57 protein-coding genes and 2 pseudogenes (1 of these 59 cut by a window edge) are annotated in these 56,489 nt (G+C 66.5%); 21 read left to right on the forward strand and 38 right to left on the reverse strand.

Annotated elements, in window-relative coordinates; all coding sequences use genetic code 11:
* The 3 genes in view from RMCB_RS34730 to RMCB_RS34740 are tightly spaced (at most 57 nt apart) and all read right to left on the reverse strand, a layout consistent with a single transcriptional unit that may run on beyond the window.
* Positions 1-1,639: the 5' portion of a fumarate reductase/succinate dehydrogenase flavoprotein subunit gene (locus RMCB_RS34730; protein ID WP_062832379.1), read on the reverse strand. 269 nt of this gene lie to the left of the window's left edge; only the first 1,639 of its 1,908 coding nucleotides appear in the window; it begins with the start codon at positions 1,637-1,639; its stop codon lies beyond the left edge, outside the window.
* A 38-nt stretch (positions 1,640-1,677) separates the two neighbouring features.
* Positions 1,678-2,508, reverse strand: a complete 831-nt coding sequence (locus RMCB_RS34735; RefSeq protein WP_029371592.1) for a succinate dehydrogenase subunit SdhC — start codon at positions 2,506-2,508, stop codon at positions 1,678-1,680.
* A 57-nt stretch (positions 2,509-2,565) separates the two neighbouring features.
* Positions 2,566-2,856, reverse strand: a complete 291-nt coding sequence (locus tag RMCB_RS34740) for an Rv0250c family protein (RefSeq protein WP_029371590.1) — start codon at positions 2,854-2,856, stop codon at positions 2,566-2,568.
* Positions 2,857-2,959: 103 nt separating this feature from the next.
* Between RMCB_RS34740 and RMCB_RS34745 the strand changes: the two genes are divergently transcribed.
* The 3 genes from RMCB_RS34745 to RMCB_RS34755 all read left to right on the forward strand — a co-directional run bounded on the left by RMCB_RS34745 (position 2,960) and on the right by RMCB_RS34755 (position 4,950).
* Entirely contained in the window at positions 2,960-3,739 is a 780-nt protein-coding gene (locus RMCB_RS34745) for an isocitrate lyase/PEP mutase family protein (RefSeq protein WP_201028395.1), read from the forward strand.
* Positions 3,740-3,817: 78 nt separating this feature from the next.
* Positions 3,818-4,285: a hypothetical protein gene (locus RMCB_RS34750; RefSeq protein ID WP_109784527.1), complete on the forward strand. Its 468-nt coding sequence runs from the start codon at positions 3,818-3,820 to the stop codon at positions 4,283-4,285.
* A gap of 194 nt (positions 4,286-4,479) precedes the next feature.
* Positions 4,480-4,950, forward strand: a complete 471-nt coding sequence (locus RMCB_RS34755) for a hypothetical protein (protein ID WP_234792360.1) — start codon at positions 4,480-4,482, stop codon at positions 4,948-4,950.
* A 61-nt stretch (positions 4,951-5,011) separates the two neighbouring features.
* Here RMCB_RS34755 and RMCB_RS34760 read toward each other — a convergent pair whose 3' ends face one another.
* A complete protein-coding gene (locus tag RMCB_RS34760) occupies positions 5,012-5,920 on the reverse strand; it encodes a DMT family transporter (protein WP_062832381.1) in 909 nt (302 codons plus the stop codon).
* Here RMCB_RS34760 and RMCB_RS34765 point away from each other — a divergent pair.
* Positions 5,919-7,331 (forward strand): aminotransferase-like domain-containing protein, encoded by a 1,413-nt coding sequence (locus tag RMCB_RS34765; RefSeq protein ID WP_072278606.1) that lies wholly within the window; start codon positions 5,919-5,921, stop codon positions 7,329-7,331. The two genes, RMCB_RS34760 and RMCB_RS34765, sit on opposite strands and share 2 nt — an antisense overlap.
* Positions 7,332-7,335: 4 nt before the next feature.
* Here RMCB_RS34765 and RMCB_RS34770 read toward each other — a convergent pair whose 3' ends face one another.
* The 6 genes from RMCB_RS34770 to RMCB_RS34795 are packed head-to-tail and all read right to left on the reverse strand — an operon-like array spanning position 7,336 to position 14,196.
* A complete protein-coding gene (locus RMCB_RS34770) occupies positions 7,336-7,902 on the reverse strand; it encodes a HutD/Ves family protein (protein ID WP_062832382.1) in 567 nt (188 codons plus the stop codon).
* A complete protein-coding gene (gene hutI, locus RMCB_RS34775) occupies positions 7,899-9,092 on the reverse strand; it encodes an imidazolonepropionase (protein ID WP_062832383.1) in 1,194 nt (397 codons plus the stop codon). Before hutI ends, RMCB_RS34770 begins: the two co-directional genes overlap by 4 nt.
* Positions 9,089-10,420 (reverse strand): formimidoylglutamate deiminase, encoded by a 1,332-nt coding sequence (locus RMCB_RS34780; protein ID WP_062832384.1) that lies wholly within the window; start codon positions 10,418-10,420, stop codon positions 9,089-9,091. Before RMCB_RS34780 ends, hutI begins: the two co-directional genes overlap by 4 nt.
* Positions 10,417-11,631, reverse strand: coding sequence for an allantoate amidohydrolase (locus tag RMCB_RS34785; protein ID WP_062832385.1), 1,215 nt, complete (start codon positions 11,629-11,631; stop codon positions 10,417-10,419). The genes RMCB_RS34780 and RMCB_RS34785 overlap by 4 nt, the downstream gene beginning before the upstream one ends.
* Entirely contained in the window at positions 11,631-13,286 is a 1,656-nt protein-coding gene (gene hutU, locus RMCB_RS34790; RefSeq protein ID WP_062832386.1) for a urocanate hydratase, read from the reverse strand. The genes RMCB_RS34785 and hutU overlap by 1 nt, the downstream gene beginning before the upstream one ends.
* Before the next feature lie 40 nt (positions 13,287-13,326).
* The gene (locus RMCB_RS34795) at positions 13,327-14,196 is read right to left on the reverse strand and encodes a MurR/RpiR family transcriptional regulator (RefSeq protein WP_062832387.1); all 870 of its coding nucleotides are present in this window, start codon (positions 14,194-14,196) and stop codon (positions 13,327-13,329) included.
* 185 nt (positions 14,197-14,381) lie between these two features.
* Here RMCB_RS34795 and RMCB_RS37030 point away from each other — a divergent pair.
* From RMCB_RS37030 to nirD, 4 genes and pseudogenes are all read left to right on the forward strand, one after another.
* Positions 14,382-14,456, forward strand: a pseudogene (locus RMCB_RS37030) (universal stress protein); the annotation flags it as partial.
* Between the two features lie 49 nt (positions 14,457-14,505).
* The gene (hutH, locus tag RMCB_RS34805) at positions 14,506-16,077 is read left to right on the forward strand and encodes a histidine ammonia-lyase (RefSeq protein ID WP_062832388.1); all 1,572 of its coding nucleotides are present in this window, start codon (positions 14,506-14,508) and stop codon (positions 16,075-16,077) included.
* A gap of 102 nt (positions 16,078-16,179) precedes the next feature.
* The gene (gene nirB / locus RMCB_RS34810) at positions 16,180-18,729 is read left to right on the forward strand and encodes a nitrite reductase large subunit NirB (protein WP_062832389.1); all 2,550 of its coding nucleotides are present in this window, start codon (positions 16,180-16,182) and stop codon (positions 18,727-18,729) included.
* Positions 18,726-19,097 (forward strand): nitrite reductase small subunit NirD, encoded by a 372-nt coding sequence (gene nirD, locus RMCB_RS34815; RefSeq protein ID WP_062832390.1) that lies wholly within the window; start codon positions 18,726-18,728, stop codon positions 19,095-19,097. The genes nirB and nirD overlap by 4 nt, the downstream gene beginning before the upstream one ends.
* Before the next feature lie 546 nt (positions 19,098-19,643).
* Here the strand turns inward: nirD and RMCB_RS36220 are convergent.
* From RMCB_RS36220 to RMCB_RS34860, 9 genes are all read right to left on the reverse strand, one after another.
* Positions 19,644-19,799, reverse strand: coding sequence for a hypothetical protein (locus tag RMCB_RS36220; RefSeq protein WP_165606375.1), 156 nt, complete (start codon positions 19,797-19,799; stop codon positions 19,644-19,646).
* Positions 19,800-20,016: 217 nt separating this feature from the next.
* Complete coding sequence (locus tag RMCB_RS34825; protein ID WP_062832391.1) at positions 20,017-20,712, reverse strand: sirohydrochlorin chelatase; 696 nt, start codon at positions 20,710-20,712, stop codon at positions 20,017-20,019.
* Complete coding sequence (locus RMCB_RS34830) at positions 20,709-21,878, reverse strand: uroporphyrinogen-III synthase (protein ID WP_062832470.1); 1,170 nt, start codon at positions 21,876-21,878, stop codon at positions 20,709-20,711. The genes RMCB_RS34825 and RMCB_RS34830 overlap by 4 nt, the downstream gene beginning before the upstream one ends.
* A 35-nt stretch (positions 21,879-21,913) precedes the next feature.
* On the reverse strand, positions 21,914-23,329 hold the full coding sequence (locus tag RMCB_RS34835) for a nitrate/nitrite transporter (protein WP_062832392.1): 1,416 nt from the start codon (positions 23,327-23,329) through the stop codon (positions 21,914-21,916).
* 98 nt (positions 23,330-23,427) lie between these two features.
* Positions 23,428-24,006 carry a GNAT family N-acetyltransferase gene (locus RMCB_RS34840; RefSeq protein ID WP_063979715.1) on the reverse strand — a complete coding sequence of 193 codons (579 nt, stop codon included), beginning with the start codon at positions 24,004-24,006 and terminating at the stop codon, positions 23,428-23,430.
* An 83-nt stretch (positions 24,007-24,089) separates the two neighbouring features.
* On the reverse strand, positions 24,090-24,971 hold the full coding sequence (locus tag RMCB_RS34845; RefSeq protein WP_029371555.1) for a 5-oxoprolinase/urea amidolyase family protein: 882 nt from the start codon (positions 24,969-24,971) through the stop codon (positions 24,090-24,092).
* Positions 24,972-24,987: 16 nt separating this feature from the next.
* On the reverse strand, positions 24,988-25,650 hold the full coding sequence (locus RMCB_RS34850) for a 5-oxoprolinase subunit B family protein (RefSeq protein WP_062832394.1): 663 nt from the start codon (positions 25,648-25,650) through the stop codon (positions 24,988-24,990).
* A gap of 74 nt (positions 25,651-25,724) precedes the next feature.
* A complete protein-coding gene (locus RMCB_RS34855) occupies positions 25,725-26,408 on the reverse strand; it encodes a queuosine precursor transporter (protein WP_029371553.1) in 684 nt (227 codons plus the stop codon).
* 36 nt (positions 26,409-26,444) lie between these two features.
* Positions 26,445-27,398, reverse strand: a complete 954-nt coding sequence (locus tag RMCB_RS34860) for an ABC transporter substrate-binding protein (RefSeq protein ID WP_062832395.1) — start codon at positions 27,396-27,398, stop codon at positions 26,445-26,447.
* Between the two features lie 127 nt (positions 27,399-27,525).
* Here RMCB_RS34860 and RMCB_RS34865 point away from each other — a divergent pair, with 127 nt between their 5' ends.
* From RMCB_RS34865 to RMCB_RS34875, 3 genes are all read left to right on the forward strand, one after another.
* Complete coding sequence (locus RMCB_RS34865; RefSeq protein ID WP_062832471.1) at positions 27,526-27,810, forward strand: hypothetical protein; 285 nt, start codon at positions 27,526-27,528, stop codon at positions 27,808-27,810.
* 114 nt (positions 27,811-27,924) lie between these two features.
* Positions 27,925-29,487, forward strand: a complete 1,563-nt coding sequence (locus tag RMCB_RS34870; protein ID WP_062832472.1) for an amidohydrolase — start codon at positions 27,925-27,927, stop codon at positions 29,485-29,487.
* Between the two features lie 11 nt (positions 29,488-29,498).
* On the forward strand, positions 29,499-30,842 hold the full coding sequence (locus RMCB_RS34875) for an APC family permease (protein WP_062832473.1): 1,344 nt from the start codon (positions 29,499-29,501) through the stop codon (positions 30,840-30,842).
* 79 nt (positions 30,843-30,921) lie between these two features.
* On the opposite strand, the gene RMCB_RS34880 is transcribed toward RMCB_RS34875, so the two are convergent.
* Positions 30,922-31,341 (reverse strand): organic hydroperoxide resistance protein, encoded by a 420-nt coding sequence (locus tag RMCB_RS34880; protein ID WP_062832396.1) that lies wholly within the window; start codon positions 31,339-31,341, stop codon positions 30,922-30,924.
* Between the two features lie 117 nt (positions 31,342-31,458).
* On the opposite strand from RMCB_RS34880, the gene RMCB_RS34885 reads away from it, so the two are divergent.
* Entirely contained in the window at positions 31,459-31,902 is a 444-nt protein-coding gene (locus tag RMCB_RS34885; RefSeq protein WP_062832397.1) for a MarR family winged helix-turn-helix transcriptional regulator, read from the forward strand.
* On the opposite strand, the gene RMCB_RS34890 is transcribed toward RMCB_RS34885, so the two are convergent.
* From RMCB_RS34890 to RMCB_RS34900, 3 genes are all read right to left on the reverse strand, one after another.
* Complete coding sequence (locus RMCB_RS34890; protein ID WP_062832398.1) at positions 31,899-33,893, reverse strand: MFS transporter; 1,995 nt, start codon at positions 33,891-33,893, stop codon at positions 31,899-31,901. The two genes, RMCB_RS34885 and RMCB_RS34890, sit on opposite strands and share 4 nt — an antisense overlap.
* Positions 33,894-34,033: 140 nt before the next feature.
* Entirely contained in the window at positions 34,034-35,059 is a 1,026-nt protein-coding gene (locus tag RMCB_RS34895) for an alcohol dehydrogenase catalytic domain-containing protein (protein ID WP_062832399.1), read from the reverse strand.
* A gap of 2 nt (positions 35,060-35,061) precedes the next feature.
* The gene (locus RMCB_RS34900) at positions 35,062-36,984 is read right to left on the reverse strand and encodes a flavin-containing monooxygenase (protein WP_062832400.1); all 1,923 of its coding nucleotides are present in this window, start codon (positions 36,982-36,984) and stop codon (positions 35,062-35,064) included.
* 298 nt (positions 36,985-37,282) lie between these two features.
* On the opposite strand from RMCB_RS34900, the gene RMCB_RS36225 reads away from it, so the two are divergent.
* The gene (locus RMCB_RS36225) at positions 37,283-37,450 is read left to right on the forward strand and encodes a hypothetical protein (RefSeq protein WP_087080689.1); all 168 of its coding nucleotides are present in this window, start codon (positions 37,283-37,285) and stop codon (positions 37,448-37,450) included.
* 290 nt (positions 37,451-37,740) lie between these two features.
* Positions 37,741-37,926 (forward strand): hypothetical protein, encoded by a 186-nt coding sequence (locus RMCB_RS34905; RefSeq protein ID WP_062832401.1) that lies wholly within the window; start codon positions 37,741-37,743, stop codon positions 37,924-37,926.
* Between the two features lie 125 nt (positions 37,927-38,051).
* Here the strand turns inward: RMCB_RS34905 and RMCB_RS34910 are convergent, their stop codons facing one another.
* Complete coding sequence (locus tag RMCB_RS34910; RefSeq protein ID WP_062832475.1) at positions 38,052-38,810, reverse strand: AraC family transcriptional regulator; 759 nt, start codon at positions 38,808-38,810, stop codon at positions 38,052-38,054.
* Between the two features lie 84 nt (positions 38,811-38,894).
* Between RMCB_RS34910 and RMCB_RS34915 the strand changes: the two genes are divergently transcribed.
* A complete protein-coding gene (locus RMCB_RS34915; protein WP_062832474.1) occupies positions 38,895-39,644 on the forward strand; it encodes a sulfite exporter TauE/SafE family protein in 750 nt (249 codons plus the stop codon).
* A gap of 18 nt (positions 39,645-39,662) precedes the next feature.
* Here RMCB_RS34915 and RMCB_RS34920 read toward each other — a convergent pair whose 3' ends face one another.
* The 3 genes from RMCB_RS34920 to RMCB_RS34930 form a co-directional block, all read right to left on the reverse strand.
* Positions 39,663-40,544, reverse strand: a complete 882-nt coding sequence (locus RMCB_RS34920; RefSeq protein ID WP_062832402.1) for a crotonase/enoyl-CoA hydratase family protein — start codon at positions 40,542-40,544, stop codon at positions 39,663-39,665.
* A gap of 80 nt (positions 40,545-40,624) precedes the next feature.
* Positions 40,625-41,224 carry a LysE/ArgO family amino acid transporter gene (locus RMCB_RS34925; protein ID WP_029371535.1) on the reverse strand — a complete coding sequence of 200 codons (600 nt, stop codon included), beginning with the start codon at positions 41,222-41,224 and terminating at the stop codon, positions 40,625-40,627.
* Positions 41,225-41,381: 157 nt separating this feature from the next.
* Positions 41,382-42,119, reverse strand: a complete 738-nt coding sequence (locus RMCB_RS34930; RefSeq protein ID WP_029368764.1) for an SDR family oxidoreductase — start codon at positions 42,117-42,119, stop codon at positions 41,382-41,384.
* A gap of 367 nt (positions 42,120-42,486) precedes the next feature.
* On the opposite strand from RMCB_RS34930, the gene RMCB_RS34935 reads away from it, so the two are divergent.
* Positions 42,487-43,461, forward strand: coding sequence for a hypothetical protein (locus RMCB_RS34935; RefSeq protein ID WP_131805615.1), 975 nt, complete (start codon positions 42,487-42,489; stop codon positions 43,459-43,461).
* Between the two features lie 93 nt (positions 43,462-43,554).
* Here RMCB_RS34935 and RMCB_RS34940 read toward each other — a convergent pair whose 3' ends face one another.
* From RMCB_RS34940 to RMCB_RS34950, 3 genes are read right to left on the reverse strand one after another with little or no spacing between them, the layout of a single operon-like run.
* Entirely contained in the window at positions 43,555-44,151 is a 597-nt protein-coding gene (locus RMCB_RS34940) for a TetR/AcrR family transcriptional regulator (RefSeq protein ID WP_062832404.1), read from the reverse strand.
* A gap of 34 nt (positions 44,152-44,185) precedes the next feature.
* Entirely contained in the window at positions 44,186-44,650 is a 465-nt protein-coding gene (locus tag RMCB_RS34945) for a DUF3237 domain-containing protein (protein WP_072278608.1), read from the reverse strand.
* A gap of 32 nt (positions 44,651-44,682) precedes the next feature.
* The gene (locus tag RMCB_RS34950; protein WP_062832405.1) at positions 44,683-45,078 is read right to left on the reverse strand and encodes a nuclear transport factor 2 family protein; all 396 of its coding nucleotides are present in this window, start codon (positions 45,076-45,078) and stop codon (positions 44,683-44,685) included.
* A 259-nt stretch (positions 45,079-45,337) separates the two neighbouring features.
* Between RMCB_RS34950 and RMCB_RS34955 the strand changes: the two genes are divergently transcribed.
* The gene (locus tag RMCB_RS34955; RefSeq protein WP_062832406.1) at positions 45,338-45,844 is read left to right on the forward strand and encodes a GNAT family N-acetyltransferase; all 507 of its coding nucleotides are present in this window, start codon (positions 45,338-45,340) and stop codon (positions 45,842-45,844) included.
* On the opposite strand, the pseudogene RMCB_RS36775 reads toward RMCB_RS34955, so the two are convergent.
* From RMCB_RS36775 to RMCB_RS34965, 3 genes and pseudogenes are all read right to left on the reverse strand, one after another.
* Positions 45,845-45,976: pseudogene (locus tag RMCB_RS36775) on the reverse strand (ABC transporter substrate-binding protein); the annotation flags it as partial. It lies immediately after the preceding gene.
* Positions 45,977-46,120: 144 nt separating this feature from the next.
* On the reverse strand, positions 46,121-46,318 hold the full coding sequence (locus tag RMCB_RS34960) for a DUF1737 domain-containing protein (RefSeq protein ID WP_072278609.1): 198 nt from the start codon (positions 46,316-46,318) through the stop codon (positions 46,121-46,123).
* Positions 46,319-46,384: 66 nt separating this feature from the next.
* Positions 46,385-46,786 (reverse strand): PaaI family thioesterase, encoded by a 402-nt coding sequence (locus tag RMCB_RS34965; RefSeq protein ID WP_062832476.1) that lies wholly within the window; start codon positions 46,784-46,786, stop codon positions 46,385-46,387.
* Positions 46,787-46,991: 205 nt separating this feature from the next.
* On the opposite strand from RMCB_RS34965, the gene RMCB_RS34970 reads away from it, so the two are divergent.
* Together RMCB_RS34970 and RMCB_RS34975 are read left to right on the forward strand one after the other, a co-directional pair.
* Positions 46,992-48,356 (forward strand): aminotransferase-like domain-containing protein, encoded by a 1,365-nt coding sequence (locus RMCB_RS34970; protein WP_062832407.1) that lies wholly within the window; start codon positions 46,992-46,994, stop codon positions 48,354-48,356.
* Positions 48,357-48,568: 212 nt separating this feature from the next.
* The gene (locus RMCB_RS34975) at positions 48,569-49,084 is read left to right on the forward strand and encodes a nitroreductase family protein (RefSeq protein WP_062832408.1); all 516 of its coding nucleotides are present in this window, start codon (positions 48,569-48,571) and stop codon (positions 49,082-49,084) included.
* 129 nt (positions 49,085-49,213) lie between these two features.
* Here RMCB_RS34975 and add read toward each other — a convergent pair whose 3' ends face one another.
* From add to RMCB_RS34995, 4 genes are all read right to left on the reverse strand, one after another.
* The gene (add, locus tag RMCB_RS34980) at positions 49,214-50,275 is read right to left on the reverse strand and encodes an adenosine deaminase (RefSeq protein ID WP_062832409.1); all 1,062 of its coding nucleotides are present in this window, start codon (positions 50,273-50,275) and stop codon (positions 49,214-49,216) included.
* A complete protein-coding gene (locus RMCB_RS34985; protein ID WP_062832410.1) occupies positions 50,272-51,225 on the reverse strand; it encodes a nucleoside hydrolase in 954 nt (317 codons plus the stop codon). Before RMCB_RS34985 ends, add begins: the two co-directional genes overlap by 4 nt.
* Complete coding sequence (locus RMCB_RS34990; protein WP_062832411.1) at positions 51,222-52,688, reverse strand: APC family permease; 1,467 nt, start codon at positions 52,686-52,688, stop codon at positions 51,222-51,224. The genes RMCB_RS34985 and RMCB_RS34990 overlap by 4 nt, the downstream gene beginning before the upstream one ends.
* A gap of 86 nt (positions 52,689-52,774) precedes the next feature.
* Positions 52,775-53,677: a sugar phosphate isomerase/epimerase family protein gene (locus RMCB_RS34995; protein ID WP_062832412.1), complete on the reverse strand. Its 903-nt coding sequence runs from the start codon at positions 53,675-53,677 to the stop codon at positions 52,775-52,777.
* Positions 53,678-53,775: 98 nt separating this feature from the next.
* On the opposite strand from RMCB_RS34995, the gene RMCB_RS35000 reads away from it, so the two are divergent.
* Entirely contained in the window at positions 53,776-55,098 is a 1,323-nt protein-coding gene (locus tag RMCB_RS35000; RefSeq protein WP_062832413.1) for an aspartate aminotransferase family protein, read from the forward strand.
* Between the two features lie 7 nt (positions 55,099-55,105).
* Here RMCB_RS35000 and RMCB_RS35005 read toward each other — a convergent pair whose 3' ends face one another.
* Positions 55,106-55,765 (reverse strand): cyclase family protein, encoded by a 660-nt coding sequence (locus tag RMCB_RS35005; protein WP_062832414.1) that lies wholly within the window; start codon positions 55,763-55,765, stop codon positions 55,106-55,108.
* A 57-nt stretch (positions 55,766-55,822) separates the two neighbouring features.
* Between RMCB_RS35005 and RMCB_RS35010 the strand changes: the two genes are divergently transcribed.
* A complete protein-coding gene (locus RMCB_RS35010) occupies positions 55,823-56,485 on the forward strand; it encodes a FadR/GntR family transcriptional regulator (RefSeq protein ID WP_062832415.1) in 663 nt (220 codons plus the stop codon).
* Positions 56,486-56,489 lie beyond the last annotated feature (4 nt).

Here is a 56,489-nt window from a genome sequence, read left to right on the forward strand (position 1 = left end):
TGACCAGCAGCATGTTGCGCATGTCGATGGCCAGGTGCCAGCCGGGGTTGAAGGCGCGGCCGCCCTCGACCGTGACGTTGTGCACCCGGGCCTTGAGTTCGGCGAGCTTGGTCAGCGCCTCCTCGATCTCGTCGGCCTTGCGGATGATGCCGACCAGGTCGTTCATGCACTGCTGCAGCTCGGCGTGCAGGGTGTACGGATTTTCCGGATTCGCGTGCGAATCGAACGGCGACAGTGCCAGCTGCGTGGCCTCCACGATGGCGGCCTCCGAGACGGCCGGCCGCTCGGCGAGGGTCTGCACGTAGTCGGCAGCGCCGAGTCCGGCGCGGCGGCCGAACACCAGAAGGTCACTCAGCGAGTTGCCACCCAGCCGGTTCGAGCCGTGCATCCCGCCCGAACACTCGCCCGCGGCGAACAGCCCCGGCGTGACGGCGCCGCCGGTGTCGGGGTCGACTTCGATACCGCCCATCACGTAGTGGCAGGTGGGGCCGACCTCCATCTCGTCCTTGGTGATGTCGACCTCGGCGAGCTCCATGAACTGGTGGTACATCGACGGCAGCCGCCGCTTGATCTCCTCGGTCGGCATGCGCGAGGCGATGTCGAGGTACACGCCGCCGTGTGGCGAACCGCGGCCCGCCTTGACCTCGGAGTTGATGGCGCGGGCCACCTCGTCGCGGGGAAGCAGATCAGGGGTGCGGCGAGCGGAGTCGTTGTCCTTGAGCCACTGGTCGGCTTCTTCTTCGGTCTCGGCGTACTGGCCTTTGAACACCGCGGGGATGTAGTCGAACATGAACCGCTTGCCCTCGGAGTTCTTCAACACTCCGCCGTCACCGCGCACGCCTTCGGTGACCAGGATCCCCTTCACCGACAGCGGCCACACCATGCCGGTCGGGTGAAACTGGATGAACTCCATGTTGATCAGGCCCGACCCGGCGCGCAGGGCCAGCGCGTGGCCGTCTCCGGTGTACTCCCACGAGTTCGACGACACCTTGAAGGACTTGCCGATGCCGCCGGTCGCCAGCACGATCGCGGGGGCCTCGAACAGCACGAAATTGCCCGTCTCGCGGTAATACCCGAAAGCGCCTGCGATCCGGTCTCCGTCTTTGATCAGGTCGGTGATCGCGGTTTCGTGGAACACCCGGATGCGGGCCTCGTAGTCGCCGAGTTCGGCCTTGTCCTCCTGCTGCAGCGAGACGATCTTCTGCTGCAGGGTGCGGATGATCTCCAGCCCGGTGCGGTCGCCGACGTGGGCGAGCCGCGGGTAGGTGTGGCCGCCGAAGTTGCGCTGGCTGATCCGGCCGTCCTTGGTGCGGTCGAACAACGCGCCGTAGGACTCCAGCTCCCACACGCGGTCCGGGGCCTCCTGCGCGTGCAGTTCGGCCATCCGCCAGTTGTTGAGGAACTTGCCGCCGCGCATCGTGTCACCGAAGTGCACCTGCCACGAGTCCTTGGTGTTGACGTTGCGCATAGCTGCGGCGCAGCCGCCCTCGGCCATCACCGTATGTGCCTTGCCGAACAGCGATTTGGTAACCACCGCCACCCGCAGACCGCGCTCGCGTGCCTCGATCACAGCACGCAGCCCTGCACCGCCGGCACCGATCACGACAACGTCGTATTGATGCCGTTCCAGTTCAGCCATCTATAACCCCACTACTTTGTCCATTAGGAATCAGATTGTCAGCCAACAAATCTCAGGTCGGAGATGGTTCCGCTGGCGACCAGCATGATGTAGAAGTCGGTGAGCACCAGGGTGCCCAGCGTGATCCACGCGAAAAGCATGTGTCGCGTGTTGAGCTTGGACACCTGGGTCCAGATCCAGTAGCGGACCGGATGTTTCGAGAAGTGCTTGAGCCGCCCGCCGGTGACGTGCCTGCACGAGTGGCACGAGATGGTGTACACCCACAGCAGGATCACGTTGACGAGCAGGATCAGGTTGCCGAGGCCGAATCCGAAACCGCTCGCGGTCTTGTCCGAATGGAAGGCCACGATCGCGTCGTAGGTGTTCACCAGTGAGATCAGCACCGCGACGTAGAAGAAGTACCGGTGTGCGTTCTGCACGATCAGCGGAAGTCGCGTCTCCCCGGTGTATTTCGCGTGCGGCTCGGCTACGGCGCAGGCGGTCGGTGACTGCCAGACCGACCGGTAGTAGGCCTTGCGGTAGTAGTAGCAGGTGAGCCGGAAGGCCAGTAGGAACGGCAGGGAGATGAACGCCATCGGGATGAACCACGGCAGGGCGCCCACCCAATGCCCGAAGTGGCTGGCCCCCGGCGCGCACGCGGTGCTCACGCACGGCGAGTAGAAGGGGGTCAGGTAGTGGTACTGCGGAACCCAGTAAGCGCTGCCCCAGAACGCCCGGATGGTGGCGTAGATGACGAACGCGGCCAGTCCGAGGTCGGTCAGCAGGGGAGCCTGCCACCACCGGTCGGTCCGCAGCGTGCGCTCCGGAATCTGGGCGCGCGTGGGGGAGAAGACCCCGGTCGCACGACGGTCGTCGGTGGGTGCGCTCACGGTTCCCTTTCGTAAGGTTCAGTTGTTGTGTGAGGCGTCAGATGCCCCGGCGTCCTACTAGCCGCTGACGCCGCCATCACTGATGTCGCCCCAGAACTCCCGGTCGTATTGGGTGTCGGGGATCGCGATCTTCTCGCCGGCGGATGTCGGCTGCGTGCAGCCGTGGCGCATCGCGAGTTCGTCGGCGTCGATGTTCAGCCGGTCGATGTCGAGGAGGATGCGTTCGACGTCATTGGTTATGCGGCGCGTGGCCGGCGAGTCACCGTATTTGGCCGCCAGTGCCGTGACCGAGCGACGCATATCGCCGATCAACTTGTGCAGTTCGGCGAATTCGGTTGTGGTGGACATGTGACCTCCTTGGGCTGAAGGGTGTCATGAATCACAGTACGACAACCGATGCTAGCCACATCACCAGTTGAGAGTGACGCGGGTCACGTTGAGAGTCGGAGGTATGCAGGTGCCCCAACAAGCTCTGTCCCAACAGGTTCTGCAGGACCGTGCGACGGCCCTGCTGGCGCTGCACCAGCCGGGCAATCCCGTGGTGTTGCCCACGGTGTGGGACGCCTGGTCGGCGAAGATCGCCGTCGAGGCGGGGTTCGAAGCACTCACGCTGGGCAGCCATCCGGTGGCCGATTCGGTCGGGAAGGCCGACGGCGAGGGTATGACGTACGACGAGTTGACGGCGCGGGTGGCTCAGATCAGTGGGGCGGTCGACGTGCCGATCTCGGTCGACATCGAATCCGGTTACGGCGAGACGCCGCAGCGGCTCATCGACGGTCTGCTGGCCGCCGGCGCGGTCGGGCTGAACATCGAGGACACCGTGCATAAGGAGGACAAACGCCTGCGCAGTCCCGAGGAGCACGCCGCGTTGGTCGGTGAGCTGCGCAAGGCGGCTGACGCGGCAGGGGTGCACGTTGTGATCAATGCGCGGACCGATCTGTTCCTGCGGGAGGACGGTTCGGAGGCCGATCGCGTCGAACGCGCCGTGGCCCGGCTGAAACTGGCTGCCGACGCGGGTGCGGACTGCCTGTATCCGGTGGGACGCCATGATCCGGACACCATGCGGCGCTTGACATCTGAGCTGCCTCTGCCGGTGAACGCGATCGCGATACCCGAGGCCGACGATCCGAAGTCGTTCGGACCGCTCGGCGTCGGCCGGATCAGCTTCGGGCCGTTCCTGCAGCGGGCCCTGACTCCGAAGGTGAACGAGCTGCTGATCCGCTGGCGCTGAACGTCCCCTGTGCGTCCATAATGTGACCAAGGGGTCACGAGAACAGGACGCATCATGGGTCGGGGTAGAGGTTTCGCGATGACGGCGTCCGTGGTGGCCGTCGCAATGCTCGGCGCCGGTGTCGCCGCGGCGGATTCGGGTTTGACGATGGTGCCGCTGCAGGCGCAGATCAGGCATTGTGACTTCGCCGCGGCGGAGCACCTGACCGGGTACGGCGCCGGCACCGGCTCGGGCTTTGTCGACGTCGGCGCCGACGGTTCGGGCACAGTGCGCGCCGACGTGCGCATGCAGACCGCGGTGCCCGATACGACCTATCAGGTGCGGCTGATTCAGCTGCCGCGCGTGTCGTACGCCACGTGCAATGCCGGTGATCCGGGCGTGGCGATCGGGGTTATGCACACCGATGCGGTGGGCTCGGCCTCGACCACCGTGATCGGGCCGCTCATGCAGGGTGCAACGGGTGCGTACGTCGTCATCGAGGGTCCGCCCGCAACAGGCAAGTTCATTCCCGAGACTTACAGCTCGACCTTCATCGCCCGGATCTGAGGCGCAGTGGTGAAGCCCGTGTAATGCGTTGATGTCCACCGGCTTTCACGGGCATCGGCGCGGCGGCGTCGGCTTGGGGTGATCCCGTCGCGCCGCCGACCTGGCGCGAAGCCCTCTTGTGCGCGGATAATGTGGCCACGATCACACAACGAGCATGTGAGGCGCAGATCATGGCCAGGCATGGGATTTGTCCAGTGATAGTCGTAGTGGTTGCAGCCGCGGCACTGGGTGGCGCGGGCACCGCAGTCGCCGGTGCGGGTTCGGCGATGACGATGGTGCCCCTGGACAACCAGATCAAGGACTGTGACCTGGTTACCCCGAGGTATGAGCTGACCTACGGCACTGCTTCGGGGTTCGCCGATATCGGCGCACCGGACTCGGGTTCGGTGCGCGCCGAGGTGCATGTGCAGACCGCGGTGCCCGACTCCACCTATCAGGTGCGGTTGGTTCAAGTGCCACGCTCCTTGGCGGCCCCGTGCGACCCGGGTGACGCCGGGATGACCGGCGGGCTGATGTACATCGACGGTCTGGGCAACGGTTCGACCACCGTCACGGGCCCGCGGATGCCGGGTGCGACCGGTGCGGGCGTCGTCGTCGAAGGGCCGCCCCACCCGGGCCGCCTGCACGGCGACATCTACACCTCGTCGTATATCGCCGCGATCTGAGCGCTGATCCCCGGACCGGTGGAGCTCCGTTGAGCTCCAACGGCGTTCGTCGTCGACGACGTCAGCCGAGCCGGATGCGCACGGCAAGGCCCGCGCACGCGATCACCGCGGCGCCACCCAGCACCGTCAACCAGGTCACGGGCTCGTGCAGCAGCAGCGCTGCCCAGCAGATCGTCATCACGGGCTGGACGAGTTGCACCTGGCTGACTTGCGCCATCGGACCGATCGCCAGTCCCCGGTACCACGCGAAGAAGCCGAGGTACATGCTGACCGCGGCCAGATAGCCGAAGGCCGCCCACTGTGCCGGCGTTGCATTCGGCGGCTGCTGGACGACGGCCACGGCGGTCAGCACCAGCATCACCGGGGCCGCCACCACCAACGCCCACGACACGGTCTGCCACGCTCCGAGCTCCCTGGCCAGCAGGCCGCCCTCGGCATAGCCGACAGCTGCCGCAGCCACGGCGCCGAACAGCAGCAGGTCCGCCCAGCTCAGGTGCCCGATTCCGCCGCCCTGCACCATGGCGAACACCACGGCGGCAGCCGCACCGATGGCGGCTGTCGCCCAGAACGCCGCAGGCGGATGCTCGCGGCTGCGCAGGACAGCGGTGACTGCGGTGGCGGCGGGCAGCAGCGCGACCACGACCGCACCGTGGCTGGCCGGCGCGACCGTGAGCGCGTACGACGTCAGGAGGGGGAAACCGGCGACGACGCCCGCGGCCACCACCGCAAGGCGCACCCACTGGGCGCCGCGGGGCAGCGATTGCCGCGTGACGGCCAGTGCCGTGGCGGCCAGGGCGGCGGCGACGACGGCTCTCCCCGCACCGATGAACAGCGGCGAGAGCCCGCCGATGGCGAATCGGGTGAAGACGATGGTGAACGAAAATGCGACCACGCCCAGCAAGCCCCACAACACACCGGCTTGGGATAACGGTGGTCGCACCATCACGGTAGCGCTACTCTTGTCCGACATGGATAACGATAGCACTGAGCGCATCGTGGCGGGCCTGCGACAGTGGATCGCCGCCGCGGCGCCCGGCGCGCAATTGCCGCCCAATCGTGCGCTCGTGGCGCAGTACGGGGCCAGCCCGGTCACGGTGCAGAAGGCCATGCGCGCTCTGCGCGGCCTCGGGCTCGTGGAATCGCGGCCCGGGGTAGGCACGTTCGTGCGGGCCCTACGCACCGCGCGGCCGCCCGATTACGCCTGGCAGACAGCGGCTTTGGGCTCGCCTCAGGTCCGCCTGCCGGGCCCGTCCACGCCGATGCGCAGCGCGGCACCCGATGTGATCGGCCTGCATTCGGGTTATCCGGACCGGGAACTGTTGCCCCAGCGCTTGGTTCGCGCCGCCGTGGCGCGGGCTGCGCGCTCCGACGCCGCGCTGACCCGCTCCGACGCCGCGGGCCTGGCCGAATTGCGGGCGTGGTTCGCCGCCGAACTCGCCGAATCGTGTCCGGTGGGGGTGACTCCGCCGGCCGCTCGCGACGTGATCGTGTTGCCCGGCAGCCAAAGTGGCTTGAGCTCGACCTTTCGGGCCCTGGTCGGTTTCGGGCAGCCGATGCTCATCGAATCCCCCAGCTACTGGGGAGCGATGCTTGCCGCCGCCCAGGCCGGGGTGCGGTTGGTCCCGGTCCCGAGCAGCTCGAGCGGCCCCGATCCCGACGAGCTGGCGCGTGCCTTTGCGCAGACGGGCGCCAGGCTGTTCTATGCGCAACCGAATTTTGCCAATCCGACTGGCGCGCAATGGGATTCTGAGTTGGCGCGGGAGGTGCTCGACGTCGTGCGGCGCCATGGTGCCTTTCTGCTGGAGGACGACTGGGCGCGTGATTTCGCCATCGACTCGGCCGCGAGCCCGGTGGCCGCACTCGACGACGCCGGCCACGTCATTTACCTGCGCTCGCTGACCAAGAGTGTGTCGCCGGCGATCCGGGTGGCGGGCCTGGTGGTACGCGGACCGGCACGGGAACGCATCCTCGCCGACCGGGGCGCCGAATCCATGTACGTCAGCGGACTGCTGCAGGCGGCCGCGCTCGACGTCGTCACGCAGCCCGCCTGGCACTCGCACGTGCGAGATCTGCGCCACCAGTTGCGTCAACGGCGTGACCTGCTCGTCTCCGCCGTCGCCGAACACATCCCCGCCGGGCACCTGGACCGGGTGCCCCGCGGAGGCTTGCATCTGTGGCTCAGGCTTCCCGATTCCACCGACCTCGACAGGCTGGTGCGCGACTGCGAGACCGACGGTGTACTGGTCGCAGCGGGCGCGGAGTGGTTTCCGGCGGAACCGGCGGGTGCATACCTGCGGCTGAACTACTCCGGGCCTGAGCCGGCGCGGTTCGTGGAGGGGGCCAAGGTGGTCGGTGCCGCGCTGGCCAGGCAGGCGGGGTAGCGGCTCAGCGCGGCGCCGGCCATATCCGCACCACCGCCACCGCACCCGTCCCACGCACCGTGAGCGACGGCCCGGGCCAGCACACGGCGTCCAATGCGCCCAGCTCGACGCTTTCGCCTGCGGCCGACGACACCGCGACGGTTCCGGACAGGCCGATCAGCACCAGCGGTTCGGCAGGGCCCACCGACACCTCGGCGTCGTCGTGCAGCCGGATCACGTCGAGCTCTGCGCCGGCGCGCCCGCGGCGCGTCATCACGTTGAGATCCCGGGTCGGTGTGGAAACCTCCCCGGTGGTGTCGGAGCCGCCGTCAAAGGCGAACGGCTCCAACGGTTGCAGGCGGTGTCGCACCCCGTCGACGGTCAGCGCCATGTCGGTGCCGTCGATGAACGTGATGATTCGATCGACTCCGGGGAACGCCGAGAATGCGCCGGACGCCGACACCTCGGCAATGCTGATACGCCAGTCGAATTCGTCATCGCCCGGGCTGCGGGCCAGTTCGTAGGTCACCCCACCGCCGTTGCGCCACGGCATGCGCTGGTGCGTGGCGAAGGTTTGCACCCGCAGTGTCACGACGAGCGGTCCCCGAGGCTACCCGCCACCAGCTCACCACAGCGCCACACCGCCCCGACCAACGGCACGCCGGGCCGGTACGCCAGGTGCACATGTGAAATGGCATCCAGCAGAACCGCATCCGCTCGCGCACCGACACCCAGATGCCCGACGTCGGTACGGCGCAATGCCCGCGCCCCACCCATGGTCGCCGACCACAGCGCTTCGTCCGGAGTCATGTTCATGTCGCGGACCGCCAATGCGATGCAGAACGGCAGGTTGGTGGTGAAGCCCGAGCCCGGGTTGCAATTGCTGGCCAGCGCTACCGTGACACCGGCGTCGAGCAGCCGCCGGGCGTCCGGATACGGCATGCGCGTTGCGAATTCGGTGGCCGCAAGCAGGGTGGCCACGGTGTCGCCGGACGCCAGCGCGGCGATGTCGTCGTCGTCGAGGAACGTCGCGTGGTCGGCCGACGCCGCACCGAACTCTACGGCGATCTGCACACCAGGCCCCGGCCCGAGCTGGTTGGCGTGCACCCGCGGGATCAGGCCCCGCTCGACGCCGGCGGTCAGGATCTTGCGCGTCTGATCCCCGTCGAACGCGCCCCGCTCGCAGAACACGTCGATCCATTTGGCGGCGGGCGCACACGCGTCGAGCATGGCCGTGCACACCAGATCCACGTAGTCGTCAGGGCGATCGGCATATTCCTGCGGCACCAAATGGGCCCCGAGGAAGGTGATTTCGTCGGTGAACTCGGCGGCGAGCTGCAGGCTCTGCACCTCGGTGTCGACCGTCAGCCCGTAGCCGGACTTGCACTCGTTGGTGGTGGTGCCCGAGCGTCGCGACTCGGCGATCAGGCGCGCGACGTTGGCGCGCAGCTCGTCGGTGCTCGCCGCGCGAGTGGCATTGACTGTCGTGTTGATTCCACCTGCACTGTAAGGCTTTCCGGCCATCCGGGCGGCGAACTCCGCGGACCGGTCGCCGCTGAACACCAGGTGGCTGTGGCTGTCGACGAAACCGGGGATGACGGCGCGCCCGTCGGCGTCCACGCGATCGTCGGCGTCCGGTGCCCCGGCACGGGGCCCGACCCAGGCCACCACGCCGTCGTCGAAGACCATCGCGGCATCCTCGATCAGGCCGACCAGCCCGGCCTGTTGCGCCGGATCATTGGTGACGAGTGCGCCGATGTTGTCGATCAGAAGACTACTCATGAGATCAAAGTCCTAATGGAATCATGAAGTGCGGCAGGCACATCGTCGATCTGGGTGTGCGAACGTCGGTCCACCACCCGGCGGCCGCCGACCACCACATCGGTCACATCGGGGGCCGACGCGGCGAAAACCAAAGTCTCCAAGAGGGTTCCGGATTCCCAGCCGGCCATGCGGACGGAGTCGAGCCCGACCGTGACGAAATCCGCGAGCGCACCTGCTTCCAGCCGGCCGGCCTCGGGCCAGCCCAGCGAAGCATGCCCGTCGGAGGTGGCGGCGCGCATCAGCTCTGCCGCAGGCCAGTGCCCGCGCCGTTCGGTACGCAGCCGCTCGTCGAGTTCCATGCCGCGGGTTTCCTCGAAGATGTCCACGATGGCGTTGCTGTCGCTGCCCAGCGTCAGCGGGGTGCCCGCCGTTGCGAGATCCCGTGCCCGGCCGATGCCGTCGGCGAGGTCGCGTTCGGTGGTCGGCGTCATACACACGTAGGTGCGCGAATCGGCCAGGGCGCTGACGTCGTCGTCGGTGAGATGGGTGGCGTGCACCGCGGTCGACAGCGATCCCAGCGCGCCGTGTTCAGCCAGCAGCTGGGTCGGGGTGCAGCCGTGTGCGGCCACGCAGGCCTCGTTCTCGGCCCGCTGCTCGGACATGTGGAAGTGCAGCGGCACACCGTGGCTCTTGGCCCAATCGGCGACAGTGCCGAGCTGATCTGCCGGCACGGCACGGACCGAGTGGATCGCGGCGCCGATGCGGGCCTGGGGTGTGGCGGTGAGCCGCTCGACCCGCTCGGCCCACGCCGCGGCGGTGCCGTCGGTGAACCGCACCTGCGGGCCTTGCAGCTCGGTGTCGAAACCGCCTGTCAGATAACACGCGTCGAGCAGGGTGATGCGGATACCGGCGTCGGCGGCCGCCGCGATGAGTGCCTCGCCCAACGCATTCGACTCGGGGTACGGCGTGCCGTCCGGGCGGTGGTGCACGTAGTGGAACTCGCCGACGCACGTGATGCCCGCGAGTGCCATCTCGGCATATGTCGCACGCGCGAGGGCGTGATACGAGTCCGGGTCCAGCCGTCCGGCCACGGCGTACATGTCCTCACGCCAGGTCCAGAACGTGCCGCCACCGCGGTGGGTGCGCCCGCGTAGCGCGCGGTGGAACGCGTGGCTGTGCGAGTTGGCCAGGCCCGGCACCGTCACGCCTGCCAGGTGGGTGGTGTCGGCCGGGCGATCCTGCCCTGCTGACACCGAAGTGATCCTGTCGCCGTCGACCTCGATGAGCACGCGGTCGCTGACCTGATCGCCGCCGAGCCAGGCGTAATCCGCGAAATACCGCGTCACTGGCTCACCAACTCTTTCAGCACCTTGGTCAGCGCAACCACTCCGGCCACGCAGTCGTCGTCGGAGGCGTCTTCCACCGGGCTGTGACTCACCCCGGTTGGATTGCGCACGAACAGCATCGCCGTCGGCACGTGGGCCGACAGGATCCCGGCGTCGTGGCCCGCTCCGGTGGGCAACTGGGGCGCGCCGTCGAGCAGCGCGCTGATGCGGTCCCGCAGCGCGTCGTCGAAACCGACGACAGGCGAATACGATTCGCGCGTCACCGTGCACGTGGCACCGTGCTCGGCGGCCGCCTCCTCGCCGACCGCGGTGACCTCGGAAACCAATTTCTCCAGCACGGTGTCATCGGCGGCGCGGGCGTCCAGCCAACCGTGCACGGCCGACGGAATCGCGTTGACGCCGTTGGGGATCACCAGGACCTTGCCGAAGGTGGCGAGCGCCCCGGTGCGGGTGGCGGTGTCACGGGCGGCCAGCACGCTGGCCGCGAACGGCAACATGGGGTCGACGCGATCGTCCACCCGGGTGGTGCCGGCATGGTTTGCCTCGCCGAGAAATTCGAACCGCCACCGGCCGTGCGGCCAGATGGCTGTCGCGACCCCGACCGCGGCGTCCATGTCCACCAGTGCCCGGCCCTGTTCGACATGGAGTTCCACGAACACCCCGATGCGCTCCAGCGCCTGCTCGTCGCGGCCCAGCCGCGCGGGATCCACCCCGGCCGCGTGCATCGCGTCGCCCAGGGTGACGCCGTCGGCGTCCTTGAGCCCGCGCGCCCGGTCGGGTTCGATCGCGCCGGTCAGCAGCCGACTGCCCATACACGCGACGCCGAACCGGGCGCCCTCCTCGTCGGCGAAATTGGTGACCGCCAGCGAGCGCGTGGGTTCGACGCCCTGCGCACGCAGTTCGTCGACAGCCAGAAAGGCCGAAACCACGCCCAGCGGACCGTCATACGCGCCGCCGTCGGGCACGCTGTCGAGATGGCTTCCGGTCACCACCGAGCCGGCACGGGGTTCGCCCCACCACGCCCACTGGTTCCCGTTGCGGTCCTCCTCGTAGACCAGCCCGCGCTGCTTGGCCTGGTCGATGAACCAGGCTCGCAGCTCGCCGTCGGCCGCGTTCCAGGCGAACCGGCGGTAACCACCGCTGCCCGGGTCACGGCCGATCGGCGCGAGCGACGCCCACAGCGAGACAAACCTGTCCTTGAGCGGCGGCATCAGCTCTCCTGCATGGGGATTCGGACGCCGCGTTCCTTCGCGACTTCCTCGGCCCGCTCGTAGCCGGCATCGACGTGACGGATCACGCCCATGCCGGGGTCGTTGGTCAGCAGGCGGGAAAGCTTCTGTGCCGCAAGCTCGGTCCCGTCGGCGACACCGACCTGCCCGGCGTGGATGGACCGGCCGATGCCGACTCCGCCGCCGTGGTGGATCGACACCCACGCCGCACCGGATGATGTGGCGGTCAGGGCGTTGAGCAGCGGCCAGTCGGCGATCGCATCGGATCCGTCGAGCATCGACTCGGTCTCGCGGTAGGGGCTGGCCACCGAACCGCAGTCGAGGTGGTCGCGGCCGATGACGATCGGGGCCGACACCTTGCCGCTGGCCACCAGATCGTTGAACAGCACGCCGGCCTTGTCGCGTTCGCCGTAGCCCAGCCAGCAGATCCGGGCGGGCAGGCCCTGGAACGCGATGCGCTCGCGGGCGCCGCGCATCCACTTGTGCAGGCGGTCGTCGTCCGGGAACAGGTCCATGATGGCCTTGTCCGTGGTGTAGATGTCCTCCGGATCGCCCGAGAGCGCGACCCAGCGGAACGGGCCCTTGCCCTCGCAGAACAGCGGTCGGATGTAAGCGGGGACGAAACCGGGGAATTCGAAGGCCCGTTCGTAACCGCCGAGGCGGGCTTCGTCGCGGATCGAGTTGCCGTAGTCGAAGACCTCGGCGCCGCCGTCCTGGAACTCGACCATGGCTTTGACCTGTGTCGCCATGGATTCGCGGGCCCGGTCGGTGAATTCGTCGGGCTTCTTCTCGGCGTAGTCGTGCCAGTCGTCGAGGTCGATGCCCTCGGGCAGGTAGGACAGCGGATCGTGGGCGCTGGTCTGGTCGGTGACGAGGTCGATCGGTACGCCGCGGCGCAGCAGTTCGGGGAAGATCGTGGCGGCGTTGCCGACGACGCCGATCGACCAGGCCCGCTTGTTGGTCCTGGCGTCGACGGCCTTCTTGATCGCGTCCTCGAGATCGTCGGCGACCTCGTCGAGGTAGCGGTGCTCGACGCGGCGGCGCAGGCGCGCCTCGTCGACGTCCACGATCAGGCAGGCACCGCCGTTGAGGGTCACCGCGAGGGGCTGGGCACCGCCCATGCCCCCGCAACCGCCGGTCAGCGTCAGGGTCCCGGCGAGGGTGCCGCCGAAGCGTTTTTCCGCTGCCGCGGCGAAGGTTTCGTAGGTGCCCTGGACGATGCCCTGGGTGCCGATGTAGATCCAGGATCCCGCAGTCATCTGCCCGTACATCGTCAGCCCGAGGTTCTCCAACCGCCGGAATTCGGGCCAGGTGGCCCAGTCGCCGACCAGGTTCGAGTTGGCGATCAGCACGCGCGGTGCCCATTCATGGGTCTGCCACACGCCGACCGGCTTGCCGGATTGCACCAGCATCGTCTCGTCGGGTGCCAGGGTCTCCAGGGTGCGCACCATGGCGTCGAAACAGGCCCAGTTGCGCGCGGCGCGCCCGGTGCCGCCGTAGACGACGAGGTCGTCCGGACGTTCGGCGTTCTCCGGATCCAGGTTGTTCATCAGCATGCGCAGCGGCGCTTCGGTATACCAGCTGCGGGCGGTGCGCGTGGTGCCGCGAGGGGCACGTACGGGACGGGCGCCTTCCATTGGATTCTCCCTTGAATATCGAAATGGGTTGGTGGAGTGGCTAATCGAGAAACAGGTTGCGATCTGCCGCGCGCTGGTCGAACTCTTCGAGCCACCGCTGACCGTGTTCGGGCAGCGCCTCCGTGAGCGCGTGAAGCAAGCTCATGGTCAGCGCCATCGGCGCGACGGTGGAATCGAAGGTCAGTGTCGGGGCGACGGGCGCGGCGAGCAGATCGTCGACTTCGCCTGCCAGCGGGCACAGCGGGCTGTCGGTGATCAGGGCGACTCGCAGCCCGAGGGTGCGGGCGAACTGAATGGACTCCTGCAGGGCGCGCGGGTAGCGCGGCAGGCCGAAGGCCAGAAGCCACGTCGCACCCGCGGCGCGGGCGTTGACCAGGACATCGTCGCCGTCCGAGCCGGCCGGAACCGACCGGACGTCGGGGTGCACCTTCGCGGCGAAGTGGACGAAGATGTCGGCGAACGGCTTGGACACCCGCAGCCCGAGCACCGGCAGCGGCCGCGATTCGGCGAGGTAGCTGCCGATCCGGTCGATCCGTTCGCCCGCCCATGGGCTGGACGCGAGCTCGGCGAGGTTCGCGGTCTCCGCGGCGATCAGGCGCCGTAGCGCGCTGACCGAGTCGGCTTCGGTGGTGCTGCCGCGCAGTTGCTCCTGCACTTGAGCCCTGGCCTGTTCGCGCAGCTCAGGGTAGCCGTCGAAGCCCAGGGCTGAGGCGAAGCGGCTGACCGTCGGCTGGCTGACGCCCGAGCGGCGGCCGAGCTCCTCGGCGCTGAGCCACACCGCTTCCTCGGGGTGGTCGAGCAGAAAACCCGCCACGCGTCGCTGCGCGGGAGACAGCTGACGGCCTTCGATCAGCATGTTGAGCCAGCGCCGCACGCTGGCGGCAGCTGCCGGTGTCTGCCCTATCGGCATCGTCCCTCGATTCGACGGTGTTAGCCCAAAAATGTGCTCCCTGAATGAAGACCTGTCAAGCCCCGTCATCAATATCAAGTGAATAGTCACCCTAACTGGAAAACGAACACTTGCTGTATTCATTCATCGCGTTGTAGCGTGCTTTCGCAGCACCCGCCGGAGTCCTCGGCACAGAATCGGGGCGCTCGCGGCTGCTCCTCGGTTCGACGGCGACCAAAATCGCCCGCAACTCACCGGTGCCGGTCATCGTGGTTCCGTGACGACGCCGCAAACCCATCCAGGTTCCAGCAGCACAGTAGGGAGAATCAGATGAACAGCACGCCGCCCCGGGTCACCGTTGGCCGGGGACCGGTTTCGGAAGCTGATGTGGTTGCCGTGGCCCGGCATGGGGCCGGCGTGGAGCTCGGCAGCGACGCACTTGCCGCGATCGCGGAGGCGCGTGCCGTCGTCGACGCCCTCGCCCACGACGTCAAACCGCACTACGGCGTGTCGACGGGTTTCGGTGCGCTGGCCAGCGTGCACATCCCACTCGAGCAGCGAGTCCAGTTGCAGCGGTCCCTGATCCGATCGCATGCCGCCGGCTCCGGACCCGAAGTGGAACGTGAGGTGGTCCGCGCCCTCATGCTGCTGCGGCTCTCGACCCTGGCCACCGGCCGGACGGGTGTACAGCTCAAGGCCGCCGCGACCATCGCTGCCCTGCTCGATGCCGGCATCACACCCGTTGTGCGGGAGTACGGTTCGCTGGGCTGCTCGGGCGATCTGGCGCCCCTGGCCCACTGCGCGTTGGCGCTCCTCGGTGAGGGCGACGTGCGTGATGCCGCAGGCAATCTGCGTGAGTCCGCCGACGCGATGCGCGAGGCAGGCATCGAACCGATCGAGCCCGCCGAGAAGGACGGTCTCGCGCTCATCAACGGCACCGACGGCATGCTCGGCATGCTGCTGTTGGCCTGCCACGACTTCGACATGCTGCTGCGCTGTGCGGATCTGACGGCTGCCATGAGCGTCGAGGCCATGCTGGGCACCGACCGGGTGTTCGCGGCCGATCTGCAGGCCTTGCGTCCGCAGCCGGGCCAGGCCGTGGCCGCGGCGAATATGCGTGCGCTGCTGGCGAATTCGCCCATCGTCGCAAGCCACGTCGGCCCTGACTGCACGTATGTCCAGGACGCCTACTCGATGCGGTGCGCACCCCAGGTCGCCGGGGCCGCCCGCGACACCCTGGCCCACGCCCGCAGGATCGCCGGCTACGAGCTGGCCTCGGCCGTCGACAACCCGGTCGTCACGCTCGACGGCCGCGTGGAATCCAACGGCAACTTCCACGGTGCGCCCGTCGCCTACGTGCTGGACTTCCTGGCCATCGCCGTCGCCGATCTGGCCTCGATCAGTGAACGACGCACCGATCGCATGCTCGACGTGGCGCGGTCACGTGGGCTGCCGCCGTTCCTGGCGCACGACGCGGGCGTCGACTCGGGGCACATGATCGCGCAGTACACCCAGGCCGCGATCGTCTCGGAGCTCAAGCGCCTGGCAGTGCCTGCCAGTGTCGACTCCATCCCGTCGAGCGCGATGCAGGAGGACCACGTCTCGATGGGATGGTCGGCGGCCCGCAAACTGCGGCTGGCGCTCGACGGGCTGACCCGCGTGCTCGCCGTCGAATTGCTCACCGCGGCACGCGCCATCGACCTGCGCGCCCCGCTGCAGCCAGGGCCCGCCACCGGCGCCGTCGTCGCCGCGCTGCGCGAAACCGTGCCGGGTCCGGGGCAGGACCGCTTCCTGTCCCGCGAGGTCGAGGCGGCCGTGGAGTTCGTCCGCAGCGGGGCCGCGGTGGCTGCGGCGAACTCGGCACTGCCGGAGCCCTTGCAGGGCGTCTCGGCCGAACACTGAGGTCAGCTCCTCACATACCGCCCGCCAGGGCCGTGAGCACACCGTGATGGGCGCTTCACACAGCGCGACATTGCGGCAATATCGCGTTCCTAACCTCGCGGTATGTCTGGAACACGAAACGTCGTCGTGGTCGGTCACGGCATGGTGGGCCACCGCTTTGTCGAGGCGTTGCGGGCCAGGGACACCGCGGGGGACTGGCGAGTCACGATCCTTGCGGAGGAATCCGATGCCGCATACGACCGCGTCGGGCTGACGGGATACACCGAGCACTGGGACCGCGCTCAGCTGGCGCTGCCCGGCAACGGCTACCTGGGCGACGACAACGTCGAGCTGTGGCTCGGCAGTGCGGCCACCGAGATCGACCGCGCCGCCAAGACGGTGCGCACCGGCGATGGACGCCGCGTCGACTACGACGCCCTGGTGCTGGCCACCGGCTCGTACGCGTTCGTGCCGCCGGTGCCGGGACACGACCTGCCGGGCTGCCACGTCTACCGCACCCTCGACGATCTCGACGCGATCCGCGCAGCTGCTCAGCGGGCCGCCGACAACGGCCTGGCCGGCGTGGTGATCGGCGGCGGTCTGCTCGGGCTCGAGGCCGCCAACGCGTTGCGGCAGTTCGGCCTGCCCGCGCACATCGTCGAGCGGGCACCGCGCCTGATGAACCAGCAGCTCGACGAGGCCGGTGGGGCACTGCTGGTCAGGATGGTCGGCGAACTCGGTATCGCCGTGCACATCGATGTCGGCACGGACGCGATCGAGTCCATCGACGGCGGGGTGCGGGTGTGCCTCTCCGACGGCAGCTTGATCGACGCCGGTGTGGTGATCTTCGCGGCGGGGGTGCGACCGCGGGACGAGCTGGCCCGCGCGGCCGGGCTGGTCACCGCCGAGCGCGGCGGCGTGCTCACCGACTTATCTTGCGTCACTTCGGATCCCAGTATTTTCGCGGTCGGCGAGGTGGCCGCGATCGAAGGCCGCTGCTACGGCCTGGTCGGCCCGGGATACACCAGTGCCGAGGTGGTGGCCGACCGGCTGCTGGGCGGTGCGGCGGAGTTCCCCGAGGCCGACATGTCGACCAAGCTGAAGCTGCTGGGTGTCGACGTGGCGAGCTTCGGCGACGCCATGGGCGCCACGCCGGACTGCCTGCAGGTGGTGGTCAACGACGCGGTGAACCAGACCTACGCCAAGCTGGTCCTCTCCGACGATGCCAAGACCCTGCTGGGCGGCATCCTGGTTGGTGACGCGTCCGCGTACGGGGTGCTGCGGCCGATGGTCGGCGAGCAGTTGCCCGGCGACCCGATGGCGCTCATCGCGCCGCCCGGATCAGGCTCTGGCGCAAGCGCTCTCGGCGTCGGCGCGTTGCCCGATACCGCGCAGATCTGCTCGTGCAACAACGTCACCAAGGGCGATCTCACCGGTGCCATCGCCGGTGGCTGCTGCGATGTGGCCCAGCTCAAGAAGTGCACGCTGGCAGGCACGTCGTGCGGATCCTGCGTGCCGCTGCTCAAGCAGCTGCTGGAGGCCGAGGGCGTCGAACAGTCCAAGGCACTGTGTGAGCACTTCACCCAGTCACGTGCCGAGCTGTTCGAGATCATCAGTGCCACCGAAATCCGTACCTTCTCCGGGCTGCTGGCCCGGTTCGGCACCGGAAAAGGTTGTGACATCTGCAAACCCACGATCGCGTCGATCCTGGCGTCGACCAGTTCGGAGCACATCCTCTCCGGTGAGCAGGCCTCGCTGCAGGACTCCAACGACCACTTCCTGGCCAACATCCAGAAGAACGGCAGCTACTCGGTGGTGCCACGAGTTCCCGGCGGGGACATCACGGCCGAGCAGCTGATCCTGATCGGGGAGATCGCGCGCGATTTCGACCTGTACACCAAGATCACCGGTGGCCAGCGCATCGACATGTTCGGCGCCCGGGTGGAGCAGTTGCCCGAGATCTGGCGTCGGCTGGTCGAAGGCGGGATGGAATCCGGGCACGCCTACGGCAAGTCGTTGCGCACCGTGAAGAGTTGCGTCGGCAGCGACTGGTGCCGGTACGGCCAGCAGGATTCCGTGCAGATGGCCATCAACCTCGAGTTGCGGTATCGCGGGCTGCGGTCCCCGCACAAACTCAAGATGGGGGTGTCGGGCTGCGCCCGGGAATGCGCGGAGGCGCGCGGCAAGGACGTCGGCGTCATCGCCACCGAAACCGGCTGGAACCTCTACGTCGGCGGCAACGGCGGGATGACGCCCAAGCACGCGCAACTGCTGGCCGGCGACCTCGACGACGAGACGCTGGTGCGCTACATCGACCGGTTCCTGATGTTCTACATCCGCACCGCCGACCGCCTGCAGCGCACCGCGCCGTGGGTGGAGGGCCTCGACGGCGGCATGGCTCATCTGCGGGACGTCATCTGCAACGACTCGCTGGGGCTCGCGGCGGAGTTCGAAGCCGCGATGGCCCGCCACGTCGACGGGTACGCCTGCGAATGGAAGGGCGTGCTGGAAGACCCCGAGAAGCTGTCGCGGTTCGTCTCGTTCGTCAATGCCCCAGACGTCGCCGACCCCACCGTCGCCTTCACGCAGCGGGACGGGCGGAAGGTTCCCGCCATGAGGAGCGCAACCGACATCGGCATGCCCACGATCCGACCCATGGAGGAGTCGATATGACACTGCTCGACGACCGCAACGACGTCTACTCGCGACAACTCTGGGACTGGACGACCGCATGCCGGTACGACTACCTGATGCCGTGCCGCGGCGTGGCCGTGCTGTTGCCCGACGGATCGCAGGTGGCGCTGTTCCGGCTCGACGACGGCACGCTGCACGCCGTGGGCAACATCGACCCGTTCTGCGGTGCGGCCGTGATGTCCCGGGGCATCGTGGGCGACCGCGGAGGCCGGGCGACCGTCCAGTCGCCGATTAAGAAGCAGGCGTTCGCATTCGACGACGGCAGCTGCCTCGACGACCCCGAGATGTTCGTTCCGGTCTATCGGACCCGTGTCACGCCCGGCGGCTTCGTCCAGGTCGCGCGGTAGCGCCTGCGGCCATCCAGTAGGCGTCGCGGCCCGGTCCGTCACAGCGCCGGACGTCACCGCGTCGTTCCAGCACTGTCAGGTTCCGGTACACCGCCTCGATCACGACAGGTTCGGCGAAGTGTTCGTGAACATGATTACGAAGTTCGGCGGTGGTCATCGATCGTCGCGTACCCGCGAGCGCGCTCAACAGACGCACCCGCAACAGTTCGGCGGGCGTTGGGTTAGTTGCTGGCACGAATGGACTCACCGTCGGGGCGGCGAGCGCCGCCCAGAGTTGTTACCTGCACCGTTACCCAAGCTCCTGCAAACAAAGACCAGCTATCGGTCATACGATAGCTGAGTACAACCCAAAATCCCGCAACGCCGTGATCAGCCCGGATGCCGGTGTGCATGTTTAGTAAGCCGAAAACGCGGGTACAAGCGTTTTTCACGCTGCAGATCATCCCGATGAACGGCAGTTGAACAGGTGCCAGTGGGTCTTGGCGGTTTGCTCTGGCTAACTAGAAAAGTTCGCTGGGCGTCGCTACTATCCCGTTGGGGAGTGCTTCAAAAGGGGCTGACGAGGATGATATTTGCACGTTCGATGGTCAAGCTGGTGACTTTGCTCGGTGCAGCGGCGATGCTGGGCTCGGTGATCGCGTTGATGTTGCCGCTCGGCCTGAATGTGGTCGATCGCACCGGTGCGCCGATACCGTGCGGCACCGGTATGCGCCCGTCCTACGACGTCGCGGCCAAGCAGGATCTACTCAACCTGGACCAACACACCCTGGCCGGGCCGGCGTACGTGATGAGTGACTACGCCGAGCAGTGCGAGGGACTGGTCAGCCAGCGTCGGACGGCAGCGCTGTCGGTTGGTGGTGGCGGTGCCGTGCTGTTGCTGGCCGTGCTGGCCGGGCCGTACGTCGGACGCGCGCTGGCCTCACGCCGCGACCGGCAGGCCCAATACGCCCGCTCGGCGGAACCGGTTGGCGATCAGCCGAACCATGCCCGGGTGCAACCCCAGCGGTTCGCTGACGATATCCCCACCGGCGTCACGCAACCGATCCTGGAAGAGCCCATCGGCAAGCAGGTAGGACGCCACTGCAATGCGGCGGCCGCCGCGTTGGCGCTGCGCGGCAACAGCTTCGGCGACGCTGGGCGCGCCGGTGGCGGCATAGGCCAGTTCTACGCGATCGCCGGTAACGGCTGACAGCAGTGCGGCGGTGCGGCGCAGATCGGACTGAGCGCCGGGATCCGACGTGCCTGCCGCCGCGAGGATCACGGAAACACCTGGACGCCAGCCTGATTCGACCAGCCGATCGGCCAGCACCCGGACGGTGCCCGGGCACGGTCCCAGCGCGCGGGTGATGGTCACCGCGGGGTGACCACTCGCGGCGACATGGTTGGGCACGTCGACGCGGACGTGATAGCCGTTGGCCAAGAATGCGGGCACCACCACCGCGGGTGCATCCGCAGGCAGGGTCGCGAGCACCTCGGTGGGTGTCGGTCCGAGCACGTCGACGAACGAGACGTGGACGGGTCGGCCCAGCATGTGTGCCACGCGCTCGGCGAGTTCGTTGATCATGGCCACGCCGCCCGGCTTGCGGGTGCCGTGCGCCACCAGCACCAGGCTCATCGCGCCCCGGCGAGGTCGGCGTCCACCGCTGCGGGTGGCTCGTCAACGGCCAGCCGGTAGCCGCGCTTCACCACGGTCGACACGATGTTCTTGTCTCCCAACGCAGTTCGTAGCCGCAACACTGCCGTTTCGACGGCGTGGGTGTCGGTGCCGCTGCCCGGCAGCGCACCGAGCAGATCGAATCGGGACACCACCGCGCCGGGCCGGTGGGCCAGCGCGCGGATGGTCGCCATCGATGCCGGCGACAGCGGCTTGACGACGCCGTCGACCAGCACGCAGGTGCCCCGGATCTCCAGGACATGCCCGGCAACGCGGACGGTCCGGGCCTGCAGCAGGGGTAGTTCGTCGGTGATGTGGCGCGCCAGTGCACCCAGCCGCATGCGTTCGGGCGCCGACACGGGTATCCCGAGCCGGACCAACGGCCGGGCCGTCACGGGTCCCACACACATCGCGTGCACGTTGGTGCGCAGTGCCGACACCACCTGATCGGCGATGTCCATCTCGGTCGCCCGCATCAACACCGAGGCCACCGCGGGGGCCGAGGTGAAACTGACCGCGTCGAAACGCTGTTCGGCGATACCGGCGACCAGCTGGTCGAATTCGCCGTCGCGTGGTGCGGGATGCCAGCGGTACACCCGAATGGGGACCACATCCGCACCGGCGCTTCGCAATTCGTCGAGAAACTCGGGGAACGGGTCCCACTCGTCGGTGGCACCGTGCAACTGCACGGCGATGCGCAGGCCTGCGATTCCGTGCTCGACGAGATAGTGCACCACCTCGCGGGAGGATTCCGAATCGGGTGACCATTCCTCGGGCAGCCCTGCCGCCCGCAGCGCGCCCGTGGCCTTCGGACCGCGGGACACGATGCGGGCTTGACTCAGCGCGTGCGTCAGGTCGGCGGCAAGGCCCCAACCGTCCGCCGCCGCGATCCAACCGCGAAAGCCGATCCCCGTCGTGGCGACCACGATGTCGGGCGCATCGGCGATCAGGGCCTCGGTGTTGGTGCGCAGCTCGTCGTCGTCGGGCAGCGGAACCATCGTGATGGCAGCCGCGCTGGTCACCGTCGCGCCGCGGCGCGTCAGCAGCGTACTGAGCTCATCGGCGCGTCGGGCGGAAGTCACCGCCACGCGGAATCCGGTGAGAGGGGCCCAGTCGGGCTCGGTCATGGGGTCCAGTGAAGGCACGTCGTGTTTCCAAGTCATTACCCGGCCATTGCCGAGGCGTGTCGGTCTGTCTGGACCATTGTGCGGTCTGCGGCGGCAGGCCGGCGGACATAGCGGAACCAGGTGACGGCCGAGGCCAGCACGTAGAAGGCCAGGAACAGCCACAACGCGGTGCTCGCCGAGCCACTGGACAGATAGGACTGGCGCAGTGCCAGGTTGATGCCGACCCCGCCCAGCGCGCCGACCGCTCCGGCGAACCCGATCAGCGCCCCCGACATCGATCGCGACCACTGCTGCCTGGCCTCCTGGTCCACCGGCAGGGAGCGGCTGCGGGCCTCGAAGATGGACGGGATCATCTTGTACACCGAGCCGTTGCCCAGGCCGCTGAGCAGGAACAGCGCGACGAACCCGACGACGTAGCCGGCCATCATCGGGCCCGTCGCCGCGCCCGCGGTGTGATCGTCGACGGTGCTGATCGCGACGAGTAGGCCGGCGGCCAGGATCATGCCGCCGAAGACCGCCAGGGTCACCCGGCCGCCGCCGACCCGGTCGGCCAGCTTGCCGCCGTAGACCCGGGACAGCGAGCCGAGCAGTGGGCCGATGAACGCGATCTGCGCGGCGTGCAGAGAAGCCTGGGCCGGGCTTTGGCCGCCCGCGGCGAAATTGATCTGCAGTACCTGACCGAACGCGAACGCGAACCCGATGAACGATCCGAACGTGCCGATGTAGAGCAGCGAGATCACCCACGTATCCCGTTCGGCAAGAATGGCTTTCATCGCACCCAGGTCGATCTTGTGCTGTTCGAGGTTGTCCATGTAGAGCGCCGCGCCGATGCCGGCGACCGCCAGCGCCACCAGATACACCGCGCACACCCAGTAGGGCGCCCGGTTCCCGGCCGTCGCGATGACCAGCAGTCCGATCAGCTGGATCATCGGCACACCGATGTTGCCGCCGCCGGCGTTGAGGCCCAGTGCCCAGCCCTTGAGCCGCTGCGGGTAGAACGCGTTGATGTTCGTCATCGACGACGCGAAGTTGCCGCCGCCGAATCCGGCCAGCGCCGCGCACACCAGGTACGGCCACAGCGGCAGGCCGGGATGGGCCAGCAGCACCATGGTGCCCACCGTCGGGATCAACAGCACGAAGGCCGAGAACGCGGTCCAGTTGCGACCGCCGAACGTGGCGGTCGCCAGCGTGTAGGGAATGCGCAGGCATGCACCCACCAAGGTGGCGGTCGCGCCGAGCAGGAACTTGTCACCGGCGGTGAAGCCGTAGACCGACTCGGGCATGAACAGCACCATGACCGACCAGATGGACCAGATGGAAAACCCGATGTGCTCGGCGAACACCGACCAGATCAGGTTGCGCCGCGCGATGTACTTGTTCCCGTTCTCCCAGGCTTCGGTGTCCTCGGGATCCCAGTCGGTGATGTGATTGGGCTTCAATAGTTTCGGCATGGCCCGAACGGTAGGAACCGATTATTGCCCGGAGGCTCCCCGCGGTGACCCGGCCGTGAAATTCCGCTCACTGGCTCCTGGGCCGGCGTGTGAGGCCGTTACCAGACGTCGCCGTCGCGCCAATCGCAGGTCAACTCGGCGGTGGTGTCCAGTTCGATGCCGTTCGGCAAGTCGACGGGCAGCACGAACAGCGATTGGTCGTCGTCGGGCGTGCGCGCCAGGCCCGCGGGCTGCAGCACCGATGTCGGCCCCTGCCACGCCAGCCAGCCGCGCGAGGTGTACATCGGTCGGCCCTCTTCCGACGCACTCAGCGCGCCGATCTGGTACGCGCCGCGCAGCACCTGTTCGAGCGCGTCCATGACCGCGGTGGCCAGTCCCTGCCCCCGCCAGTCCTCGCGCACCGCAATGGCCTCGAGGTAGCCGCAGCGCAGCGCGGTGTCGCGGTAGAGCAGCCGTCGTTGAACCACCGCACCGTGTGCGATCAAGGCACCGTGATGGCAGATCAGGGCGTGCATGCCGCCGAGAGCGTGCTCCCAGTCCGCATCGGTGAAATCCCCGCCGAACGCCTCGATGACCATGCGGCGGGCACCTTCACGGGTCTCGTGGTCGAGATCGGAGGTATGGACCAGCCGCGCGGTGTAGACGTCACGAAGACGGGCACCGAGGTCTCCGCGGATATGGGGAGCACCAGGATCGCGCGTAAGCACACCCTGTTTCTACCAGCGATGCCCGGCGGTGTCTCGGTGCGGCCCCGGGCGGATCAGTCGAACGGACGCCGTGGGTGGGCCCAGTGCAGTCGGACGGTCTGGCCGGGCCGCACCTGGCCCAGTTTGTCGATGTCTTCGTCGGTCACCACGCCGATCACGGGATAACCACCGGTGACCGGGTGGTCCGGACCGAGGATCACCGGAAAACCGTTGGGCGGCACCTGAATGGCCCCGCGGGTGGCGCCTTCGCTGGGCAGTTGACGATCCGGCCAGCGGTAGTCCAATGGCATGCCGACCAAACGCATGCCGACCCGGTCGCTGCGGTTGGTCACCAGCCAGTTGGTGCGGATGAGCACGTCGGGGTCGACGAACCAGTCGTCACGTGGGCCCGGCACGACCTGCAGCTCGACCGCCTCGTCGGTGATCGCGGCCACCGGAGCTTGGTCCAGTTCGGGGAACTCGTCGGTGTGTTCGCCGATGGGAAGGATGTCCCCCGGCTGCAGCGGGGTGGGCCCGATCGACGACATCACGTCGTAGCTACGTGAACCCAGCACGGGTTCGACGTTGATGCCGCCGCGCACCGCGAGATAGCTCCGTAATCCCGAGTGCGGCGCACCGAGTGAGATCACCTGACCGTCGTGCACGTAATGGATGCTGTTGGTGCCGAACGGGATTCCGTTCACCGCGGGATCGGTGTCGGCGCCGGTGACAGCGATGGCGACGTCTCCGCCGCGCACCCGGGCCGAGAATCCGCCGAAGGTCACCTCGATGGTGGCGTGCTCACCCGGGTTGGCCACCAGCCGGTTGGCCAGCGTGTGAGAGCGACGATCGGCGGCGCCCGAGCGGCTGACACCCATGTGTGCCAGGCCGGGGCGGCCCAGATCTTCCAGCAGTGCCAGCGGGCCGGTACGCAGCACTTCCAGTGTGGTGGTCATGTCTGTTCTGCCTCCCTCAACCGATCGCCCGGAACTGGACCCGCATGCCCGGCGTCAGCAGCGCCGGCTTCTCGCGGTCGACGTCGAACAGCACGGCGTCGGTGTGCCCGATCAACTGCCAGCCGCCCGGGGACTGCCGCGGGTAGATGCCGCTGAACTCGCCGGCCAACCCGACGGCCCCGGCGGGAACGCTGGTCCGCGGTTCGGCGCGGCGGGGAACCTGCAGTCGCGGATCACCGTCCACCAGGTAGGCGAAACCTGGTGCGAAACCGCCGAATCCGACCCGCCACGGGGTCCCGATGTGCGCCGCGATGACGCCCGCGGGCGTCAGCCCGGTCAGCGCCGCCACTTCATGCAGATCGGCGCCGTCGTAGACGACGTCGATGGTCACGTCGACCTGGCCGCTCACCGGTTCGGCGGCGAGCGGCTCCGGTGCCGGCCGGAGCTTGCTCAGCCGCTGCCGGGCCCCGGGCTGGTAGCGCGGACTGGCGAGCTTGATCAGGATGGTGCGGGACGCCGGGACGATGTCCACGACACCGGGCAGCTCGGTCTTGTGCAGCTGGGCTGTCCACGCCAAAACGTCGGCCGTGCTGTCGAACTCGAGCAGCAGCGCGTGATTTCCATATTCGTGGACCGCAGGCATGACGACTGCGTCCACCACATCTGATGCCACACTCATATTCCGAAACTACCCGCGAGTAGCTAGGAAATGGGTGGCTCTATGAGCCTTGCCAGAACTGCCTTACCGAAGCCTCACACCGCAAGCTGGTAGGTGGGTTCGCGACGCTTGATGAAGGCGATCACGCGGTAGGTGACGGGCAGCATGACCACCTCGACCGCGGTCTTGTAGAACCAGCCGAGCGCGGTGTAGACGGCGAAGTCTCTGAACGTCGAGATGCCGATGGCGCCTGCGGCGATGCTGCAGAACACCAGGGTGTCGCCGAGCTGTCCGGCGAACGTGGAACCGACCAGTCGGGCCCACAGGTGCTTTTCCTTGGTGCGCTGCTTGATGGCGACCACCACCCAGGCGTTGATGGTCTGCCCGACGATGAAGCCGGCCAGTCCGGCGATGATCAGCTGCGTGTACGCATGCACGACGTTTTCGAAGTGCTCTTCGTTGGTGTAGAAGTCGGCGGCGGGCAGGTAGATGGTCACCCAGAAGGTGAACGCCGCCAGGACATTCATCGCGAAGCCGAGAAAGATCGCGCGCCGCGCGGCCTTGAATCCGTACACCTCGGAGAGCACGTCGCCGATGACGTAGGTCAGCGGAAAGACGATGAACCCGCCGTCGGTGATGATCGGACCGAACGCGACGCCCTTGGTGGCGGTGACGTTGGAGATGATCACCAATGCCGTGAACACCGCGACGAGCACCGGATAGTAGGCGGAGCCGATGGCCGCCGTGCCGCGATGCTGGTGCTCTTGGGTGCTTGTCACGCGGTCATTTTGTCAGGCTTGTCTTGATCGGGCCTGTCAGGTCAGCGCGCGGGCCAGCAGGGGTGGCAACTGATCGGCCACCAACGGGTAGGACAGCGTCGAGGCGAACGCGATGGCCCCGGCCAGGTCCTTGGTGGTGAAGACGTGCCGGTTACGCGCGGTGGCCCGCAAGCCGGCGATGGTGGGGTCGGCGAGCAACGCGTCGCGATCCTGGTCGCTCCCGGTTGTCCAGATGAGCACATCGGCACTGTCCAGGACGGCGGCCATCTGGTCGCGGGGGATCAGCTTGTCGACCGGCGGGACAGTGAAGCCGAGCTGGGTCAGGAAGTCGGTGCGCCACCCGGGCGGGGTGGCCTGAACGCTGTCGCGGAACAGCGTGCCGCCCAACAGCATCGCCTTCTTGCCGTTGAACTGCGGGTTGTTGGTGGCCGCGGCCTTGAACTTGTCGTCGACGCCGCTGATCAGGCCTGCCATCTGGTCGTTCTTGAACACGGCCTGGCCGATGATGGTGGCCTGGTCCTTCCACGGCTCGAAGAAGGCGTCCTGGCCGGACTGCGCGACGGTGGGCGCGATCTCGGACAGCTTGGCGTACGTGTCGGAGTCCAGCCCGGCATCGGTGGCGATGATGAGGTCCGGTTTGAGCCCCTTGATCTGCTCGACCTGGATACCGTCGGCCAGGCTCAGCACCGTGGGTTGGGCGCCGGCGAGTTTGGGCTGCGCCCAAGGCCATACCGCGAACGGCTCCTCACCGAACCATTCGGTGACGGCGATCGGCACCACGCCGACGGCCAGCAGATCGTCCTGACCGGTGAAACCGGCGCTGACCACGCGCTGCGGCGGCGCCGGGATCTTCGTCTCGCCGAAGACGTGCCGGACGGTGACCGAACCGTCCTTTGCGACTTGGCCAGGCTTCTCGGTGCTGCACGCGGCTACCAGCGCCATACCCGCGGTGATAGCCAGAAACCCCCGCCGGGACACAGTTGTCGGCACTTAGCCAGCGTAACTGCTTTGCGGTGGTGACGTCACCGAAGATGGTTGCCGTGTGCCGTGTCACGGCTGACGTCCTATTGTCGACAGCGAATATTTGGGTCCGGGTGGCCGTATCCTCATCCCCATGATGCGGCGCAGGGTGCTGTTCGCCATGTTCGGGCTGGCTCTTCCGGTTGCCGTCACGGTGGCCCCGCCGGCCGCGGCTGATTGTGTCGATGCCGGCGGCTCCACGGTGTGTGCGCAGGGGACTGTGCGCGGCGGCGGCCCGGAGCCGCCGACCGCGGGCCCGTACTACCCGTATCCGTGCGAGCTCGACTGGTACTGCGACACCGGTGGTCTCAACATCATCATCGGTGGTGGAGACAACGGTTGGGACGGTGGAGGCATCCGCCCGATCCGTCCGGGCCGGTAGCGTCGTTCCACACAGCGGACACGCCCTCCCGATAACTCCACGGGCACGGCAGGTCCGGGCGTAGTGTGCACGTCCGTGCTGACCCTGTTCCACGGTGGAGTGATCTGGACTCCGATGACAACAACAGATGCGTTACTCGTCTCCGACGGTGTCGTGCAGGCGATCGGAGACCAGGCGCGAGAACACACCGCCGACGAGCAGGTCGACCTGGAGGGCGGCTTTCTGATGCCGTCGTTCGGTGACGGACACGCTCACCCGCTCTACGGTGGTCTGGAGTCGGCGGGGCCCGCGGTGCGGCCGTGCAAGTCGATCGACGAGATCGTGACGGCGGTAAAGACTTATGCCGCAGCGCATCCCGAGCAGGAGTGGATCGTCGGGGCGTCCTACGACGGCAGCCTGGCCCCCGGTGGGCTGTTCGACGCGCGCTGGCTCGACGCGGCCGTTCCGGATCGGCCGGTCGTGCTGCGGGCGTGGGACTACCACACCATGTGGGTCAACTCGGTCGCACTGGAGCGGGCCGGGATCACCGCCGACACCCCGGAGCCGGTGCTGGGTGAGATCCCCCGCCGCGACGACGGTTCCCCGCTGGGCACGCTGCGTGAGTGGGGCGCGACCGACCTGGTCGCCGCGGTGATGCCGGTCCGTGACGAGGCGGTGCGGGTCGCCGCGCTCGGCACCGCTGCCGACTATTACCTGGCCCGCGGGGTCACGTGGGTGCAGGATGCCTGGGTCGAACCCGGGGACGTGGAAACCTACCTCGCGGCAGCCCATCAGGGCGCCCTCCGGATGCGCTTCAACCTTGCCTTCTATGCCGATCCGCGGCATTTCGACTCGCAGGTAACGCATTACGCCGATGCCGTGGCCCGGGTGCGGTCCGCGGGCTCGCCGTTGCTGACAGCGCAGACCGTGAAGTTCTTCGCCGACGGGGTCGTGGAGAACGAGACGGGCGCCCTGCTTGAGCCGTATTGCTCGGGTCTGCATAACCACGGCATGCAGTTGTGGGAAGGCGATTCCCTCGCGGAGGCTGCGCGACAGGTCGACGATCTGGGCCTGCAGATCCATATCCACGCGATCGGTGACGCCGCAGTCCGGCAGGCTCTCGATGCCATCGAATACGTTGTGCGACACAATGGTCCGCGCGACCGCAGGCCTGTCATCGCGCATGCTCAGCTGGTGGACGACGCCGATATCGGCCGGTTCGCGGAGCTGGGCGTGATACCGAACATGCAGCCGCTGTGGGCGCAGATGGATGCGCTGATGACAGTGCTGACCATCCCGCGGCTCGGTCCGGCACGCTCGGATCAGCAGTATCGCATGCGCACACTGGAAAACTCCGGTGCGGCATTGGCATTCGGCTCCGACTGGCCGGTGTCGTCGGGCGCTCCGCTGGACGGCATCGCCGTGGCGGTGTCGCGGCGCACCGCGGCGGGGGAGCCCGCGGGCGGCTGGACTCCCGAGGAGATTCTGCCGCTGGAACCCGCGCTGGCCTCGTATACCGCAGCAGTGGCGTATCAGGCCTTCGCCGAGGATGATTGGGGCCGGATCGCGCCGGGCGCCAGCGCGGATCTGGTGTGGCTGGAGCGTGATCCGCGGACGGTATCGCCGCTGGATCTTCCGGCACTGGGGGTGCGCGCCACCTATCTACAAGGCCGGCCGGTCTATTCGGCCGCGAGGTGAAAGGCAACGCGATGACCCCAACGACATCCGAGGCGGAGGACCACCTCAACCGCGTACTGGGCTTACCGTCCCTGGTGTTGTTCGGCCTGGTGTACATGGTGCCGCTCACGGTGTTCACCACCTACGGCATCGTCACCCAGACCACCGGTGGCCGTGTGCCGCTGGCCTACGTCGTCACGCTCGCGGCCATGGTGTTCACCGCCCGGTCGTATGCCAGGATGTCGGCGGCGTATCCGGTGGCAGGTTCGGCATATACCTACGCGCAGAAGTCTTTTGGTGCCCCGATCGGCTTCCTGGGCGGCTGGTCGCTGCTGCTCGACTACTTGTTCCTGCCGATGATCAATTATCTGGTGATCGGCATCTACTTGGAGCAGGCCCTGCCCGCGGTTCCCGCATGGGTATGGGTGGTGGCCTCCATCGCCCTGGTGACCGTGCTCAACATCATCGGCATCGTCTCGGTCAACCGGACCAACTTCGTCATCATCGCCGCCCAAACCATCTTCATCGTCGTCTTCGTGGTGCTGTCGGTCGTGACGGTGACCAAGGCCGGCTCCCTCGATCTGGCGGCACCGTTCCGCGGTGACGGGACCGCGCCCGGTGCCGGGCCGATATTCGCCGGTGCTGCGGTGCTGTGCCTGTCGTTCCTCGGTTTCGACGCGGTGTCGACCCTGTCCGAGGAGGCAAAGGACCCGAAACGGTCTGTGCCGCGGGCGATCATGATCGCGACGCTGGCCTCGGGCCTGATCTTCATCGTGCTGTCCTATCTGTCGCAGCTGGTGTTCCCGTCGAACAAGTTCGCCGATGTCGATTCGGGCTCGCTGGACGTGGTGTCGGCCGCCGGGGGCAAGTTCCTCGTGGTGTTCTTCACTTCGGCCTATGTCGCGGGAGCGCTGGGCTCGGCGCTGACATCGCAGGCTTCGGTGGCGCGCATCCTCTACGCGATGGGCCGCGACGGCATCCTGCCGCGACCTGTGTTCGGCAAGCTGTCGCACAAGTACCTCACCCCGATCTATGCGATCCTGGTGGTGTCGGCGGTGTCGCTGCTCGCTGTCGTGATCCAGCTGGAGACTCTCGCCTCGCTGATCAGTTTCGGTGCGCTGATGGCCTTTTCGGCGGTCAACCTGTCGGTGATCAAGCACTATTTCCTCGATCATCGTGAGCGCAGCGGCGGGGCCGTGATCAACAACCTGGTGTTGCCCCTGATCGGTTTCGCGTTGACAGTGTGGTTGTGGACGAGCCTGTCCGCGACTGCCTTGATCATCGGAATGTGTTGGCTTGCCGTCGGTTTCGTGTGGTTGCTGGGAGTTACCCGGGGCTTCACCCGACCGACGCCCGTGATGGACATGAAGGAGTAGCACTCAGCTACGCGAATGGCCACTTGCTGCACACGCATGACGAAAAAGCGTGCAGCAAGTGGCCATTCGACTGATGCGGTCAGACCACCGTGATGATGACGTCGATGTTGCCGCGGGTGGCCTTCGAGTAGGGGCAGACCTGGTGTGCCTCGTCGGCGATCGTCTGCGCGAGTTCGCGATCGAGCCCTGGAACGCTGACGTTGAGGCGCGCCTGCAGGGAGAACCCGCCGTCGGAGTTGATCAGGTCGACCTCGGCGTCGACTGCGGTGTCCGCAGGCAGCTTGACCTTGTGCTGGCCGGCGACCAGACCCATGGCGCTGAGGTAGCAGGCCGACCATCCCGCGGCGAACAGCTGCTCGGGGTTGGTGCCTGCGCCGTTGCCACCCGGAGGGGTCAGCTGGATGTCGAGGTTCCCGTCCGAGCTGTAGGACTCGCCCTGGCGCCCGCCGGTGGTGTGCGTCTTGGCGGTGTAGACGACGTTGGCGGTCTGTGCGGTCATGAAAGTCTCCCGGTTCTGTTTGATCGGATCCGATCTAATCGGACTCGCCTGATACTAACGGCGCGCAGACCGTTTGTCATCCCATCCGATTGAATCGGATCCGATATAATCGGGATCGTGAGGAAAGACACCCCGCAGCTCTCCGACTTCCTGTGCTTTGCCATCTATTCGGCCAACCTGGCCTACGGCAAGGCCTACAAGCCCATCCTGGAGAAGCTCGGCGTCACCTACACGCAGTACATTGCGATCGTGGCCTTGTGGGAGCAAGACCATCAGACCGTCGGAAGCCTCGGCGAGAAGCTGTTTCTCGAATCGAACACGCTGACGCCGATTCTGAAAAAGCTTGAAACGATGGGCTATCTCACGCGCGAACGTGACCCCAACGACGAACGGCAGGTGGTCGTCAGTCTCACCGACGCCGGCCGCAAGCTTCGTCAGCAGGGCCTCGAGATGGATCTCGTCGCGGCCACCGGTCTGGAGCCCGAGGAGTTCCGCGCCATGCAGCGTGGCGTCGTCAAACTCCGCGACAACCTGCGCGGGCACGCGCAAGAGAACAGCTAGCCGTGGCTGCGCGCGAACTCGGGACTCACGGGAGCGCCGGCTTGTTCGGGGACGACGAGCACGGGCGTGGAGGAGTGCGCGACGACTGAGGCGGCGACGCTGCCCTCGAAATGTCCGAGCCAGCCGCTGCGCCGATGTGGGCCGATCACGATCAGGCTGGCATGGTGGCGGTCGGCGGCCTGGATGATGCCCTTCCACGTCGGCGCCGCTTCGATCGCCACGCTGCGTGCTGAGAATCCGGCCGCGTCGGCAAGGCGCGCTCCGTGGGCGGCGGTCTGTTCGGCGGCCCTTCGCACCTCGGCGGCCTGGTCGGCGTCGAAATGCCCGGCCCCGGTGGGGATGAAGCCCACGTCGACGGGCTGCCACACGCAGACCACAACTGCATCCCGCAGCGCCGACAACTGGGCTGCGGCTTGCCGGATCGCGCATGCCGCACGCTCGGAGCCGTCGTACGCGAACAGCACCGGACCGTTGGAAGTCGAGGCACCGTCCGGCTCGGGCGCCAACACGGGCGCACGTTCGGTGACGACGGGCGAATGCAGGTTACGACGGATCCGGGCGAGAAGCGGCGGCGAATACCAGGCCGGAGAGTCACCGTCGAGGAACCTGTTGAGGTCCGGGGCCTGGGGCCGGGCTCCGCTGAGCGCGTAGACGACAACCCCGAAGGCCGCACCACCGACAGCGAGCCAGAATCCGATCCACAGTGCGTCGTCGGTTCCTTGGGTCAAACCGCCCGAGGCTGACGCCGCGAAATACGCGAAGATCGGGGCGACCATGAAAGCGGCGACAGCACGCAACAATTCGATGATCGCGAACACGCGTTGCAGGCTGTTGGACTGCAGCGAGAAGCCTGCGACAAACAATGCCGGGGCAACCGTGGCGCCCAACGCGAGCCCGGTCAAAGCCGACGCGACCAGCGCCAGCGGCTGATTGGCGGGCAGCGCCATCCGGAACAGCAAGATCCCGGCGGCGAGCAAGGCCATGCCCACCAGCGGCAGGTAGTGCATCGCCTTGCGCGATATGACGAATCCGAACACAAACGCCATGACGACGGCTCCGCCCAGTTCGGGCAGATAGATCAGCCCGACCTGCACCGGGCTGAACGTCTGGAGGAAGACCTCGGCGGTCAGCGCGGTGGCCGCCACCGATGCGGCCGCGGCGAACAGTGCGACTCCGACGCCCGCGACCGGGATCGAACTGGTGAGCATCGTCCGGATCGTCAGCAATGGCCGGCGGGCCCGGAACTGATAGACGATCAAGACCACGATCAACGCCAGCCCGCCCAGCATCGGTGCGCTCACCGCCAAGTCGGCGAAACCATGGCTGGTCAGCTGCGACGCGCCGACGAAGGCCGCAGCACAGCCGACCGAGGCCAGGCCGATAGCCGTCAGGTCGCGCGGCGCATCGAGATCGGCAGGCGGCGCGTCTTCGAACGTCAAGGCGGCCATCACCAGAGCCACCAGAGCGATCGCGGCGATGATCCAGAACAGTGGCCGCCAGGCGTGGGATTCGGCCTGAACACCACCGATGAACGGGCCGAGCGCCACCGCCCCGAACACGCACATGTTCATGATCACGGCGGTATGCCGGAGGTTCTCCCTCGGGAACCCGATGGTCAGCGGGGGCGCCGCGGCGATCAGCAGCATGCTGGTGGCCAGACCTTGCAATACGTGCCCGCAGATGAGCATGCCGCCGTTCTGCGCCGCCGCGGCTGTCACCGAACCCACGACGAGCAGCACCGCATACACGAGCATCATTCGGCGCTGGGGCAGGTGCTGAGCGAACTGGACCGCCAGGACCGTCCCCACGGCGTACGCGGCGTTACCCAGGCCCGAACTCAGGCTCATGGCCTGCGCCGACATGTGCAGTTGCTCGGAAATGATGGGCACCAGCGGATCCATCGCCGCCGACAACGCCAGATAGGGGATCAGTGCCAGGGTGACCATCGCGGCCACCGCGGGATAGCGCCCCGCCAGCGGACCCTGACGCATCAGCCGAGCCCGTCCGTGTCTGTCGTCTGGCGAGGTCGCACCGGGCGCAAGCAGTCAGCAGTCGGGTTCGGTTTACACACGACCCCGTGGAACCGATTGGGGTGCCCGATTTATTCCCGTGTGGTGCGGATCACGCGCAGTTACGGGTCGAGCCTGATCTTCAGGTGCTCGCCGGAGCGGGCGAACGCTGCCGCGTAGCCGTCGGCCGCCGCGTCCAGCGGGAAGGATGTGGTGAAGATGCCGTCCAGGTCGAGACGGCCGGCCTGCAGCAGCGGCACCAGCTCAGGCCAGGTCTGTTGCACCGGAGCGGTCGTCAGTCGGATGGTGAGGCTACGAATCAGGCAGGCCAGCGCCGGCATCGGATACGGCTGCAGATCATGCACGCCGACGATCGAGACCGTGCCACCGGTGCGCACCGACTCGATCGCATCGTTGATCGAGGCGTCGGAGCCGACGGCGTCAATCACCGCATCGGCGCCGAGACCGCCGGTGGCTTCCCGGACGGGTTGCGCCGACGGCGGTGTGACCCCGATCGCACCCCACGATTCCGCGCGCTCGCGCCGCGCCTTCACCGGGTCGACGGCGAAAACCCTTGCCGCACCCAGGGTTAGCGCGCTACGCACTGCACACATGCCGACCGCGCCCAGACCGATCACCGCGACGGTACCGCCAATCGGGATGTCGGCCCGTTTGGCAGCGGCCCAGCCGGTGGCCAGATTATCGGTGAGCAGCAGGGCCTGCTCGGTGCTGATGCCGTCGGGCAGGGCAAGGAGCTGGAACTGCGCGGCGGGCACCGCGAGAAACTCGGCCTGCGCGCCGCCGAGGACACCGCTGCCGAAGATCTGCGGGCCGTGGACGCACCGGATGGGATCGAGCGTGGCGCATCCCGCGCAGTGGCCGCAGCCGGCCACCGAGGACACCAGTACCCGGTCGCCGACGGCGAAAGTCGTGACGTCTGAACCCAGTTCGACGATCGTTCCCACGGCCTCGTGCCCGATGCCGACCGGTTCGAAGATCGGGTAGTGGCCCTCCAGGAAGTGCAGGTCAGAGCCGCAGATCGAGGCGGCGTCCACCTTGACGACGGCACCGTCGGGGCCGGGCAGCGCAGGATCGGGCCGCGTGACGACGCTGACCTGACCGGAGCTGTCGACGACCACTGCTCGCATACTCACGCCTCCTGAAACTTGTAGTCCGACCACACGGGTTCGTCGATGGCGCAACGGTATTCGCTGAGCCGCCAGGGGCTCACGGTGTGGATCTCGCCGTCGGCGTTCTTGAAATACGAGTGCTTGATCGACGGATGCGCCCACACGGTCCGCCGGATGGCCTGCTGTGACCGCTCGTGCCAGGCGCGGGTGGGCTCGGGCAGCGGCTCCATGGCCCGCATGCCGTTGTTGACCAGATGGGCCAGGCACTGGTCGATGTAGTGCATCTGCAACTCGGAGTTGAGTATCAGGCTGCCGCCGTGCGCGAGGTGGGTCCCCGGCCCGTACGTCATGAAGAAGTTGGGGAAGCCGGGGACCGTGATACCGCGGTAAGCATACGGGCGCTGACCCCACACCTCGTGCAGATCGATACCGTCACGGCCGGTGATGGTCATCGGGAACAACACCTCGGTGGCCCGAAAACCGGTGGCGTACACGATGATATCGGCGTCACGTGTCGTTCCGTCTGTGGTGACGACCCCGCTCGGCGTGATCTTCTCGATCGGGGTGCGCACCAGCTCGACGTTGTCGCGCTTGAGCGTGCTCAGCCAGCTGCCGTTGTCCTGCAGGGTGCGCTTGCCGGTGGCCGGATAGTCGGGCAGCACCTTGGCCAGCAGAGCGGGGTCGTCGCCGACCTGGGTGGTGATCCAGTCGGTGAACATCACCCGGGCGATGGCGTTGATGTCGCTGACCGCGTTGTCCTGATCGGTGTAGTCCGGGTCAACCCGCGCGGCGTCGAGACCTTTGTCGGCGCCGGGCCACATCAGCAGGAACCGGTACCAGCGACCGTAATACGGCAGATGCTCCATCGTCCAGCGGACGCCGTCGCCGACCGGTTCGTGGTACATCGGGTTCGGGAACATCCATTGCGCCGTGCGCTGGAACACCGTGAGGTGGGCGACCTGGTGTGCGATGGCCGGCGCGATCTGAAAACCGCTGGCGCCCGCGCCGATCAGCGCGACCCGCCTACCCGTGAGGTCGACGTCGTGATCCCAGGCCGCGGAGTGAAACGACGGGCCGTTGAACGTTGCCGCGCCTGGGAATTGGGGTAGGTAGGGTCGGTTCAGCTGGCCGACGGCGGTGATCACCGCGTTGCCTTTCAGCGTCTCGGTGCCGTCGGGCGTCCGGACGGTGACATTCCACATCTCGCCGTCCCAGGCAGCGGACACCACCTCGGTGTTCCACCGGATGTGCGGACTCAGTTCGTGGCGGGCCACCACGTCTTGGAAGTACTGACGCAGCTCGGGCTGCTCGGCGAAGAAATGGTCCCAGCGATTGCTGGGTTCGAAGCTGTAGCAGTAGAAATGATTGGCGACGTCCACCCGGGCGCCGGGATAGCTGTTCTCCCACCACGTTCCGCCGGGGCCGGCGTTCTTCTCCACGATGGTGAACGGCAGGCCGGCCTGCTTGAGCCGGATGCCGGCCAGCACGCCCGATTCTCCGCAGCCGACGACGATGACGTGAAAGTCCTTGACCCGCTGCGGATCCAGACGGGCAGGCCGTCGCGGGTCGGCACCCTCAAGATCGAGCTCCTCGAGAACCAGAGGCAGGTTGTCGGCGTCGACCGGCTCGCAGGCCGCCCAGTCGAGCATCTCCCGGACCAGGTCGTCGGGCAGTGGATCAGGGACGGGGCAGCCGCGGTCGCGATAGTCGGCGATCACCGGCAGCGCCTCGGCGCGGGCGCGGGCCTTGTCCTCTTCGCTCATGAAGCCCTGGACTTCGTTGAGGAACAAGCCGGCCTGTTTGAAGTCGCGGATGAAGCGCGGGTCGCCGGTGAGGTGCACCAGCGACAGCAGCAGTGTCGGAATGCTGACCTGCTCGAGCGCGGCAGCGATGTCGGCCGTCGGGGTCGTGAAGGGCCGGCCGGCATGGAAGCTTCGCGTCACGGCGAGTTACGCTACTGCTCGTAGCGTTATGGGACAAGGGGTAATGCGGTCGTGGTCTGTCCCGCGTCCGTCCAGCGTTTGCCCTGCCGTCGGCCCGGCGTCACCGTCTCCACCGCCGAAGGTGACGCAAAAACGATTGATTGCTGCCAACCGGCGGTCAATTTCTGCCAGCGGAATTAAGCCGCTGAGCACTGCGTTGAGGCAGTCAGACCGGCGAGGAATCCCCCAAACCGGTGGACCGACATCCGAACCGCGACATCACCGCCACGGCTCGAACTCTGAAGAGAAGGGCTTCGAAATGAAGAAGTTTGGATTTGCCAGCGCCATCGTTGCCGGCTTTGCGACCGCGGTCTTCGGCTTGGCTGCGCCTGCTCAGGCCGATGTCACCCACAACCAGTGGGTCCACGACATTCAGCATCAGGCCACCGTCGGCAGCGTCACCTCCGTATTCGGCGACGGCCGCTGACCCACGACACACGGGAGGGGCACCCACGCCGGGTGCCCCTCCTTTTTGCGTCGGCCACCCGTCCTAGGGCCACTCTTGGCGAACCGGCTGAACCAGCAAAGCTGGCAATTGTCTGCTCGCATCAGCGACGCCCACCTAATGCGTCAGCGGGGTGCGACGTACACGGATCTTGGCTGTTCTCCGCATTGCATTCGACACGCGGAAGACGTGCATCGATGGCGGTACGATCGGATCACACGAGAAGGGCAAAGGCGCGCCTTGTCGAATGTCGTTTTTCGTAGGGGATTGTCATGACGGATGAGCTGTTTTCCGGCTTCAGTGATGCGGGGTGGGACGAGGCGCCCTGGGATGCCGAGCCCACGTTCTCGCCCGAGGAGATGCAGATCCTATTGAACCCAGCGCTTTCGATCGCTGAAGCGGCTGACCGCATCGGATGTGCCCAACACGATGTTGCCCGACTTCGCAACGCCGGCTGACACTTTGAGGTGATCTCGCTCCTCCTGAGGCGGGTTGCGGGATTATGCGGTTGCTCCGCTGGATTCGCGCGGCTCTCGGATCACCCTGGCCCACGCGTGTAGGCAAGAGCCTCGACCTGTCTCGGCTACCTGAACATGCGCGACGGCGGTATTCCGAACTCGGCGGTAAACGCCGCGGTGAAGGCTGCCGGTGTCGCATACCCGAGGTGACTCGCCACCTCGGTGACGGTGGCTCCGCGGAGCAGTGGTACGGCGGCGAGCAATCGCGCACGTCGGCGCCACGCGGCGGGGCTGATCCCCAATTCGGAGCGGAACCGACGGGTGAAGGCTCTTTCGCCGAGATTCACGCGTGCGGCCCACTGCGCGTTGCCAATTCGTACGTCCGGTGCGCTGAGGTAATCGCGGCACAGTGCGGCGAGATCCGGTGCACTTGGGAGTGCCACATGGAGCGCGACGGGCGTCAGCGCCGCGATCTCGTGCAACAGTAGTGTGGTGACCGCGCCCTCGCGTCCGGACGTGTCGTAGTCGGCGTCGAATTCCGCTGCAACCAAGAGCAATTCACGCAGCAGCGGTGTCACTTCCACGACCATGCATCTGTGCGGCCACCACGGCACTGCTTCAGGTTCGATGTAGAGACTGCGCGTACTTACCTCCCGGGTGCGCATCAGGTGCTGAACGCCCGGCGGTATCAACACCCCGAGGTCGGTCGGCACCGTCCAGGTGCCGTCGCGTGTTTCGACCACCATCACGCCGGTCGCGCTGTGTAGGAATTGGGCACGCCGATGTGAATGCCAGTCCAGTACGAAACCGTCGGGATAGTCGGTACCGACCGGCAGTACCGCCCGCGGTACGTCGTCCACATCATCGGCTGCGACATTGCGCACGCCGCCCAGCATACGTCCGAAACTCGAAGATTGTTCGCCGACTATCGATTGTCGGCGGATGGCCGCAGACGGTTGTCTGAGACCGTGACTTTCGCAATCCTGGTCTCGATCGGCGTGGTCTCGGGAATCACGACCGTGTTGTTCGGCTTCGGGGGCGGCTTTGTCACCGTCCCCGTCATCGTGTGGGCCGACGCCGCAGCCGGCCCGGACGCGATGCGCATCGCGGTCGCAACATCGGCTGTGGTGGTTTTCGCCTCATCGGCGATCGCCACCGTATCGACCCGCCGCGACATCCTTTCCGGCCTTCGCGGTGGCGGTGCTCTGCTGCTGTTGCTGGGGGTGGGTGGGGCGCTCGGTGGCGTGGCGGCCCGGTGCGCCCCGGCCGTCGTCGGGCAGTGGGGTTTCGTGATCTACCTCGGCGGCACACTCGTCGATGCCGTCAGACGGCCGGGCTTCCTGCGACCTGTCGGCGAGTGCGCCGAACCTCGCAGAATCCCAGCGGCATATGGGATTCCGATTGGCACCGTGGCAGCGTTTCTCGGCGTAGGTGGCAGTGTGCTCACGGTCCCCCTGATGCGTCGGGCCGGTCACTCCATGGAGTCGGCGACGGCTCTGGCCAATCCGATGACGCTGGCCATCACCGCGTTCGCGGTCGTGCCGCTGATCGCCTCGGTCGACGTGACGGCTGCGGCGGCACTGCTGCTCGGTGCCACCCCGGTCGTAGTCATCGTGCGGCGCTGCAGGCTCACGATGCCTGACCGCGTCCATGCCGTGACCTATCTTGGGCTGATCGCGACGGTGACCGTCGCGATGACACTGGCCGCGCTCAGTTAACCCTCGGCCAATATTGGGCTACGGGCGACCCTCAACCCAATCTTCGTAGAACGGCGGCATTTCGGAGGCCCTACCGATGAACTGCGCGGGGCGCTTCTCCAGGAAGGCCTGCACGCCGTCGTGGCCGTCACCGATGCTGGTGTAGAACATCGCCAGCGAGTCCACCCGGTGAGCGTCGACCGGGTGTGGCTCGGCCGAATTGCGGTAGAGCATCTGCCGCATGAGTGCCACCGATACCGGCGAGCGGTCGCGCGTCCACGCATCGGCCAGTGCCCGTGCCTCGGTGAGCAGGGCATCCGGTTCGTGAACTGCCTGCACCAGCCCGATCTCGCGGGCCGCGTCGGCGGCGAGAATGTCGGAGCGGTACACCAGGTCCAAAGCCGTTGGCATACCGACGATCCGGGGCAGGAACCAGGTTGAACACGCCTCCGGGGTGATACCGAGCTTCCCGAAGACCAGTCCGAAGCGAGCCTTGGTCGACATCAACCGCGCGTCCATGGCCAGGGTCATCGTCGCGCCGATACCCACGGCGGCACCGTTGATGGCGGCGATCACCGGCTTGCGGCAGGCATAGATCGCGAGCGTCACCCGGCCGCCCGTATCGCGGACCCTCCGTAGCGCAGGGTTGTCGAGATCGGCCATGTCGGCCAACGTCGGTGACTTCGACTCGTCGAGGCCGAACACGTTGCCCTCACTCGACAAGTCCATTCCGGCGCAGAACGCCCGCCCCTCGCCGGTCACGATGACGGCACGGACCGCGTCGTCATCGTTGACTGCGATGAAGGTGTGCTCCAGTTCGTCGGCCATCTCGACGGTGAAGGCGTTGAGGTTGTCCGGGCGGTCGAGAATGACGGTGAGGATGCCGTCGCTGAGCTCGTGCCGGATGGTCGTGAAATCCACGGATGTTCCTCCTCGGGGGTCGGTTGATACCCAGCTTGCCCAAGGAGCGGTTCAGCGCGTCGGCGACCCCCGCGGTTGACTCAGGACACCACCATCCACACGCCCAGTGCTGCCATGGTGACGGCGATGACGCCATCGAGGACTCTCCACGTCAACGGTGTCGCGAACAGCCCGGCCAACCGGCGGGCGCCCAACCCGAGGCTGACGAACCAGACCCCACTGGCCGCGACGGCGCCTGCGCCGAAAAGCCAACGCTGCTCGTGTTGTTCATTCGCCAGCGAGCCGAGCAGAACCACGGTGTCGAGATAGACGTGGGGGTTGAGCCATGTCAGTGCAGCACACGTGATGAGCACCTCGGCCAAGCGGGCCGGCGCCTTCTCCGACGGGTTGAGCGCCGACGGCCGGTACGCCCGCTTGGCGGCCAACGCGGCGTATCCGAGCAGGAACGCTGCGCCACCGAACTTGGCGACCATCACGGCATCGGGGTGAGCGGTGATCAACGCGCCGACGCCGGCGATGCCGGCCGCGATGAGGATCAGGTCCGAGATCGCGCACACCGCGATGACCGGGACGACGTGCTCACCAAGGATTCCCTGACGCAACACGAAAGCGTTCTGCGCGCCGATCGCCGCGATGAGCGTCATTGCGGTCAGAAAACCGATCAGAACGGGGGAGGCCATGCATACGAAGGTATGGCTACCGACTGATTCAGTACAGCTAATGTTTCTTCGGTGGCATTAGAGGGGCTTATCCCAGGCACTAGATGAAAGTGTGTCACCGAGCTGATGAGGTGGTCACGAGGATCGGCTTCTGTGGCAGCAGCTGAACCACGGTGTTTCAACGCAAGCTGTAGCCTCCATCGGGATAGAGCGTGGAGCCCGTGGTGGCGCTGTTGAGGAGCAGGTGAACGACGGCGGCCGCGATTTCATCCTCGCGCGCCAGTCTCCCGATGGTGGAGGCGTTGACGAAATGGTCGAACGCCGCCTGCCGCACGGCCGGGGGCCGCTGATTCCACAGGTTGCCGTCCACGGTGCCAGGCGATATCGCGTTCACGCGTACTGGCGCGAGTTCGACGGCCAATCCGCGTGCCAGTCCCTCGATCGCAGCGTTGGCGGCGACGTAGGCAGGCGCGGCGCCGGCGGGCCGGACACTGGCCGCGCCCGCCATCAGGACGATAGAGGCATCAGCTGTCAGTACCGGCAACGCGGCCTTGACGATGCGGTACTGGCCCCAGAACTTCGAGACGAAGGGCGAGGCCGCGTCGGCTATCGAGAGTTCGCGCATTGAACCGGTGATGTAGGTGGCGGCGGTGGTGAAGATGCCGTCGACCGAGTCAATCTGGGCGAAAAGGGCTTCCACACTGTGATCGTCGGCGGTATCGACAACATGCCATGTCGCCGAGGAGCCTAACTGTGCGGCGGCCTTGGCGAGCACACCGGCACGACGCCCGCCCAGTATCACCGCGCCTCCACCGGATACCACCAATTTGGCAACTGCGAAACCGATTCCGGTGCCGCCCCCGATGAGGACGACAGTCCGATCAGCGAATGCGTCACCGGCAAGAAAACTCTTCACATCACGGGCATATCGGCCAGGCCCGCACACCGTCAATCTATTCGCTCAGTTTGAGTCTCGGCAGACGTCCGTTTACCGACGAGGTGATCGAAGAGACGACCGAATGGCGCTGGCAGGCGCGCCGGTGGGGTAGACGGTATGTCAGTTGAAGACGCTAGCGCGTGCACTCGCCGATGAGACGGTGACGGTCGACGGCGACCCCACCGCAGCAGCGCCTGTAGCGGCATCATCCGGATTTCACCGGAGATAATCCGTCCATGCGCAGACCCGCACCTTCATCGACGGTCCTGAACCAATCCGGCCGCACCGATAGCGCCGTCGACGAGCGCACGGCTGGCGGGGAGTGGATCGTTCCACGGTGGCAGCGGTGACAACTCAGCACGCGACGCCGGACGGACGGCGGCCCTGGGCTCGTCGGCTCAGTTTCGTCGCGGTCTCGGCGTTCGGGTCGCTGTCTCTGATGGCAGGCGTGCTGATCGTCACCGGCGCTGTGATCGGTCTGCGGTCAACCGAGGTGATGTGCGACGGCACCCCGATGACATCGGCGGACGGATGCGCTTGGACGCAGTACGCCAAAACCCACACCGAGCTGTTCCTACGCGACGGCGTGCATACCTCCGTTGCGGGCGCTGAGGTACGTGACCGCAACGAGATGCATTCCGAGGCAATCCATTCTGGCCATGTGGGGATCGTGGTCGGCATCATCGCCATCGCGATCGGCGCCGCCCTGATAGCGATGCTCGTCGTCAGGCGGGCCGGTGCGCGGCGACGCCGCGTGCCAATCGAGGCTCCAATACCTGACACGACAACGCCTATGGAGGTGCGGTTCGCATGGAACCGTGAGTTGATCATCACCATGGCCGCCAACGTGCTCATCGGCGGGCTGTTCGTGGTCGGTGCCACCGCGGTGTTCGTCTCCGGATACCTATGGGGGCTCGGACTGTTGCTGGGCCCGGTCGGCGTCGTGGTGTTGTGGTTCGTACTGATGCTGGCGCGCAGGGTCATTCGGCACGATATGGTCGCGGCGATCGACGCGGATGGGGTCACCTTCCCGGTGATCAAGGACCCATCCTTGCGCCGGTGGGAATGGACCGATGTCACCCAGGTCCGTTCGGTGGACATCCCGCTCGCGCATACGAAGATCAATGCGCTGCGCTTCGTGCTGGCCGATACCCTGCGCGCAACGCGCCTACGGAACTCGCTGCCGGCACACTACAACTGGCCCATCGACCCGGAGAAACGGTTCCACGAACTCACGACCGTGCGTTTCGCCGTCGGTGTCCGGCCGAAGCGGCCAGATGTCTTGGCATACCTGCAACGGGTCGCGCCGCACCTGCTGTGACGAACTACGAGCTGACGGGCGCTAATTCGCCGACGACCGCGTGCGTTGCTTGCCGGCCGGGCTTGACGCGCAAGTGTGCACGCTCCAGCGCGGCTATAGCTCCAGCGCACCCAGCATGCGGCGGATTTCGCTGACGATAGCTCGCTGGGCGGTGGGTTGATCACTGGCGCGGGCGACCACCATCGCGGCCTCACACAGCGCACCGAACAGTAACTGGGCCAGCGGCGCTGGATCGCGCCGAGCGATCCGCCCCTCGGCGATCGCTCTCGCGATGGCGGTCGCACTGCTTGTCAGCATGCCGCTTTCGAGCTCGCGAACGCGCTCCCAACCCAACGCGGCCTCGGCGTCAAGGAGCATGATCTGGCGCACGCCGGGGTCCAGGCACGCTTCCAGAAACGTGATGCAGCCGGCCTCGAAAGCCCGCCAGGAATCGCGCTTACGCGCGTAGGCCGCGCCGACGATCTCGGCGAGGTCGGAAGCCACTTGTTCGAAGGTCGCCGCGAACAGCTCACGCTTGCTGTCGAAATGGTGATAGACCGCACCCTTGGTCATTCCGGCCGCTGCGGCTACCGCGTCGAGCGAGGTGGCTTCGTAGCCCTCCCTGGCGAATAGTTCGCGCGCGGCGGCGACCAGAGCTGCCGTGGTCGCCTCTCTGCGCTGCTGCTGGGTGCGTCGGGCGACGGTCGGCATGAGTCCACGATATAGACCGCTACCCACGTCGCGGCTACAACAGCTTGTAGATGCGGTAATCGACGTGATTGGGCGACAGCAGGTTGTAGCCGACCGCGACGATCTTGCTCAGCCAGGCGTAACGCTCGTCGGCGGTCTCGAACTTGGGTGTCGTCCGCACATACGTCTCGCCGAACATCAGCCGCTCGCCGGCGGCCAGGCGGGCCAACCCATCTGCCGGCACCTGAATGAGCCCGCCTGCGGTATAGCCGATCAGCACACCATCGTCGGTCCTGATGGTCGCGCGCGCGTCGACGCGGCCGATGCCGTCGCTGCCGGCGAGTAGCCAGTCGCCGCCGCCCGGCAGCACGTCGCCGGAGATCGCCGGACCGTGGATATGGCCGCCCTTGACGATGAACACCATTCGATTACCGACGGGTGTGGTCACGGGTTGAACTGGCTCCAGGTCGACAGTCATATCGGCTATGTGCTCGACCGGCAGTGCCGAAAGTGTGGGCAACTCGTGGAGCTACGCGGCGTCAGTCACGGTGGTCATTTGGTCTGCTCCTGCATCTGGATGAAGTCGATGAACGTGTCTTTGCGGGCGACGAGGCCCTCGGATGTGACCTCGACAAGGTCCAGACAGTCGAAACCGTGCTTTTCCCCGTCCGGTGCGTCGAACGTGGCCGTCCAATCGAGTGCCCAGTGACCGTCAGCGAAGACCACTCGATGCACGGTGAAGCCGAAGTTCGGGAACTGTTCGAAAAGTGTGGCGATCGTGTCGCGAACGGCGTCGCGGCCGTGGACTGGCTCGGTACCGAGGTGGATCCAGAACTGGGTATCGGCGGTGTGCAGGGCGACGATCGCGTCGGCGTCGCGTTTGCGCCATGCGGCGAAGTAGCGGTCGGCAATTGTGGCGAGATCAGGGTCGGTGGTCGAGACGTGCATGGGTCCTCCAATGTCATGCTTGCATACCTCAAGTATGGAACTGCATACCCAAGGTATGCAAGTGGGAAGATGGGCGGTTTCGAGTTCTTGGGGCAACTGGCAGCCAATTCGCACTGAGGCGCGCCTGGGAAGCGGTGCCGATGGTTACCGCAGCGCGTAAGCGTTTGAACCACGCTAATTTGAGAAGAATATCGATGCCGCGCACACGTTGTACTGTCGCGGAGGATCGTTCGGTATCAGCAGCGAGGAGACAGAGGTAATGACCGCGGCGTTGGGGCCAGATCTCGAGCCGATCAGATTTGTGTCCGTCCATCAGGATGATGCATTGGCTGCGCCGCTGCTCGATGAGCTCGGCTGGGAGTACGGCACCCGATACGGCACGTCGATCGGTGCCGAATACCGTGATCTGCGCACCTACCCGGCCGATGAATTCATTCCTCCTGCAGGCGAATTGATCGTGGCGTTGGCCGGTACCACGCCCGTCGCCGGCGGCGCCTTCCGCCGCTATGACGAGGCCACGGCCGAACTCAAACGGATCTGGACGTCGTCGGCACACCGCAAACGCGGCTACGGCAGACGTGTCGTTGCAGAACTCGAACGCATCGCCCGCGAACGTGGTTATCGCAGAATCTATCTGACTACCGGACCACGGCAGCCCGAGGCGGTGGCGCTCTATTTGTCGTCCGGCTACACGGCCCTCTACGACCGGTCGCTACCGGCCGAACAGATCGGTGCGCACGCCTTCGAAAAGCACCTCACGGCGTGATCAGGAGGTCTTCGGCAGGCCGGGCGGGTTGATCTCGGAAGTCTCGACGGCCTCGCTGCCGAGGCCCCAGCGGTCCAGTCATTTGCGATACGTGCCGTTTTGGATGGTGTGGTTGACGGCTTGTTGGACCGCCTGGCAGGCCGGGCCGCGGTGCGACGGGCGCGCCGAGTTTGCGCGCCACGCCGTTCCCAGCAGAACCCAGAGTGGGCGGTGACGGCCACGATTTCGGCCACCGTGATCCGATCTACGGTGCCCGCACGCCGGGACGACGTCGTCCTAGGGCACGTCTTCCGGAGGTTCGCCGCTGTGCGGCCAGACCACGGCTTGGGCGACAATGACACTCGTGCCGTTGAAGGCCACTGTCGGCCCATGATGCAGGACATAACCTAGTTCAAGAGCCGCACTCACCCGGTGACAGAACAACGCGTCATCCGGGCCCGTCAGCACTCGGTAACGCGGCAACCGATCAGCCATACCCACAGCGTCGCATGGTCCGAGCACGCCGAGTACGGTCCACCCGTCGAAATCATCGGCACTGCCTCAGCGTCCGGTCGCTCGGTCACCGTGGAGGGTCATGACGGTGCTGGTAGCGGTGGCGACGGGTTTGCCGTCGCTCGTGCGGACGATGTCGCAGTGGTAGTGCGTGATCGTTCTGCCTGAGTGCGTTGGGGCAGCGCGCGCGACAAGGGTTTCCCGCCATACGGGACGTAGAAACACTGCGCGCAGGTCGATGCTGGTGAATGACTCGTCCGGTTTCATGAGGGTGGAGTGCGCCGTTCCGATCGCGGCATCGGCGAGTTCGACGAGAAAACCGCCGTGCACGGTTCCTTGTTGATTGCCGTGGCGGGCGGCGTCAACGTCGACGACGACCGATGCTGTGCCGGGGCCGATTTCTGCGATCTCGAAGTCGAGTAGTTGGGAGATGGCGGTCGGATACCTCATATGAGTGCGGTCGTCCGGGTGCGAGCTGCCCGACAGGCGCCTTTGCAAGAACTCCAGTACGGGCAACTGGTTGTCGCTGGTGACGGGCATCTGTCGTCTCCTGTTGCGGGAGTAGGGGATCGGTCAACGAGGCGGGCCGCCCGAACCTACGACCTCTAAACTGATGCAATCAACGCATTGTCATAGGGACAACCAAAGGAATGCCGTGCGGGCGGAGCGCTACAAGGTGGTCGCCGAGGGGATTGCCGCGTCGATACGAGCAGGGGACTTGCCTGCGGGTACGCGTCTCCCGACACATCGGGAGCTCGCTCGGGAGCGCGGGATCGCCCTTGCCACGGCCACCAAGGTGTACCGGGAACTGGCGGCGGCCGGCCTGATTGTCGGGGAACGCGGGAGAGGCACATACGTCCGGGATTTGAACGGCTTCGGCGGCCTGGAACCGCTCCGACTTCCGGTCGAGACGCGCGCCGCCGACCTGTCCTTCAACCAGCCTCTCGTCGCGGAGCAATCTGAACAACTGCGTCAAGCTCTGCGCGACTTGGCGGCTGAGGGCGACCTTGGGTCACTGCTGGTTCAGCAACCCCCGGGTGGCCGCAGCGTCGACGCGGCGGCGGTGGCCACGTATCTGCTCGATCACGGTATCGATGTGCCGCCAAATAATGTGGTGTTGACCGCTGGTGCGCAACATGGACTCGACGTCATCCTCACCGCGACAACCACACCCGGCTCCACGCTGCTGGCCGACGAACTCACCTTCCCGGGGTTGAAGTTGCTCGCCCAGGCGCGGCATCTGGATCTCGCTGCGGTCCAGTGCGGCCCGGACGGCACCGACCTCAAGTCTCTGGAAAAGGTTGTCCGACAGCGCAAGATCGGCGTTCTCTACGTGATACCCACCGTGCACAATCCACTCGGGTTCGTGCTGGACGCCGGTTCGCGCGCACGCATCGCCGCATTGGCCCGCCGCCATGACTTCGCAATCATCGAAGATGCCACCTACGCGTTCCTGGACCCGTCGGCACCGGCGCCGATTCAGACCCTTGCGCCGGAACGAACCTTCTACGTCGGCAGCTTCTCGAAGAACCTCGCCACCGGGTTACGCGCCGGATATGTGGTGACGCCCGATTCGGCCCGCGTCCCGCTGATCCGAGCTCTACGAACCACCACGTGGGGAACAAGTTCTCTGTCAACGGCGCTCGTCACTCGGTGGCTGCGCGACGGCACCGTTGCCCGGCTTGAGGAGCACCGCCGCCAGGACGCCAGGCAACGCCAGGGCATCGCCCGACACGCGCTGGAAGGGTTCGCGTATGACGCTCATCCGGCGTCGTACTACGGCTGGCTCCATCTGCCCGCGGACATCCGCAGCGACCAAGCTGCCCACCGACTTGCCCAGATGGGAATCTTGATCTCGACCGGCGACGCCTTCGCCATCGGAAGCGCCACTCCCAACGCGATCCGTATCGCGCTCGCCAACCCGACAATCCACGAACTCCCTCAACTGCTCAACCGCTGCCGCAGCGCTCTGGCCGTGAGGGGGCGTTCGTCGGGCCGCGCTCTGCGATCAGCCGTCTAGGACGCTCCGGACTGCGTACCGGGCGGGTCGAAACGCATTTACGCTCAGTCGATTGCATTGGTTGGTTAATCAAGCTGCGACACATGGTTATTGAGACGGTTTGTCGAGAACGCATCAGCGAGGTGTCGACGTCGACAATCGGCGTTGCTTGGTCGGCGGTTCGCCGAGACCAGATAGTCTTTAGACCGTTTCACTCGGCAGAGGAGACTCAAGTGGAAACGTGGGATGCAATCCGTGCACGTCGCAATGTTCGGCAGTATCGGCCCGACCCGGTACCCGACGATGCCTTGATGCGCATCGTCGAAGCGGCGTGGCGAGCGCCGTCGGCGCGCAACAATCAGCACTGGGATTTTGTGGTGGTGATCGACCGCGCGCAGCTCGAACAGTTGTCCACGGTATGGGTTGGGGCAAAACACATTGCGCACGCACCGGCGGCGATCGCCCTCGTCGTTCCGGAAGGTGGTGACGAGCGCGAGACACTGATCGACCAATTCGACCTTGGCCAGGCGATGATGGCGATGACCATCGCGGCAACGGACCTCGGAATCGGCACCGGGCACTCGGCCGTTGGCGATCAGGACAGGGCGCGAGACATCCTGGGCGTGCCGGCGGATCACCGCGTCTGCTATCTGCTGGGCGTCGGCTATCCCGCCGACCGGGAATTGCAACCGATCCACAAGCCCAACCGCCGTCCGTTCGCCGAAGTCATGCACCGCGGCCGGTGGTGACCGGTCCGGGCGCGAGCAGGAAAAGTCAAGCCGGGCGCTGAGCGAAACCACCGCACCAAGCTCGTCTGGCACGGTAGCGCGGCCTTGCTCACCGATTGTTCGAGCTCATCGCGAAGTACTCGGACGCCGTCACATTCGACGATCGTAGGACGACATTGCCGATTGAAACGCAGACAGTGCGGTCGGCGAGAACGCGGCTGCGGCCGCCGTCGCTTGGAACGCCGCGATGTCGGTCATGCTGTAGCCGAAAGCAGCACAGAGCATTTCGAGTTCCTGGGTCAACGAGGTCCGGCTCGTCAGCCGGTTGTCAGTGTTGACGGTGACGGCAAGGCCCGCGCGATGGAGTCGATCGAAAGGGTGCGCCGCGACGTCGGGTGAGTCGCGAATGACCGCGCCCGTGTGGAAGTTCGACGATGGGCAAACTTCGAGCACGATGCCCTGTTCGACGATCCGTTCGGCAACGGGGCCGCGCCCGCCACTGTCAGTCAGGTCGTCGACGACGCGGATGCCGTGGCCGATACGGCGGGCGCCTGCGACATCGATGGCTTCCAGCACGCTGCCGACCCCCTCGACCTCACCGGCGTGCACGGTGACGGGCAGTCCCCCCGCTCGCGCTACGTCGAAGGCAGCCCGGTGCAGAGACGGCGGAAAGCCGGACTCGGGACCCGCAAGGTCGAACCCGACGACGTCGTCACAAGATATCGCCAGCGCCGCGACCGACTCACTGCCGGATTCGTGACGCATCGCGCACAGGATCTGCCGCACTTGTATGGCTGAGCCACGCTCGCGCGCCACGCGTTCACCGTCCCGCAGGCCATCGGACACCGCGGCGACGGCATCCTCCATCGGAACTCCGTGACGGAGGAGATCGGTAGGTGCCCAGCGTAGTTCCGCATAGACAACGCCGTCTGACGAGAGATCCTGGACTGACTCACGGGCGACCCGTCGTAGCGCCTCGGTGTCCACCAGGACGGCCGCGGTCACGGCGTCACCCTCGAGGTACCCCTCCAGGCTACCGACGGTGGTGCGTTCGGCGAACCATGCGCGAAGACCCTCGGGATCACCGGCAGGCAACGCGATGTTGCGCTCCTCGGCCAACTCGAGGATGGTCTCGACGCGTAGACCACCGTCAAGGTGGTCATGAAGCGATACTTTGGGAAAGGCGCGTATTTCCGCCAGGGTCGGCGTCACGCGGTGATCCGCTCGACGTACCGCTTGATGAAGGTCTCGCGGTCGACGTCGGTGATGACGCGGACCCGCGGTGCCCCGTGCCAGACAGGCCCGGGGTCGCGTCCCACCCGCCGATCGACGACGGTCATACCACGGGTGTACTTGCCCTCGCACTCGACCAGCATTCGGTAGGTCTCCTCGGCGACTATCAGTTCGGGATGTGCGACGAGCGCGATCGTGAGCGGGGAGTGCATGGCGCAGCCGTAACGGCCGAGGATCGGTTCGTAGAACTTCATGTACGAAGGGGCGCCCGCAGCAACGAGTTTGGCAGCCGCCGACGTCGAGGCCCGTACCGCGTCGAGATGCTCTTGGCCAAATACTGTGTCGTCGGTGACGTCGAGACCGACCTGGACGAACTCCCAGTCCTGGTCGATCACCAAGGCTACCGACTCGGGATCGTGCAGGGCGTCGGCCTCTGCCACCGGAGAGACGTTCCCGTGGTGTGCGGCAGCCCCGCCCATCCATACCACCCGTCTAAGACGCTGTGGCAGTGTCGGATCCAGAAGCACCGCCAGCGCGAGGTTCGTCAGCGGCCCGAGCCCGATGTAGGTCACCTCGCCGGGGTGTTCGTCGATGAGTCGCAGGGTCAGCTCAGCCGCCGAGATCCGCACAAGATTCCGGAACGTCGGATCCGCCAGGTTGGCATTGCCGAAACCATCATCACCATGGATGTGCGGGTTGAAAGTCGGCAGTTCGCCAATGAGGGCCCGGTCGGCACCCTTTGCCAACGGCGCTTCCGAACCAAGTCGTTCCATGCACACCGCGGTGTTGCGCGTGACCCGCTCCACGTCGACGTTGCCAAAGCTCGTGGTCACACCGACGATGTCGAGTTCCGGGCTCAGCATCGCGTAGAGCAGGCCCATCCCGTCGTCCACGCCGGTGTCGGTATCGATGAGCACCTTGGTCGTCATCGAGTCGACTCCTCGGCGAGTTGGGCCGGCTCAGCGGGCGCACCTGCCGCTATGCCGGCGTAGACGTCGGGTCGGCGTCGGCGCAGCCACAGCCCGTAGGCGAGGCCCGCGACGATCACCGCTGGCAGGATCCACGGGATCGAGTTGATCACGGCGTTGTCACTGCCCGTGAGGACGGAATAGTTCGACAGTGCGAGGACGACGACGGCCGCGAGGGCCAGTGCTGCAATGGCCGGTGCGATCCCCGTCGACCAGACCCGCTTGTCCCTGCGCTTGCGGAAAAAGGCGATGACCGACACCGCGACGGCGACCTGCAGCAGGAGGATGCCGACGGTGCCGACGCCCGCGGTGCTGGTGTTGAGCGTGAGGAGCGGGTCGGCGTTGGCAATGCCGAAGGCGCCGACCACCGCGACTGCGATGGCGATTTGGACGGTGCTGGCGAACGCGGGCGAATTCCATTTGGGATGCACGACTCCGAGCCGTCTCGGCAATAATCCCTCTCTGCCAAGCGAGAAGAAGTAGCGCGAGGCCGCGTTGTGGATGCCGAGCAGCGCGGCGAACAAGCTGGTCAGCACCAATACTTGCATGGCAGCGGACAACCAGCTCCCGACGAATTGGTCGGCGATCTTGAACACGAACGTCCCGGGGTCGTCGTTCATGGCGGACAGCAAGTTAGCGGGGCCGACGGCGCCGACGAGCACCATCGCGGCCACTGCGTAGAAGATCGCGATGATCGCGACTGAGATGTAGGTCGCACGGGCGACGGTCTTCTTGGCGTCCTTGGCCTCCTCGGCGAATATTGCGGTCGCCTCGAACCCGATGAACATATTGCACGCCCACAGCAGACCGATGCCGATGGAGCCTGCCCCTATGGCGGTCGGTGAAAGCGTCGCGGCGATCGGGAATGACTCGACGCCGCGGTGAACGATGATCCCCATGTCCAGGATGACGATCACACTGACTTCAAGGATCAAGGCGACGCTGAGCACCTTGGCGCTGACATCCACTGCGCGTCGTCCGAGGAACGCAACGATGGCTATGGCGACGGCGCACCAGATCTGCCATGGCAGCCTCAGCCCGATGCCGGCGAAGATGGTCGAACCGAAGTACCCGACGGCGCCGGCCAGGCTCCAGAATGCCGCGTTGTAGGCGAGCATCGCGACGAACGCGCCTGCCACCCCGACGGGCTTGCCAAGGCCCTTGGCGATGTAGGCATAGAACGCACCCGCGTTGATCACATGCCTGCACATGGCCACGTAGCCCGCTGCGAAGCAAAGCAGAATCGCACCCGCGATGACGATGGCTCCAACGAAACCGGCGCCGTTGCCGAGGAACATGCCCAGTGGAACGATCGATACGACGGCACCCATGGGCGCGACGCACGCAAGGACGAACAGCACCAGACCGGGTGTGCCGAGTGACTTCTTCGTGAAGCTTGATCCCGATGTCGTCGTGGTGCTCACGTTGTCTCCCGCCGGTTCGGTATCTGGCCATACTGGTCTGACCAGTATGGCCAGACGTGCAGTAGCGGTCAAGGCTGCGGGGGACTTCATTCGGCTACCAGGTCCTCGAGGTAACGCAGGCCCGCGATCTGCGCCGTCAGGCCGTCGCCGCCATATTGTTCGACACAGATCGGCCCGCTGTATCCAGCGTCGAGGGCGATGCGCAACAAGGTGCGATAGTCGATGTCACCGTCGGCCAGTTGTGTCGGCCATGCCAGGAATGGCCCGTCGGGATATACCTCGACCCGTCGAAAGTTCTTGACGTGCCAGTAGTTCAGGTGGGGCAGACAGGCCGCGAATGCTTCGAGCCAGCCTTCGGTCAGCCGCCGCGGGACTCGATACAGATTGGCGAGGTCCGCATTGATGCCCAATGCGGGCGAGCCGACTTCCTCGACGAGCCTGGCAGCTTGCGCCCCGCTGCCGATCAAGGTGTCCTCGTAGAGTTCCAACGACAGTGCGACGTGGACGTCTGTCGCATGTCTCGTCAATTCGCGGAGCCTTTCGACGGCGAGTGCCCACACCGCGGGATCGTGGTCGTCATCTCTGGGGCCCGGGACCGACCAGAACGACCAATTCCGTTGTAGCGCAGTCAGTGGACGGTGAAAGCCGATCGACAGAACCGGCACTCCCGCGACGGCGGCGACATCGATTGCGCGATGGGTGTAGTTCAGATTAGTCGCACCGTCGTCTGGGTCGATCACGCTGCGCCTGATCGCGGAGAGTCCGGCGAGTTTCAGGTCGGCCGCCGCGACGGCCTCGGCGAGGGCCACGGCCTGGCGCTCTGTCAGATCGCCCACGGTCAGCCAGGTGTCGACGACGTCCACATATTCGAAGCCTCCCCGTGTCAACGCCCGCAGGCCGGCCGCCCAGGCTGCCTCGTCGGACATGGCGACTGCGGGTAGGGGCAGCGTGCTGCCTGCGATGATCGGGCCGGATGGTGTGAGTGTCATGATGCTCCCTTCGACTGGTATTACAGGCTAGACCAGTAAGTGGCGCGCCGATAGGCTGTGCCGTAGCAATGACGCGCCGCCCCGAGGAGGCATAGACCGTGAATACCACCGCTACCAGCTCGTCGATCGACGAATACCTCAGGCGGACGCCGCGGTCACGTGAACTGTTCGCGGCGGCCAGTCTGGTCATACCGGGCGGTGTGTCGCGGGCAACGTTGGCGTTCCAGCCGTATCCGTTCTATGCCGCCACGGCGGCGGGAGCAGTCATCACCGACGTGGACGGAAACGACTACGTCGACCTCATCAACAACTTCACGAGCCTGCCGCATGGGCACGGTCACCCCGCAACGACGGCGGCAGTGGCGGCCGAGTTGTCGATCTCGTCCGCGATCGGCACGGCGCACCCTCTTGAGGCAGCGTACGCCGCCGAACTGCGGCAGCGGTTGCCTGCGATGCAACGCTTGCACTTCACGACGACGGGTTCGGAGGCCGTGGGATTCGCCGTCCGGGTCGCGAGGGCGCACACCGGTCGAGACCGGATCCTCAAGTTCGAGGGCGCTTTTCACGGTTCGCACAATGAGCTGTACCAGGACATCGGTCAGCCGCCCCTGTGTCAGGCGTCCAGCGCGTCAGCGCGCCCGGAGTCCGCGGGCCTCGAGCCGACCAAAACCGTCACCGCGGTGTACAACGACGTCGGATCGATCCGAGATGCGTTCTCGCGGTGGGGAACCGAGATTGCTGGTGTCGTGGTGGAGCCTTTTCTGGGGAACTCCGCACTCATCACCGCCGACCGGAGCTTCCTCGATGCGGTGTTCGAAGTGGCGCACGCACATGGCGCTCTCGTGATCTTTGACGAAGTGCAATCGCTGCGCGCGGGATTTCATGGAGCACAAGGACGTTGGGGTTACACGCCCGACCTCGTCGCCATTGGGAAGATCATCGGCGGCGGCTACCCGTTGGCTGCGTTCGGCGGTGGGGCCGACCTGATGGATGTGCTGTCCGGCGAAGGCCCACGAGTCCTTCAGACCGGAACGTTCACCGCGTCACCGGTGTTTCTGGCTGCAGGTCAAGCTGCGATGCGTGAGCTGGGGCGCGACGAGTACGCCGTTCTGGAAGCGCGTACCGAGCGGCTGCGTTCGGCGATCCGGGAGGAGTTTGCGCGCGCCCATGTTCCCGTGCATGTCAACGGCATCGGCTCGATGTTCAACATCGCCGTCTCCGCCGAGCCGGTAACCTCATACCGAGCGCACCGGCGCACGGACACAGCGCTGTTCTCCGCACTTCGGCTCGAACTGTTGTTGCGTGGCGTGCTCGTCATGCCTCGCGGCACGGGATGCCTGTCTACCGCCATCACCGATGGCCACGTCGATCGAGTCATCGTGGCGCTGCGCGAAAGTCTGGCCGCGGTCGCCCGTCTCTGACTCGCCGCTAGCCCGGCTCAAGCGCGACCGCCCGTACCGGTGACCCGTCGAGCCCGACCAGCGGCAGCGGTAGGCATACCAGCCATGTCTCCGCGTTGAGATCGCCGAGGTTGACGAGGCACTCGGTTATGACGACGCCGGCGCTGAGCAGCACGCGATGCACGTCATGCAGGTCGGTGAAACTCGGTGTGGGCGTGTCTAATCCGACGAAGACAACGCCGAGTTCGACGAGGTACTCGGCGGCGGCCAGCGTTATCTCCGGGATGCCCGTCCAGTACTGCGGGGTGCCGCGGTGGGCGTCCCAACCCGTGCGGATGAGTGCCCGCCGGGTGCGGCGCAGGGAGTCCGCGACGGGTGCCAGATGACGCGGCTCGATGAGCGGCCCCGCCGAGGTGGGGTGATCGACCACCGTTGCCGGGCCGATACAGCGGCTCAGGTCCAATTCGTCCACGCCCGCGCCCCCGGGCACGAAATGACACGGTGCGTCGAGATGTGTTCCGAGCTGACTGAAGATCTCGACGTTCCACATCTCGATGCCGGTCTCGTCGTGAGCCGACGAGAAGCGACTGAACTTCGCGGTCGGCTCGCCGGGGAAGGCGTCCATGCCGTCCGAGATCGGCATGGTCAGGTCGACGATGTGTTGCCGGGCTCCGTTCGGAAGTCGCATTCTTGAGAAGCTACACTAGCGGTATTACCAGTCAAGCCGATTGAAGGAGGCAACGCCTTGGTTGAAAACTCGGCAACACAGCGCTCCCGCATCGCCGACGAGCTGCTGCGGACGATTCGCGACGGAGGCTATCCCGTCGGCGCCAAACTCCCATCGGAACGCCAACTCGCCGAGCAGTTTTCGGTCAGTCGTCCAGTCATCCGTGAGGCCCTCGGCATGCTCTCCACTCTCGATGTCATCGAAATCCAGATGGGTCGTGGCGCTTTCGTGACGAACGCCGACGTGGAGATCGAGCAGACACAGAAGTTCGGCCTGCTCGACATCGTCGACACCCGTGAGGTCATCGAAGCCGGCGCACTGCGGCTCGCCTCCCAGCGAGCCGACGAGCAGGACAGGCAGAAGGTCGCCGCGGCGTTCGAGGCTCTCGAGGAGGCCGTGCTGACGGGGCGGGAAACCACCGAACTCGATATTGCACTGCACCTTTCGATCGTCGAGGCGGCCCGCTCGGGAATGCTGCTGAAGTTGTGGTCGGACATGACCAGCGAGATCGCACAGACCGTGCGGATCAGTCCGCACGGCAAGGCCATGAGCAAGGAAATCCTCGAAGATCATCGCAGGCTTGCGGCAGGGATCACTAGTGGCAATGTCGACGAGGCTTTGCACGCGTGCTCGGATCTCTACAACGACCACCGGCAGTTCCTGCGTTCGCTCCTCGGCTGAGGCG

It is taken from the genome of Mycolicibacterium brisbanense (assembly GCF_001570425.1).
Taxonomy (GTDB): domain Bacteria; phylum Actinomycetota; class Actinomycetes; order Mycobacteriales; family Mycobacteriaceae; genus Mycobacterium; species Mycobacterium brisbanense.

Bases quoted from the DNA above. Each gene is read 5' to 3' on its own strand.
- RMCB_RS34740 (WP_029371590.1), bottom strand. From the start codon at position 2,856: ATGTCCACCACAACCGAATTCGCCGAACTGCACAAGTTGATCGGCGAT.
- RMCB_RS34745 (WP_201028395.1), top strand. From the start codon at position 2,960: ATGCAGGTGCCCCAACAAGCTCTGTCCCAACAGGTTCTGCAGGACCGT.
- RMCB_RS34750 (WP_109784527.1), top strand. From the start codon at position 3,818: ATGACGGCGTCCGTGGTGGCCGTCGCAATGCTCGGCGCCGGTGTCGCC.
- RMCB_RS34765 (WP_072278606.1), top strand. From the start codon at position 5,919: ATGGATAACGATAGCACTGAGCGCATCGTGGCGGGCCTGCGACAGTGG.
- RMCB_RS34760 (WP_062832381.1), bottom strand. From the start codon at position 5,920: ATGTCGGACAAGAGTAGCGCTACCGTGATGGTGCGACCACCGTTATCC.
- hutI (WP_062832383.1), bottom strand. From the start codon at position 9,092: ATGAGTAGTCTTCTGATCGACAACATCGGCGCACTCGTCACCAATGAT.
- RMCB_RS34785 (WP_062832385.1), bottom strand. From the start codon at position 11,631: ATGCCGCCGCTCAAGGACAGGTTTGTCTCGCTGTGGGCGTCGCTCGCG.
- hutU (WP_062832386.1), bottom strand. From the start codon at position 13,286: ATGGAAGGCGCCCGTCCCGTACGTGCCCCTCGCGGCACCACGCGCACC.
- RMCB_RS34795 (WP_062832387.1), bottom strand. From the start codon at position 14,196: ATGCCGATAGGGCAGACACCGGCAGCTGCCGCCAGCGTGCGGCGCTGG.
- hutH (WP_062832388.1), top strand. From the start codon at position 14,506: ATGAACAGCACGCCGCCCCGGGTCACCGTTGGCCGGGGACCGGTTTCG.
- nirB (WP_062832389.1), top strand. From the start codon at position 16,180: ATGTCTGGAACACGAAACGTCGTCGTGGTCGGTCACGGCATGGTGGGC.
- nirD (WP_062832390.1), top strand. From the start codon at position 18,726: ATGACACTGCTCGACGACCGCAACGACGTCTACTCGCGACAACTCTGG.
- RMCB_RS34825 (WP_062832391.1), bottom strand. From the start codon at position 20,712: ATGAGCCTGGTGCTGGTGGCGCACGGCACCCGCAAGCCGGGCGGCGTG.
- RMCB_RS34830 (WP_062832470.1), bottom strand. From the start codon at position 21,878: ATGACCGAGCCCGACTGGGCCCCTCTCACCGGATTCCGCGTGGCGGTG.
- RMCB_RS34835 (WP_062832392.1), bottom strand. From the start codon at position 23,329: ATGCCGAAACTATTGAAGCCCAATCACATCACCGACTGGGATCCCGAG.
- RMCB_RS34845 (WP_029371555.1), bottom strand. From the start codon at position 24,971: ATGACCACCACACTGGAAGTGCTGCGTACCGGCCCGCTGGCACTGCTG.
- RMCB_RS34850 (WP_062832394.1), bottom strand. From the start codon at position 25,650: ATGAGTGTGGCATCAGATGTGGTGGACGCAGTCGTCATGCCTGCGGTC.
- RMCB_RS34865 (WP_062832471.1), top strand. From the start codon at position 27,526: ATGCGGCGCAGGGTGCTGTTCGCCATGTTCGGGCTGGCTCTTCCGGTT.
- RMCB_RS34870 (WP_062832472.1), top strand. From the start codon at position 27,925: ATGACAACAACAGATGCGTTACTCGTCTCCGACGGTGTCGTGCAGGCG.
- RMCB_RS34875 (WP_062832473.1), top strand. From the start codon at position 29,499: ATGACCCCAACGACATCCGAGGCGGAGGACCACCTCAACCGCGTACTG.
- RMCB_RS34880 (WP_062832396.1), bottom strand. From the start codon at position 31,341: ATGACCGCACAGACCGCCAACGTCGTCTACACCGCCAAGACGCACACC.
- RMCB_RS34890 (WP_062832398.1), bottom strand. From the start codon at position 33,893: ATGCGTCAGGGTCCGCTGGCGGGGCGCTATCCCGCGGTGGCCGCGATG.
- RMCB_RS34895 (WP_062832399.1), bottom strand. From the start codon at position 35,059: ATGCGAGCAGTGGTCGTCGACAGCTCCGGTCAGGTCAGCGTCGTCACG.
- RMCB_RS36225 (WP_087080689.1), top strand. From the start codon at position 37,283: ATGAAGAAGTTTGGATTTGCCAGCGCCATCGTTGCCGGCTTTGCGACC.
- RMCB_RS34905 (WP_062832401.1), top strand. From the start codon at position 37,741: ATGACGGATGAGCTGTTTTCCGGCTTCAGTGATGCGGGGTGGGACGAG.
- RMCB_RS34925 (WP_029371535.1), bottom strand. From the start codon at position 41,224: ATGGCCTCCCCCGTTCTGATCGGTTTTCTGACCGCAATGACGCTCATC.
- RMCB_RS34940 (WP_062832404.1), bottom strand. From the start codon at position 44,151: ATGCCGACCGTCGCCCGACGCACCCAGCAGCAGCGCAGAGAGGCGACC.
- RMCB_RS34950 (WP_062832405.1), bottom strand. From the start codon at position 45,078: ATGCACGTCTCGACCACCGACCCTGATCTCGCCACAATTGCCGACCGC.
- RMCB_RS34955 (WP_062832406.1), top strand. From the start codon at position 45,338: ATGACCGCGGCGTTGGGGCCAGATCTCGAGCCGATCAGATTTGTGTCC.
- RMCB_RS34960 (WP_072278609.1), bottom strand. From the start codon at position 46,318: ATGGCTGATCGGTTGCCGCGTTACCGAGTGCTGACGGGCCCGGATGAC.
- RMCB_RS34965 (WP_062832476.1), bottom strand. From the start codon at position 46,786: ATGAGGTATCCGACCGCCATCTCCCAACTACTCGACTTCGAGATCGCA.
- RMCB_RS34985 (WP_062832410.1), bottom strand. From the start codon at position 51,225: ATGACGACCAAGGTGCTCATCGATACCGACACCGGCGTGGACGACGGG.
- RMCB_RS34995 (WP_062832412.1), bottom strand. From the start codon at position 53,677: ATGACACTCACACCATCCGGCCCGATCATCGCAGGCAGCACGCTGCCC.
- RMCB_RS35005 (WP_062832414.1), bottom strand. From the start codon at position 55,765: ATGCGACTTCCGAACGGAGCCCGGCAACACATCGTCGACCTGACCATG.